Raw genomic sequence first — 57,671 nt, 5'->3', positions numbered from 1 at the left:
GCATAAGCACATCAAACCACTTATGACAAACAAGATACGATACTCCGCGGAAAGTATCTTTATCGTGTTACTATATATATTCGTTATATTGATTTTAATTTTTGGGGTGAGTATGTAAGGTATATTTTTCCTTAGAAATTATATACGCCTAGTTCTGTGAAAGCTATATATAATATTGAAGCGTGATAATAGGAAGCTCTAAATATAGAGAAAATAAGAAAATTGAATAAGATTAACATCTCAGCATAGTGAAAAAAGCCATCATATGAATGTATCTGGTGGCTTTTTCGACTATGCTGAGTCGAAAAAAGGCTGCTGACCTTTAAGGTCAACAGCCTTTTATATCTAATGCAGTCGACGGGACTTGAACCCGTACGAGCGCAATGCTCACTAGATCCTTAGTCTAGCGCGTATGCCAATTCCGCCACGACTGCATCTATCGTTCACTTTTGTAGCGAACAATAGTGATTATATCATCCCTGTTATAGAAATGCAATACTTTTTTACTGAAAAACATCTGTATATTGCTTCCAAGTCTAGATTATTCACATACCATGATTTTATACTATAATTTCATTTAATTTCCTATTATATCAAATCCAATACATAAATTATTCAGAAGTCTTACCCTTCTTCTTTCTTCTCTGACAGGCATCAAAGGTATTTCGCATCGCGGGATTATTGATCATATTTCCACGGTAGTCGAATCTTGAGCCATGGCAAGGGCAGTCCCAGGTCTGCTCATTCTGGTTCCATTCCAGCTTACACCCAAGATGAGGACATTTTGTGGTAACAAAATAGTATTTATCCTCTTTATCCCGATAGACTCCGACTCGCTGTCCGTTGTAACGGATTACACCTGCTTTGCCACGATCAATATCCTTTAATCTGTCATGGGGAATTTTTAGATATTCCGAAAGCAAACTGATGGTAACGATCGCCGCATCCTTTACCAATACCCTGCTGCCGGATAGCATAAGCCTTCGGGGATTGAAAACTTTTCGGAAGGAATTCTCCTTTCCCGCAATTGCATCACTCAAGAGCATTGCTGATACCATGGAACTTGACATACCCCACTTATTAAAGCCTGTAGCAACATAAATGTGAGGGGTACGAACGGAGTACCTACCGATATAAGGGATAGAGTCCGGAGTGATACAATCCTGTGCCGACCAGGTATAGATAATTCTGGAGTCAGGATACCATCTTCTGGCTGCTCTCTCTATCTTTGCATAGGCATCCACCGGTTGGTATTTTCCTGTTCTATGACCTCCACTGCCAAGAATCAGATAATTTTTGTAATTACGCCAGGTAAAACCGTCCGGGTCTGCATCCAGATACATACCGTCAAGACAAGCCCTGTTGTCTGTCCTACAACCCTCCAGAGCAGTAAGATAATGCCGTTCCTGATGTAATCGGGCAAAATAATATCCCGGTACATTAATGAAGGGATAGTGGGTGGCTATAACAACTTTATCCGCTTTAACACTTCCCTGATCGGTTTTAATTAGGCCATTTTTGTGTATCTCTGTTACTTTCGTATTCTCATATATCGTAAGTTCCTTCGCTACTGCATCTAAAAACTTTAACGGATGAAACTGAGCCTGGTTATCAAAGCGTACTGCCGCCTTTACTTTAAAGGGCAGCATAGTTTCTTTCGTATACACCGCCGGTAACCCTACCCGTTGAGCCGCTTCAACCTCCTGCTTAATACGTAGTTCATTATCCAGAGTATAGATATAATTGGGAAGAACCTCAAAATCACAGTCTATCTGCAATAAATTAATGATCTGCTGGTATCTTAAAAGTGCCTGCTGGTTTGCCGTTGCATATTCCCAGGTTCTTTCTTCCCCTTTATACATCATTAGTTTTCGATAAATAAGACCATGCTGAGAGGTAATCTTTGCCGTGGTATTCTTAGTCATACCGCTACCGGTTTCCTTACACTCCAAAACAACCACATTAATACCCTGTTCCTGTAAAAAGTACGCAGTTAACACGCCTGCCAGCCCTGCTCCGATCACTGCCACCTCTGCTTTAATATCCTTATCTAATGAAGGTCTTGGCTTCTTTGTGACTTCTTTATCTTCATCCTTACCATATCGGTACTTCTTTTGTACCCAAAGGGATTCGCTTCGTTCCTTACCTTCCTCAAACGTCCCGTTTTCTTTCCATAAAATATCCATGTCAAATCACCTCAAGCCTATATTTACCAGAATGATCATAGATTATGCGGATTTAATTAATTTTCAGATGGAATTTGATTTGATTTTATATAGAAAGAAATCCGTTCTTTAAACGATTAAAGGAATAGCATCCGGCTTCGTAGTAATTAATACCCTTATTTACACTTTGAATATAAAAAATCTAAATTATTAGATTAAGAACATGTATCATATCATGTTTTCTCATTTTAACTATGATAAAACAGTTTATAAACAGTATTATATTAAGTCTGAATCATTCAAAAAAGGCGTCCATAACCAACAACTCTGTTGATTATCAAAACGCCTCATTTTTTAATAGTATAAAATTATTATAACTCTCCGTTTATATCTGTCTTTCTGTCTGCAAAAAAATAACTCCCCGAGTAGGGCTCGAACCTACAACCCCACGGTTAACAGCCGTGTGCTCTACCATTGAGCTATCGAGGAATACGTTAGTAATTTTAATACGTTGTCTATACGTTGTCAATACATTTTCCATAATTTTTATAAAATCTAATATCAGATAATCTGTAAATACATTAAATAGAAGACTGACCATAATAATATATCCATTGTGAGCTATATTATTCAAGTTTTATTACAACGAGGATAATTTTTTGTAAATGTAGCCTTCATAAATATGGTAAGGTTATGAAAGAGATTGTACCGATTGATAATACCAACCATACAAAATTAACTTGGGAGAACCAAGATTATGTGACGAATTATGAAATCTATTATTGTGATACAAAGAAAGACAGTATACCTTCTTAGATGATATTACAGATCTTTCTTATGTGACACCTCATACGACAGTCTATATCGCAGTCCGTGCTTGTATAGCCTATTATGAGCATAGATTTTATAGCCCTTATATCGTACTAAAGTTATAATAGATTCCGTGGAATTCCATGCGTCTATATTAGGACCTACAGATAATTCTAATGTTTTAAGCTTTTTATATAAACAAATTCCTGACTAAAACATGAAATTATCTTATAGTCTAGAACAGTGTCTATAAAACTGAGAAAAAAATGCATGGGAGATTGATAAATTTATATATTGAAATTAAATATGCAGTATGTTATAATCAAATTCGTTCCGTAAGGAAACAAGATAATTTCATACGCAGTTGTGGCGGAATTGGCATACGCGCTAGATTCAGGTTCTAGTCCGGGTTAACTGGGTAGGGGTTCAAGTCCCCTCAACTGCACTAAAAAATAAGTGGTTCATGACGCAAGTTATGGACCTCTTATATTTTAGTAAAGTGGGTGAATTGAGCTCCGATGGGGTTCTTACCTGAACACAGTTCAGGTTGTCCCCATCAATTGCACTTAAAAAAGAAGTAGCTAGTGACGTACATCAGTAGTTACTTCTTTTTTTGTAATGTATAACCTTAAGCCCAATTAATATTACTCTTTTCTCTTTCGATTACTATGCAAACTGTTTATACAATCTTCAATATCCTGTCTGGTACGGAAGCTGTCAGTATGTTTCATTACGTAATCTCTGGTATCAGAATCTAATTTGGATAGATAATCGTCTCGTTCATCATTTGTGAAAAATATACCTGGAGCAAACATATAACTGCTCATCGGTGCCATAATTGGACCTGTATTTATATTGCTTCCAAACATTGGATCCATAAGATTCACCTCCGAATTATAGTATCCGGATTTTGCTCAATTTACATTCATAAAAACATGTTAATATATCAAGCATCCATTTCATCAGATGAAAATGATTAACTTAAACTCTTTATAATGTCATCAATACTTTTCACCTGTTCCTTCGTAAGTGGACCAAATTCCATGGATTTCACATTTTCTTCGATTTGTTTTACCGTCTTAAATCCGGGAATAGGGAGGGTAACATCACTGACTGCCCAGAGCCAGGCAAGGGCTCCTTGTACTAGGGTTCTACCACCGCTTGTCAATATATCACGGATGGCATCTAATTTTCCTAATACCACTTTATTGGGCCTTCCATCTTTGAAGGCAGATTCTGCCCAAGTATGGCCTGCACCTCTGACATCATCCTTGGAGATAAAGGAATCTTTATTAAATTTTCCTGATAACAATCCCATAGCCAAAGGACTACGGTTAATACTTGCAAAGTTTTGCTCCTCACATAACTGTATCATCTTCGGATTATTTTCTACAACATTGCATTGATGTTGAATTGCACTGCAGTTTACTCTATCGGACATTAATTTTACTGCGTTTAAATTATCCGTACTCCATCCATAGGTTCTTATCTTACCCTTGGCAACCAACCGATCCAGAGTATCTGCAACGAAATCAACCTCAGAAAGTCCTATTTCACCGACATGCAGCTGATACAAATCAATATAGTCGGTTCTTAGGCGGCGTAGTGAAGCTTCGCAGGCTCTTTCAATATAGTCCGGGGTGATATTCGTTCCATGTAACGTTTTTGTCGCTTCGTTACCAAAGAAACCGAATTTCGTTGCTATAATTACCTCGTCTCTGCGACCTTCCAATGCTTCTCCAATTAACTGTTCACTATGTCCGATGCCGTAGGCATCTGCTGTGTCCAAAAAGTCTACACCTAAATCAAGCGCTGTATGAATTGCTTTTATAGACTCTTTATCATCCGTATTCCCATAGCCGTCTATTTTCCCGTCAAAATAAAACTGGCCTCCAATGGCCCAGCATCCCAGTCCCATAGGACTAACTTCAATTCCCGATCTTCCTAATACTCTTTTCTTCATGTTAAAAACCTCCTTAATTATTACAATTTTTATCTACCTATCGTTTGGTAGGTTTGAGAATATAAAATAAAAGGCATTTAGATACCTTTTATTCCAGACCATAGAACATCAAAACAATGCTCCATTTCATTAAAAGCTTCTTCTTTACTCATCAAATCTGAGGATAAGTCAATGCAAGTGATCAAATAGTAAAACGTAGTCGCCATATGCTGAGGATTCGAAGATCTTAGTTCTTTGTTTTTTATACCGTCCTCCATAATCCCAGTCAGGTTAGAGATAAAATCTTTCTTAGATTCCACTGTGGTTTTCACAACCTCTTCACTGATACTAGAAGGAGGTAAATAGTATACTCTGTTCCAGAATTCCATCTCAGGATTATTCAGATTATATTCTAAATAATTTTGATAGATAGCAATCAATTTATCTTTCGTAGATAGGTCCTTTGTATCAGCCATAATTTGTTTCATTTTTACTTGATATTTTGTTATAATGTTTTGAAATAACTCCTGAAAGATTTCTTCTTTGCTCTTAAAATGAAAATAGAGAGAAGCTTTATTAATACCCACCTCTGCTGCAATCTTCTCCATACGTGCACCTTCAAAGCCATGCTGAGCAAATTGTTTTAGTGCTGCTTGAAATATACGGTCCTTTGTAATAGATCCCTGCCCCATAAAAACTCCTTTATTTGTAGTATTGTATTGGTCTTAATCTTATCATGTGGTTTCTGAATTGTAATAGATTTCTAACTCCAAATAGCCTACCAAACGGTTGTTAAAATTATAATAAGGTATAATTTTGAAATTGTCAACCAGAATTTAACACTACTTTCGTTTATATACTTAAACCATTTATTAATGATCAATATTTCCTCATCTCATCTTCCCCGTCATCTTCCAGCTTTTCTATCTTTCTTATAACAACCTCATAAGAATAATTCTCATCCACTTTAACACTTACCTTATCCATTACCCGACGGCGCATTAATGCTTTACCAAGGGGGGAGTCCATACCAATCCTTCCCTTTAATGAATTCGATCTTACTGTCGTGACGATCTTAACTGTCTCTTCTTCTCCATCATCCGGATAATAGATGGTAACTGCATCATTTAATCCAACCTCATCTTGGTTAGATTCCTCCGATACAATCTGCGCTGTTTTAATCATCCTTTTCAAATATCTGATGCGGCTTTCATTTTCTCTTTGTGCTTTTTTTGCTGCTTTATACTCGAAATTCTCACTCAGATCCCCATGAGCCCTAGCTTCTTTTACATCTTTTAGTGTATCCGGACGAACCACCAGAATACGATGTTCAATCTCCTCTTCCATTCTCTTAACATCTTTTTGTGTTATTTTATCGTACATACTTATTCTCCTCTACTGTATCTATATTAATATTATGGTATTGTATAATTACGACTTAAAACTATTGACCTTATAAAAAATTATACAATATTATCCTTTTCTTATCAACCGAAGCATCGTTCTAATTTTTACTTTACTTATTGCTTAACTTATGGTTTTACATTTTACTGTAAGATAAAATGCACCATATGACTGCATCCTTAAGACTACTTTTTATATGAAATAAAGTAAGTAACATAACCTTGTAATTTCAATGTCTTAACCTTATAATATCAACATCATTTATAGACCCTGTTACATAATAGTGTTATAATTACTCTGTTTCTATGATATAACTTATAATCATATGCAATAACTTTAGATACCAATATATTAATAAGCAATACCTTTAACTACCAGTACAATTACCTCCGATAAACATTGACCTAACCCACCGGAAAGAAGGAACCTTATGGATGCACAAAATCTGATTGAGTTATTAAAATTAAATCCAAATGCAATCATCAATATAGAGAACCCCACCGATGAGATGAAGTTAATTGCCATTAAGAAAAATGGTCTATTACTGGAACATATCGAAAATCCCTCTTTAGAAATGCAGGAACTAGCCCTTGATAATAATACTCGAGCAATCAAATTTATTCCTAATCCCACAGAAGCTATGATGATAAAAGCAGTGAATGGCGGGTGGAATAACTTAGAGTATATTCATAATCCAACGGATTCGGTCATTAAATTAGCTCTTAGTCAAGCCGGCTGGGCTATCAAATATGTGGCAAATCCCAGTGAAGAACTACAATTATTAGCTGTAAGAAAGCATTATGATGCAATTAAGTTTATAGAAGATCCCTACGAAAGTGTGCAGGAAGAGGCAGTAAGTATCAGTTATGATGCCTTAAGATTTATTAACTCCCCCTCCCATAATGCAGAACTGATTGCGATTAAGAAAAATGAAGCGGCGATTAAATTTATTGAAGACATAGATAAAGATAAAATATTAGAGTTTTTGAAAATTAACATATTAGTACTTAAATATGTTATAAATGACATATCAAAAGAAGAATTAGAAGAAGTATTAAAAGACGTATTATCACAGGAAGATGTAGAAGAAACATACGTTAGAAATTTTATTAATTACAGTACCATAAATAATAGTGCTATCAATCATGTAGATAAACTAAGGTTTCTTCACAAATACGGTAGTAAAAAGGCAAAGAAAATTGCTGTAGACGAAAAACTGAAGATGAGGTAGGAGCGTGACAAGATGAATTTTATAGACACACTAAAAAGTGTAGACTTGGTACTATCGACAGGGGAAGTACCTTTAATTGTAGGTGAAAGCGGAATCGGAAAAACAGCTTTAGCCAAAGAGCTTGCGAGGGAAAATGATTGGAGTTTAATCGTTATTGACGGCAACCTCTTAAAAGAAGGTGAAATCGGCGGACTTCCAACGATAGATTCTTATATAAAAAAGAAAGGAAATGGAGATACAACTTCTAAGAAAACGACTGTTTATGCAGTGCATCATAAGTTAAGAAAAATTGACGATGAGATATCCAAGGGAAAAACCGTCTTATTATTTATCGATGAAATCAATCGATGTGAACATACCGTGCAGCAGGAACTAATGAATCTAATTCTAAATAGAGAAATTAATGGTTATCAGTTAGATGAAGGTGTCAAGATAATCGCCGCCATGAATCCCTCCGGGAAATACAGCTCGGAGTTTGATTATCAGGTAGTGGATATGGATGCGGCCCAGGAAAATCGTTTTGTGTGGTTATATATGGAACCCGACTACATCCAGTGGATCGAATGGGCCATCGATGTAGGAATTGATCAGAAGGTAATTGAATTTATCTCAACCTTCCCGGAGTATCTGCATAAGAAAAACGAAGGTGATGTTCGTGCCACACCAAGAAGCTATGAAAGAATATCAAAAATATATAAAGAATTTAAGAAAAAGGAAGCTTCCATACCCCGATCCGTATTTTTGAATGTCTTACAAGGAAATGTCGGTAAATTGATTGCGCAGGAGTTTATTAGCTTTATTGAATCCGATTATAGTCCTATGATTTCTTATGAGGATATTTTTACAAAGGATTCTCTTTCCCAAACGCTGATAGAAAGAATACAAAACGAAAGTCATACAAGACTTTATCTATCTGCTAAGAATATATTAAAATTCTTAGAAATGAATTTAAACAACACACAGGAAGCTGATTTTTATGTGGACCGATTGATTGAATTATTAAAAATTTATCCCGTAGATTTAAGGGTTGGAATTATGAAAGACATGAAAAACAGCTATTCTAAAACCTATCAACACGCGATTGAAAATGAAGCTTTTGTAAATTTATATTTTGACTCCTATGCTTTCACCCGTGATTAGCCTGCTTTCAGAATACTTACAGGATTTGATATAATACCAAGCGGTATTATGGAGGTTACTATATGAAAACTAATTTTGATATCCAAGTTAAAGAACTTCTCGATAAAGCTTATGAATTTATTAATTCCTATAGAAATGAAAATTATCTAAAGGAAAATACCAAAATATCCATACCAAAAGATTATAAAAAAGCCTTTTTTGGCCTTGTAGATAAGGTGGCTGCAAGCCTTATGGAGGATAATGATAATTTTTATGGATATTTTCTGTTTCAGATGACAAGAGAAATTAGATTTGATATCAGCGGACCTACTGCCGTTAATTTTCAAGGAGCTAACTATACAATAAATTTTAATCCCATCATTTTCTTAAATCTAAATCTCAGACAAATGGAAAGTTCCATCAAACACGAAATATTACACATATTATCCATGCATCTCATTCGAACAAAACAATTAAAAGGCCGATATAGTAGGTTAGCCGTTAATATGGCAATGGATCTCGTTGTAAATCAATACCTGAAATACCTTCCACCCTATGCTACTACTTTGGAATGGGTAAATGTAAACTACGGTTTAAAACTGGAGCCTTATGCATCCTTTGAATATTATGTGGAGACATTACAAACCGCGATTGATTTATTAGAGCATGATAAGGATGCCCCTCATGACAATGATAGTATTGCTGATACGATAGAAACCGAGTATAGTGCTGAGAAAACCCATGATATATGGGAAGACACTAGCGACATAGATCAAAAAACACTACAGGACTTTACAGAGAAAGTCATAGCTCTTTCAGAAAAAGGTGAACTTCCAACATATATAAAAAATATGATCTCCTCTCTAAAAAACAGTAAGGAAGAGTTGCCTTGGAATCTATATCTGAATCGTTTGATGGGTTCAGTTGAAAGTACCATAAAGAAGACCATAACGAGAAGAAACCGAAGGCAACCGGATCGTCTGGAGCTAAGAGGTCAGCTAAGAAATCACAAAGCTAACATTATTGTAGCTCTTGACATAAGCGGAAGTATTAGCGATGAAGAATTTAAGCAAGCAATGAAAGAAGTCCTAGCGATCGTTAAAAATTATAACCATGAAATCACCGTAATCGAGTGTGATGATCAAATCAGACGAATATATCCGGTGAAATCAATCCATGATTTAAAAGAAAGAATGAATACCAGAGGAAGTACCCTGTTTACCCCTGTATTTGAATATGCAAATCATCATCAGGTTAATTTGTTAGTTTATTTTACGGACGGTAAAGGGGAAGATAAGCTTAAGGTGGTACCCCGGGGATATCATATTTTATGGATAATCTCCGGCAGGGGTGATAAGCTATCATTAATTGAGCCTTACGGAGTCGTAAAAAAGCTTAGTTCTATTGAAGTCAAAGATAATATACTGGATTACACCGATGTTGATAGAGGTGGTTTTTCCATGCAAAATCATGAAAATATGATATAATGTACTTTGAACTTAAGCTGTATTATTTTATATTTGTACTATAATGGTACGGTTTCATATATGTTGTTAAAATGTTAGTATAATTGTAATAAATTTTGTGAGGTAGCACTATGTCTAACAAAGGAACAATCCTGATTGATCTATGGAAAAACGTCAATGATCTTTCTGTTAAGGCTCAATTTTTTTTCAGCACAAAAACACAAAAAGATCTAATATTTTATATAGCAGATGGTTTTACCATAGATAAAATCACCGTAGATGAACAAACAATCGAATATAATGTGTCTCAGGAAGCACTTGAATTTCGTGCTGCAACAAAGAAAATCCATATCACTCATCAAGGCTTCAAAAATTTGACTGTCGTTTATCATGGAAATATGAACGGATGGCACACCTTGTATGAAGAAGATATTCTTGCTGTAAATTACTATACCGCTTGGTATCCGACTGACGTATCATACGATATGGATTATCTGGTTAAGATACATCTGGATCATACCTATTTTGTCGTCAACGGCGAGTATGACAGCGATGAAAAAGTATGGTATTATAAACCCCTTGATTTCGATGTGAATATCCTTGCTTTGAAAAATTATGAGCTGATACAAAGTGAAAATGTTTCATTATATTACTTTGATAAAGCAAATCTTCCCTTTGCCTTACCTTATTTTGAAAATTATAACCATATCATTGATTACTATACAGCATTATACGGTCATAATAAAACGGGCAAAACAAATATTGTGATATTACCAAAAGGCAACAAATATGATGGATATCTTAGAAAATCGCTTATTGTCTTTGGTGGTATCCGAGAGGATTATGATAGTATCGTTCATTTGCTGGCCCATGAGTTAGCCCATGCTTGGTGTTCAGGAGCAAAAGCAGATACTTGGGAAGATTGGATGAACGAAACTTTTGCCGAATGGTCCGCTCTTTTATATGAGCTTGAAATCACCGGCAATACAATTAAATTTGACAAAATTATAGCTGATAAAGAAAAATCCTTCCCCACTCTCAAACCTGTAAAAACAGAGGATAATAGACGTCCGGAGGGCGTACACGATAACGGAGTTTTACATTTGCATAAATTATTTTGTACCTATGGAGTCGATGCAATAAAAACGATTTTAAAGACATTTGATTCTCTTCCCCATAAGACTACCGATAATTTAATTCAGAAGCTAAAAGAAAATGAGGATACGATAGTAGCAAATTATATCTCTAATATGCTTACATAAAAACCAAATCATAAACAATACACAATGAATCCGCTCATATATAATGGTGCGTATTCATTGTTTTAATTTCCCCAGTTTTAGATTTATATATTATCAACCTTCTGGCTTTTATACAACAATGGTATAATACTATTAGCATGAAATAAAAGAAAGTTAGGAGATATCTATATGAAAGTAGTAATTGCAATTGATTCCCTAAAGGGTAGCTTATCCTCAATGGAAGCCGGAAAAGCCATATCCGAGGGTATCTTAGACGTTATGGATGCGTATGTAGTCGTAAAGCCTCTGGCTGATGGTGGAGAAGGAACCGTCGATGCTTTGCTTGCCGGAATGGGAGGTAAACAGATCGAACTTGAAGTAACTGGTCCCTTAGGTGATAAAATCACCTGTACTTATGGGATATTAGATGATATATCAAAGGCTGAGTCCTCCCATAGGTTGTCAGGCAAAACTGCAATTATCGAGATGGCAGCGGCTGCCGGAATTAAATTGGTTCCAAATCATCTCTTAAATCCAATGAACACTACTACCTACGGTGTAGGAGAAATCATCAAGGATGCTATTTATCGCGGCTGTAGAGATTTTATCATCGGCATTGGGGGTAGTTCAACCAATGATGGCGGAATCGGTATGCTGCAGGCTCTTGGTTATGAATTTTATGACACAACCGGTAACCTTGTCGGTATTCAAGGAAGGGAACTAACGAAAATAGTTGGATTAAGTACCGAAGGAGCCCTAAAGGAACTAAAAGAATGTCGCTTTAAAATTGCCTGCGATGTGAATAATCCACTCTGCGGACCGCTTGGAGCCTCCCATATCTTTGGGCCTCAAAAAGGGGCAACCCCTGAGATAATTGAAGTACTGGATGCAGGTCTAAGAAACTATTCTGATGTGGTGAAAAATGCCTTAGGTAAAGATACTGCTGCCATACCCGGAACCGGTGCCGCCGGAGGTCTGGGTTATGCTTTTCTGACCTTTTTAAATGCCACTTTAGAATCCGGTATCAGTATTATACTAAAGGAAATAAAGCTCGAAGAAGATATTCTGGATGCAGATTATGTAATTACCGGAGAAGGAAAGTTGGATTCTCAAACTGCGATGGGTAAAGCCCCAATTGGTGTTGCAAGGTTGGCAAAAAAACATGGTAAGAAGGTAATTGCCTTTGCCGGAGGAACCACTGAGGATGCCGTAGAATGCAACAACGAAGGGATCGATGCTTATTTTTCTATTCTACAACTACCAATGACGGTGGAAGAAGCCATGGAATATGAAGTTGCCAAAAAGAACCTTAGGTCAAGGGCAGCCCAGGTGTTTCGACTCATTAAGGCAGTACAATCATAATTTCACTTTTCAGATTTTTAATCTACTCTTATATACAAAACATTACTTTAGTAAGCCCATTGTAAAAAAAGAGGGTATCCTAGTATGATTTTAATTCTCATGAAAGGATACCCTCCTGTTTTATATTTTCTTTAATCTAAAACGACTTCATATTTACCCAGTTCATTCTCCATCAGTTGATTTGAAAGTTCTAAGGCTTCTTCTCTGTTACTTGCAGGCGCAGATATCATATAACCATCACCACTGCTCCAGCTACCCCTTTCACCATTATCATCTATACCCAATATACTGATTGTAAAGCCTTCCTTTATAGCCTTGGAATACAAGGTTCCATAGGTTACATAATCCTGTGTATCCTTATCAAAGTAGCGAATTATTCCTATCCCATCCTTTGATTGCAAGATAAGACTTTTTTCTAGTATCTGATTTCCTAGCTGTAGCGTACCTGTAAACTTAGCTCCCTCTCCTAAACTATTCTCCAGGTAACCCTCCAATTTCACTGTTATCTTCTCCGAAAATGTGCTGTCTCCTAACTTATAATAAATCCCGTTATATTCCTCATATATCTCTCTGGGATAGATATAAAAGAAATAGGACGCTATTAGAAGTAAAATTAAAACTATAATGATACGTAGCACGTTTTTTCTTTTCATAAACAATCCTCCAATCAGCTGTATCTCTCTACTTACTTATGTAATTCGGCATAGTATTTTAATTAAATAAGACTATCATATGAAATTCAGCTTTATCTATCTATATTAACGAATTATTTTAAGAAAAGATTACAGTTTAAATTAATAATTTTTAACAGATACTCGTTTGATTGATTTAAATAAAAAACCGAAAGCTTTGTTTTTATGATATAATAGAAACAGCTTATCCTACAACCTTATATAGAAGGGAATTAACATGAAATTTAATTATGACATTCGTTTTGGCACATTTCTAAGAAGGCCAAACCGCTTTATTGCACATATAGATTTAGACGGTACAGAGGTGATCTGCCATGTCCCAAATACAGGACGACTAAGAGAGCTTTTAATTCCGGGCGCTCAGGTTATGCTATCACACCACCCCTCACCTGTAAGAAAAACACAGTTCGAACTTCGTATGGTACGAAAGGAGGAAAATTGGATCTCCATTGACTCGCAGTTACCTAATACCTTAGCTTATGAGGCGATTGTTCATGAGGTCATCGAAGAGTTAAAAGGTTATACCACAATAAAAAGAGAGGTTAATTACCAAAACAGCCGTTTTGATCTTCAACTCATTAAAGAGGACCCCTGTTTATCTGATGCGGATAATGATGTCCATACTAGGAATAAGAACAGTAGTCATAACCAGAAACTTATTCAAACGAGGAACAACATCTGCTTTGTTGAAATTAAAAATGTAACTTTAGAAACAGACGGTTGGAGTTATTTCCCGGATGCCCCAACAGAGCGGGGACGAAAACATATCGACGAATTAATACATGCCGTTCGACATGGTTATCGCGGTGTGCTTTTGTTCGTAGTACAGGTGGAAAATGCCCGAGGCTTTACACCTAATTCCACAACAGATCCCGCCTTTTCTGAGAAAGTAAAATCCGCTTATGAAGCAGGAGTGGACGTGTTAGCATATCGCTGCACTGTCTCGACACAAGAGGTTACTATTATAGATAAAATTCCGGTTAAACTATAACCGGAATTTTTTGAGGATATTTCATTTCGATTTTATAAGCTAAAGCCATCTTACTCCTTATAATTTTTATCCTATTCCAAACATTGAGCTAATTCATCCATATCAAGTATCTTAAAGCTATGCCCGTAATAGTCAATTAACCCCTCCTCCTTCATTCTTGCCAGTTCTCTGCACATGGAGGTACGGGATACATTAAGATAGTCAGCCATCTGTGTCCGATTTAAGATAATATGAAACGTATTACTTTTTCTTTCCAAGGATTCATTGATTAGAAAACTGGCAATTTTCTCTCTCATTCCCTTTAAGGTCAGTAGCTCCAGTTTTCGATTTAAATTAAAGTTCTTTTCTCCCAGAATAATCATCATATTTTGAATCAGACTAATATGAAACCCACAGACATTACCGCAGGACATGATAATCCTTTCGTAGGGAATGAATAAAATCTCCGCATCTTCTTTTACCTGAACTGTCACCGGTGATATCCGCTTCGCGGTACAGACAATTCCTTCCGCGAACATACCGGAGGGTTCTATAAAAGCCAGAATATGTTTGTTGCCTGCCAGGTTTTCTTTCATAATCTCTACGACCCCTGAAAGTACGATTCCAATATGGTTAATTACATCTCCTGCAAAGAATACATATTCCTCTTCCTTATACTTTCTCACCTGCGTGCCCAAACATTGCAGCAGATGTTCATAATTCATATCTTCTATATTGCGAAACAAAACGCATTTTCTTAATACCGGATAATGTTTTTCCATAGTTAATCCCTCCTATTCAGTCTATAACTCATTACAAATCAATCTATAGCATTAAAATCTCTACTTAACACATTTTGATCTTTTATTAAAACATTGATTTCTTTTCTTTTATTTATTTCAGAATGCCTTTCTTTGTACATAAAAAATCAAACAAGTATTCCTAGACGTTTTTATTTGAGAACTTCTTGCTTCGAGAAGCTATTTATACTAAGAGATTTTCTATAGTTAAATATTTTTTTAATTTGTAGCCACAGCTACATTTTTTTATTGATATCTGTATTATACTCACCTTGTAAACGAGATGTCAACGAAAAAGACATTTCTAATAACGAATTAAAGGAGAGTTTAAGAATGGAAAATAAGATGTTTTGTTATCAATGTCAGGAAACAGCAGGCTGCACCGGATGTACCCAGTTTGGTGTATGCGGTAAAACCCCGGATTTATCAAGAATGCAGGATTTATTAGTTTATGTTACGAAGGGGCTTAGTGCCGTTACTACCGCTCTTAGAGCACAGGGAGAAGAAATCTCTGCTAATGTAAATCATTATATTACGATAAATTTATTTTCTACGATTACGAATGCCAACTTTGATGATGAAGTTTTCTATAAAAGAGTATTTGAAACATTAGCTCTTAAGAATGGTTTATTAAATAAAGTCGCTGACACTTCTAAGCTTCCCGAAGCTGCCCTTTGGACTGCAACCACCAGAGATGAACTGGATCAAAAATCCTCTACTGTAGGTGTTCTTACAACAGAAAATGAAGATGTAAGAAGTCTAAGAGAACTTATTGTTTACGGTTTAAAGGGTCTTGCAGCTTATATGAAGCATGCCAATGAGTTAAGCTATGACAACGCTGATGTAAGCGCATTTATGCAGAAGGCTTTAGCTGCAACCTTAGATGATACCTTAAGTGTTAATGATCTAATTGCTCTAACCCTAGAGACCGGTAAAACCGGTGTAGACGGAATGGCACTGCTTGATGCTGCCAATACAGGTACTTATGGTAATCCTGAAATCACTAAGGTTAACATTGGTGTAGGTAACAGACCCGGTATCTTAATCTCCGGTCATGACTTAAAGGATTTAGAGCAATTACTTGAGCAAACCGAAGGAACCGGTGTAGATGTATATACCCACTCTGAAATGCTACCCGCTCACTACTATCCTTCCTTCAAAAAATACAGCCACTTCGTAGGTAACTACGGTAACGCATGGTGGAAACAGAAAGAAGAATTTGAAAGCTTTAACGGACCGATCCTTATGACAACTAACTGTGTGGTTCCTCCAGCAGCTTCTTATAAGAATAGATTATTTACAACAGGTGCAACCGGAATTACCGGATGTGTACACATTGAAAGAGATGAGAACGGTCACAAAGACTTCTCACAGATTATTGAACTGGCGAAAACCTGCGAAGCTCCGAAAGAGATTGAAAAAGGTGAAATCATCGGTGGATTTGCTCACAATCAGGTTCTTGCGTTAGCAGACAAGGTTGTTGACGCTGTAAAATCCGGTGCAATCCGTAAATTCTTTGTTATGGCCGGTTGCGATGGCCGTCAGAAGGCAAGAAACTACTATACTGATTTTGCGAAAGCTCTTCCGCAAGATACCGTTATCTTAACTGCAGGTTGTGCAAAGTATAAATATAATAAATTAGAGTTAGGGGATATCGGTGGTATTCCGAGAGTTCTGGATGCAGGACAATGTAATGACTCTTACTCCTTAGCATTAATTGCGCTGAAATTAAAGGAAGTATTCGAGCTTCAGGATATCAATGAACTTCCGATTGCATTTAACATTGCATGGTATGAGCAAAAAGCCGTTATCGTATTACTTTCCCTACTTTACTTAGGAGTTAAAAACATTCACTTAGGACCGACATTACCGGCATTCCTTTCCCCGAATGTTGCCAAAGTATTGGTTGAAAACTTCGGAATTGCAGGTATTGGTACCGTAGAAGACGATATTAAGTTATTTTTAGAATAATTCCTTCGAATAACGGTAATTCTAGTTTCAGAAACAACGTATTTATATAGATGTTTCAAGAATAATAGCAGTAACTGACATCTGCTTTACAGACTAATCCTTGACTAGTTTTTAGACTAATCTCAGACATGACACCAACTAGTTTTTAACCGGCTTAGTGACTATGCTTTGACTAATTTATCGCTAATCTTAGGCTAGTTTTTGACTAATCATTACTGATTGATGGACTAATCCTAGACTAATCTTTTGACTAACACTTGACTAATCTTTGAACTTATAAGAACCTATAACAACTGTTTTTGCCACCCCCGGCAAAAGCAGTTGTTATATTAAATAGCAACCCTTAAGGAGCTTTCAAAACTTATTCAATTATTTATATAATATTAAGTGCCCAAACACTCTGAGAGTAAATAGACACAAATATATAATTAAATTAATATCCAACTGCTGAATAATTTTGTAACGCAATTGTTTACAAAATACGAATACTTATAACTCTTATAATATTTAAACAATACTTACTACTCCCATAATATACATCAGAAAGGACATCAATTATGAGCGCATTTTTAGGACCAATTCATTATTGGTTATATAATAAAATACAACAACAGCAGGCAATCGTTGATGAGATATACCAATTAGGCAATCAATACAACCTAAATCTTCAGAAGGACTGCGAAGCCAGATACGGTACCTTTGAAAATAAACCTTTGGAGGAAATGATTGATCACGGTAACATTCACGGCTGGCTCCAGGAACGGGTATCTCAAGTGGAATATAAATATGCGTATTCCGTTACCAGCCTAATAGACAAAGATCCAAACTCTATGGATAAGCTAAAAAGCATACTGTTTGATAAAGGAAAAGAACTGGGTCAGTCCCTTCAAGGTCAACACCTTAATGCCCCTCTTGTATTTAAAATTATTTCTGACAATCTTTTGGATGGTATGCCCTGTGACCATGCTAACAGCCTGGTGGATCAAAGCGAGGAACAGGTGGTTTGGAAAAGAAATCTCTGTGTTCATGAAAACTACTGGGTAGAGAACGAGGGAGACATTAAGGTATATTATGAACTTCGAGATGCTTGGATGAACGGTTTAACAAAAGCTATCGGCTTTGTATTTGATAAATTAGATTCAACTACCTATAGCATAAAAAAGGAGGTTTAATTATGGATAGTATAGAGCTTATGATGGAGGAACACCAATATATTCTGAGAATGTTAACCGTAGTACGCAAGGCTTGCTATGGTGTAATGAAAGGCGATGACATTCAATATGAGGATTTTAATCAGATGGTTGACTTTATCCGTAACTATGCCGATGCGCATCATCATGGCAAGGAAGAAAAGCTTTTATTTAACGAAATGGTAGAGCACTTAGGTCAGTTGGGCAACAAACTGGTAACCCATGGAATGTTGGTAGAACATGATCTGGGAAGATTGTTTATCCAAGAACTAAATGCCGCCCTTGAGCGCGTAAAGGAAGGCGACGAGGAGAGTCGTCTGGATGTCATTGCCAATGCCGTCGGTTATACCCATCTCTTAAAAAGACATATCGAAAAAGAAGACACCGTGGTTTATACCTTTGCCAAGCGTCAATTATCCCAAGAGATTATAGACCGGGTAAACCAAAAAACCGAAGAGTTTGAGAAAAATGCAGAGGAACAGGGTATCCCTATGAAATATAAGAAACTACTAGAGAACCTTGAAAAAAAATATAGATAATCTATGCTATAAAAGACTCATTATTCATGTTTTACTTAAGACATAGTAACATACTTATATTATAAAAGATTAGTTTCTTAATTGCATACACTTATGATAGAACCCATATCTCATATAGGAAAATCTAATTATTACCAAGTTCTTATTTATAATAACTTAGAATCCCCGGCACTTGAGACATGGGTTTTTTGTAATCCCTATTGGAACATATTATGAAAAGTCTATCCATCTCTTAAATACAAGGATTTTCTATTTATTTATGCATTGCATAACCTTTCATATTCCGAGGCAGGTGGAAATATACACCCGAAAATCTGTTCATATTTTTCTTTATCGTTTACAAATTTCATGCTATAATTACTACTTAAGGAGTAATATTATGAATAGTGAAAAAGAAAAGTTAATCAAAGATATTGTCGATATACATATACGTCAGTTTGTCGATAGTCTTGAAGCCAGATATACGATGGAGGTAACGGACCCTTTGGGTGTCATTAATGCTAAGAAAAACAATGCCTTCATGTCTCAGCTCGGTGAAGAGTTCATGTTCTATTCTGCCTTTGTTCGTTCCTTTGACAGTTCCTTCGGAAAGGTACTGGAGAATATGGGCAACGCCATCGCTAAGATTTCTTATACAGTGCGGGGAAGAATCGAATCCTATCTGCTGCCACAACAGACCCAGCATATCGATTATCTGATGACAGCCTATGAAAAGCGAGATGCAAGACCTAAGGTTGAGGATTATAGGAATTTTAACTGCCTGGTACCTTCCAATGTGACAAGCTTTCTAACCTCCCATGAGACGGATAATTATTTCTATGATGAAGAAACCCATTGTCACTATCTGATCGAGTTGAAGGCCGGCGGAGATCTCGATAACAAGAAAGCGAAATCAGAGAAGATTGCCCTATTAAATGAATTCTTTATTTTAAAGAACGCTCTCAAAAATGATGATGTGGTTAAGATCTACTTTGCAACCGCCTACAACAAATTCGGAGAAGGAAGCAGTTGGCGTCAAGAAAGAGTTCAAACCTTTTTTGCTGAGGAAGAATTATTAATTGGCAAGGATTATTGGAATTTTGTCTGCAACGATCCGGACGGTTTCCAAGTAATCTTTGAACAGTATAAGATTAGTTCTGAATATATGAAGGATGCATTGGAACGGATCAAACGGTTATATTTTGACTCCGGATATGATCAACTCTCTATTACGGATTTTAATGATGAATTGACCATCTGATATGCAATCCCCGTTTCCTATATAAGTCCTTATACTTATATTTTCAACCAAGCACTACGAGAGGAGATTTACCCCTTATGATAGATGTAAATACTATTGATAAATATCTGCTGATGCACGGTGACTGTATGGATAAGCTAAAAGAAATCCCTGATGGAAGCATCGATCTTATCCTTTGCGACCCTCCCTATAACCTGGCCAAATATTCTACCGGCAATATGAAATTTGACTGGCGAAGCGAAATTAATAACGATGTAGCAAAATGGGATCTAGATGAGCTTGCACCTGCCGATTTCCTCGATGAATTTAAGAGGGTACTGTCTCCTACCGGTAATATTTTTATCTTCACCAGTTATAACCTAATCGGTAAATGGCATGAGGTCTTTGACAGTGAATTCGATACCTTTCAATTCATGGTATGGCATAAGACCAACCCGGTTCCAAACATCAGAAAATCCTCTTTCTTAAACAGTTGTGAGTTAATTGTCTGTATGTGGAACAAGGGACATACTTGGAATTTCTCCAAACAAAACGAGATGCACAACTTCATTGAAAGTCCTATCTGCATGGGTAGTGAGCGCCTCAAAGAACCAAAACACCCGACACAGAAGCCCTTGGCGGTATTAAAGCATATCATTAAGATCGCCAGCAATGAAAATGATCTGGTTCTTGATATGTTTATGGGAGTCGGTTCCACCGGAGTGGCAGCGAGAGAATTAAAGCGTCGTTTTATCGGTATTGAAATTGACGATGAATATTATGAAGCTAGTGAAAAAAGGATAAAGGCTACAGAAAGTAAGGTATAATGCTGTTATTACATAAGTAGCTGTTAAAATTTTATTATTACTTAACCTTATCGCCAAAATAAAATCTAGTGTTTTCCTATAGACAAGAAAAGAGAACTATTACAAAGCGAATCTACATTTCGTTTGTAGCAGTTCTCTTATTTATGGTACCTAGGCTTCTCCTCCGGTGTGTAATCTATCGTTTATATGCTATAATCAACTTATATTAAGAATGTATTAGACTATAAAATTAGCGATTTCCTTTTTCAGTTTTTCAGAACTGTCTCGGGAACTCTCTACCTGTTTCATAACATCTGAAGATTTACCGGTAACATCTGTAATCTTCTCTGCAATATCTCCTGTTCCCATAGCTCCTTCGGTCGCCGCCTGTGCAACTTCCTCTACCGCCCTTATAACATTCTCAATAGAAGCTAATAATTCCTGTGCTGTTGCACTAAAATCTGTAATCATATCATCCATATAGATTGCATCTTCCTTATATAACTTGGTCATATCAGAAAACCTTCTGAAGCTGACTGCAATGTCATTCGATACAAAATCAAGTAACGAACCGGAGCTTTCAGACAAATTAGATACCGCTTCCATTACTTCTTTGGTTACTTCCTGAATTTTCGATACCGTATTCTTTGATTGCTCAGCCAATAATCTTATTTGATCAGCAACAACAGAAAATCCCTTACCGGCTTCACCTGCCCTTGCTGCTTCGATAGATGCATTTAAAGCTAATAGATTCGTTTGTGTACTAATTCCTAAAATCGCATCGGATAAGATGTTAATCTGTTTTACTACTTCTGCCTGTTCTAAAGCCTTCTGCAGTTTCTGTTCGATCTCATCTCCTATTTTTCTGGCCTTTTCCTGTGTTTCCTTTACTTCCATGTGTGATTTAGAAGCCCTTTTGCTAATCTCAATAACTTGAACAGCTCCCTCTTGTGATTTTTCAGCTATGGTACGGGATGCCACTTCAATCTGTATCGCGGTTGAGGACATTTCTTCTGCCGATGCAGCCGTTTCTTCCATGCTGGCTGCCAGTTCCTCCGTGGTAGCAGCAACATCCTCAATATTATCATTAAGGCCATGCATATTTTGATTAATATATCCCACCACATCAATGATCTTATCTGCTTCCTGTTTTGTACTATTAACTAAACGGGCTACGGATTCCTTCATGGTTTCAAGACCCTTCGCTAACTCTCCGAAGTCATCCTTCCTGGTCAAATAACTTGGAGGAAGCTTTACTGTAAAATCACCGGTTGATAAAGTTTTTAAGTAGCTGCTGATGGTTTTAAATGCTGTGTTTATATCTCTTGACATAACAAAGGAAATCAAAATACCTACAGCCATTGCTATCATAAATATTATCGTATATCGGAAGATACTACTGTTGAATTCATTCTTCTCCTCTTGTGTAACGGTGTTAATAATATTATCTATGTAATCCGTATAGTTGCCTGTACCGATAACCCAATTAAAGGGCTCGAACGCTAAACTGTAGCTTCTTTTTGGAGAGGCGTTAGTCTCCCCCGGCTTTGGAAACCAATAATTTGTAAATCCTCCGCCCTCCTGTCTGGCGGCCTTGATTATTTCTTGAATTAAAGGAAAACCATTGACATCCACCAGATCCATTCGATTCGTTCCCTCAGTTTCATTTCCCATCATGACCACATTGACACCGTCATAGGTATCGACCCAAAAATAGCCATCTTCGCCGTAGCTTAAATAGCGAATCAGCTCGGCGGAAACTGCCTTGGCTTCCTCTAACGTATAGTCTCCAGCCTCATATTGTGAATATATATTTTCCAGTAATGAGATTACATTCTCAACCTGATTTTTAACATTGTTATCATAATCATTTCGAATGGTCTCCTCTAATGCTTGTCTGCTTCGCTTGGCAGAAACTGATTGGTTCATCATTGATATAACTACCATAACTATTGTTACCATTAACAGAAATCCTACTAATAAGTTCACTTTTGTCTTTACTTTCAAGTTCTTCAGCCCCATATATTGCCCTCCCTGTGGTTATTCTTTCGTAGATGATGTTTCCCAGACTTATCTTTCAATTATCTTAACTAATAATAGTTACTATTATTATATTTCATTTGATAAAATTTATCAATATTTTTTTTAAAATTATTATTAATAATTGTTTTGTTTCTATGTCACAACAACGAATCATGACATCACAAATACTCAATTAAGAATATAGATAAAAATGAGGCTGTCGTATCATATAGTCGGTTCAGAATTACAACTATTTATACGACAGCCTCCCTATTCTTTTCCCTGATTTTTTACTCATTCGTACCTTCTATTATCTTACCCTTTTCATTTACCAATACCCACTGATGTGTCTTGATATGATACTTGATATTTATCATTTGCATACAATCATCCCGCAGTATATTACAGCAGAAAAGCAACACCGGAATACCTGCGTAATTTTCTTCCCTGCTAAAGATAATATCTTCAATCTTATAGGTCTGCAGGACATGGCCCTCATCCTCCAGACGAATGAAATTTGGCTTAATCTTACCCTGCACGTTAAAGGTTGCAATCACATCCACTGGCATATGAAACATTACTTAATCCCTTCTTTATAATTTGGTTTTCTTTTTTCCGGTGAGATACCACCGGCCATGTGATAAATACGATTGTCAAGAAATACTGCCCTCATAATCGCATTGTCACCGTATTTTATTCGAACGGCATCCACCGCGGCGTCCAGTTTAGACAGTCTTTCGAAGCGGTTCATATCGAATAAATTCAGTTGTCGCAAAGAATCCCCTTTGACTACTTTGCTGGTGTGAACACCCAGGTTCCGGATGGGTGATCCGTCCCACAGCTCATCGAAAAGTCGACAGGCTGCCCTGTGTATTTCGTTCGTCGTATTGGTTGCTGAAAGTAGTGTCATCTGATGGGAGGCATGATGAAACTGAAAATCTACAATACTGACTGCCACCACAGTTGCCATGACGTCATCAGCCCGAAGCCTGGTAGAGACCGTCTCTGACAGGGAAAGCAATACCATCTTCGCTACGCTTTCCTCCTCTACATCAAAGGCAATGGTCGTCGAATTACCATATCCTTTATTCGCAGGTGCTTCACTTGATACCACCGATACATCAATACCATTGGCAAAGGCATAGATAACCTCACCATGGGATTTAAAATGTGCTCTCAAGATATTAAGATCCGTCTTAGCCAGTTCCCCAATAGTATGAATTCCTAAGGCATGGAGCTTCTTTTTGGTTGCGTGACCTACATAAAACAACTCTTCTACCGGAAGCTTCCACAGCTTCTTCTCAATCTCCTTCGGGAACAGAGTATGAACCAGATTCGGTTTCTTAAAATCCGAAGCCATCTTCGCCAGTAATTTATTCGTGGAGATCCCTACATTAACGGTAAATCCCAGTTCACGATAGATTTTATCCTTCATCAGGTTGGCTGCAACAACTGCCGAGCCATAGAGCCCTACGGTTCCGGTCATATCACAATAAGCTTCATCTACGGAGTACTGTTCAACACAGGGTGAAAATTCCTTAAGAATCTCCATGAAGGCCTTGGAACAGGTTTCATATAGGTCATAATGCGGTGCCACTAAAACAAGATCCGGGCATAGTCTTTTCGCATCACTGATGGTATCTCCGGTCCTTACTCCGAACTTCTTCGCGGGTGTGGATTTCGCCAGAATAATTCCATGACGTTTTTTAATATCGCCGCCCACAGCCGAGGGTATCTCACGTAAATCCGTGGTTTCGCCAAGGATATGCAGTCGGTAAACGGCTTCCCAACTAAGGAAAGCCGAATTCACATCAATATGAAATATTAATTTTTCCATACATATGTTCACCCCTTAAGCTCATTATACCAGAACTAATGTTCGATGTAAAGAGAGGATTTTTAGTAATATTATATCCAATTTTTGAGGTGAGTAGTTAAGTATAAAAATTCTTTAATTAACACTGCATAAGAGCTTATTTCTCTATAGAAAGTATCTACAGAATATCTGTAGATTACATATGTCGATATAACTCAAACATATGAGAAAAGAGATTATATTGATACGTTCATATAAACCTGACAGTTTACATTTCTGGAATAAACTGGTATAATATGGTTGACTAGTTAAATCCCATACACTCTATGAAAACTAATTTGAACGGCATAGTAAAGAAGAAGACACTAAATTTTGATTATACACGGAGGAAAACGATATGAAAGGATTAATTAAGAGAATTAGTAAGTTTATGTTTAAAATTATTATAGCAGATATAATTTTAGCCGGACTTGCTTTCGTTATCTCATATTTTTCAGACATGAAAATTAGTGATATCATGGTTTATGCAGGAATTATCTGCATACTAATCGGTGGGTTATCCCTGCTAGGTAGTGGTAACAATTCAGCAGATGTAACCTATATTATCTCAAAAAGCGCGGGAAACAATTCAATGAATGAGAATACAGAAGAGAATTATAAAAATCGGAACAATAGTATGAGATTTCTGATTTTTATGTCTTGTGTAGGTGGTTTTCTTTTAGCCATTGTTGCCCTAATTGATTATATATTCTAATAAACCCAATATACCCTAGATTATATGTATTTCTATTAAGATAAATATTTAAGTGTTACATTAACTTTTAATTTCAAACCGGTAATTGACGCAAGTTCTTGCCCGACTGTCATTTTACCCACGGCATGAGGACCTAATATAATTACAAGCTGCACCTTCTCACTTCCTATTCATCTTTTCATATTTTTTATATGACTTTCTTAAACATAAAGTCAGTCATTAATTGCCTCAATTCCGAGTCGTATAAGATTGTCTAGATGCTCCCTCATTTTCTGGAGTTCCTCTGAGGAGTGTCCCTCCCAGTCCATGACCTCACCCACTACTTTTAACGGCTGTCGGGTTCGATAAGACCTTGTTGGATTCCCCGGAAACTTTTTATCCGTCAGGTTAGGGTCGTCTTCGATGGCACCGGTAGGCTCTACACGATAAATCCGACCAGGTTTGTCGCCAACTGCAAGTTCAGCTCCCCATATAGCTGCATCAAGTGTAGCGGTCAGATATACATAGTTCGCTTTTTTTCGCTCGCCATAGTTAGAACTGTAGCCAGGTTCTAGCATTTCCCCCAACTTTAAGTCGGCTTTTGTGCCATGGTAGAAAGGCCCAGGATCTAAGGATTTGTCTTTTTGAGATATAGTTGTCAATTCTGTTATTCCTCCACTTTGCTTATTTGTGTCAATTTTATTATTAATAATTTCCATCTAAATTAAAGTATGCCACCATTATTACTTTCATATACCGATCTCATTTTCTGCTTTACTATACAATTGATATAGATTGTGAAGTAATAATTATCAGATTATGGTTATTTTATCAAGTTCGGTTTCATGAATGAGATTTCATGATTTATGATGTCAATCAGTGAATCTATATCACATTCGTTTAAATTCTGAATTTTAAAATTAGTACACATCGTTTGGCATTTACGATATTCTTTTCCGTGATATGTAAAAATATATTCTCCATGACCGGTAAAAATGCCCTCACGGTTAGGACAAGCCTTGCAAGGCGCAGCGGTCAATATAGCATTACGGATATTTTCACTATAGTCATCCAGCTTGTCTAAGGTACTTCGGTTATTGATGCGGAGTTGTATTTTAAAGAAAAACGTATTTAATATAATAGTCTCTTTACTTCCTTTTACATAGAAGTAAACGGTATAACCATGAAGCGGTAATAAATCATTTGGCATATACTCTGCTCTTGTTTTAATTCTCAATCCATTAGAAAGGAAAACATTAAATAATGACGCTGTGATTTTTTTGTTAATTGGACTTTCAATTGTATCCATAATCTCCTTTTGGGTTACATTGAGCCAATTATAGCTACTCATTTTTTTCACCTCCTTGTCGACGGCAGAAAATATAAAGTTGTATATCTGTTGTTTGCTCGCAAGAAATGATGATGTCTAAATAGCAATTTTCAAATAATTAGTTGTTAATGGCACGTCCTTTTATATTCTTTCTCTTTAACGTCGGAAGGCAAATGGTATTTTTATTAAACCCAACTGAAATTACCGACCTATTAAACCATTTTTTTTATGGGCATCCAGATATTAAATGATAGTTGCTCGTTATGAGAAAAATCATCGTCATCAAAAATATGCTGCTCGAAATATTGACGACCGCTGTCTGTATCAAAATCATATTCGCCTTCTGCTTTGAACTGATTCATTAATTCCCATGCTTTTGAAATATGACAGTTTACATTGATTTTTGCGTAATCTCCATTTGTTTTAAACTTTGCTACATGTACTCCATGAAATTTTCTGTCTTTAATCTCGTATTCATCAATAAAATACAACCCAATACATCCGGTAGTGCAACCATATGGGTCAGGGCACCAAATTGCTGGTTCATCAAACCCTCCAATAATTCTATTTTTATAGTCAAGATTTTCTTTCTGTATCCATGCTGCCATATTGAAGTAAACGGAATGAACTGGATTGTCTCCACCAATGCATTGAAAAAACGCCGCATATTCATAGGGGAATTTTGTTACAATAACTTTAGGCTCCATAATGATATACATCCTTTCTCGTTCTTTATTTTTATAATTATAGATACCTCATCATAATCTCCATCGCTTTTTTCTCATTAGCATAGGCTTCCTTAAGTAAATCAGCGACTCTGTTTCGATTATTAATATCACTAATATCGTGCGTTGTTTTAATCGTGAAAGCCTCCTGCCAGCAACTATAAACATCCTTATATATTGTGGCCAGTTCAGTTTTACCGACCTTCTCAAAATATCTATAAGAGTAATATTTTAGCGCACCGTATGTACCAAGATAATACTCCATATTCCAGGATGCATCCGGATTAAATGTTTCTGTAAAATGCTTTATAAGTGCCGGATAGGCTTCTATTCCTTTGGCATTTTCGCACCATTCATCACCTTTTAGATGTGATACTGCCAATTTTAATGTATCTTTTAATATATCTTCTTGTGTTTTCTCAGTCTTTCCGGTTATCGTAAGAACTGATAATAACGGCAGTTCCCGTTTCCCCAAAACATTATATGGCATTAGCGCACCGTTATAAGAGGGACTTGTCGGATCAGCATGATCTGCGTTTATAGCCAGTGTTGAAAACATTTGTGTATCATCGTTATAGCCAATAATAAGCCCCCACTCCGGTACACCAATATCCCAGGATATAGCGGGTATCCCGTTATCTATGGATTTCTTAATGTTTTCTATTGCTTCAAGACGTTTTTGCTCTTCAATGTTATCTTGTCCCCAATATCTGCCTACATAATCACATGTCAATCCACCGTTCTCAACCCACTTTTTCTGGTCGTCAAAACTCCATATACTTGTTGCGCTCGGACAAAGATGAGCATCAACCCACATTCTGAAAGAAAATCCGCTTGTAGCAATGATATCCTCAGTCAATTCAGAATATGGGCTATTTTTTACCGCTGCAGATAGTGCTTTGGCAAAGGAAAATATATAACCCGTGCTGTCATGAATACCATCCCATGAAATATTAAGTTGTTTCTTCATTGTTTTACGCTCCTTTATGTTTTTTAATTACTTCAGATAATCCCTGATAATCAAAGCTAATCCGCTTCGTTGCATATATAAAAAGTATATGGGTGCAAAAAAGCTTGAAGCGGGGTGACAAATGATGTTCTTCACCGCTTTACAATTGGTATATAAATATCCTCACTAAAATTTCGACTATCTTCAATATATGTCTCAAACTCGTAGTTACCTGTACGCTTGTATGCACTTTCTGGCAGCCACGTATTGTTTATATATTCCCAAGTCCTATGTATTACATTTACGAAATTATAATGTGTGGTTTGAGGCGTTTTAAAGTGAGCATATTTTCCTCCCGGTATCTGTATTTGCGTTGTTCCTTCGGTATTACCAGCAACATCTGAAGTCCGAATACCAATAAAATAATCAAGTGTATTCAGCTCATTATTCCAGATGCTAACTCCGAAATCTTCACATGAATTACCTCCCGATAAACGCTTTGATAACTTTTTACAGTTATACTTATTCCAGAAATTCGGCGGATAGCTTTCATCGCTTTTAAATACGGTCAGAGAAAATGAAGGTAAATGAATTATACTTGGCTCAACATGAAAAGCCTCTAAAATAAAGTTTTGCCGTTCATACAGTTTTAAACTATTGAGGTATTCCTTATACTCTGTAGGCAAGATATGGTGTTCACTTTTAAATGCACGAGTGAAATTTTCTTTGGAATTAAAACCATATGCAAAAGCAATATCCGATATAGATTTACAACGATCCATTAATTTAACTATTTCGGTTAGTCGCCTTTTTCGTATATAATCACCGGGAGTGATGTGTGTAACCTCTTTAAAAACGCGCAAAAAGTGATAGGAGGAATAACCGGAAGCCTTTGCTACTGCATTCAGATCTATCTCGTATTTTAAATTCTCCTCAATAAAATCAATTGATTTTTGTATGTGTTCCTTATAATTCATCACATCACCATTATACTAAGTAAAAGCCGTGTTCCATTGATAAAAATTGCTATATATTAGTAACTAATATTTATGTCTATTTCTTTCGCTGTACGATGCTGCATTTTGGGATTGATTTTGTATAAAACATCATCTTTTCGAAATAGAGAACCTGTACTTCGAAACTGGAATGGAACACCAGCCTTAATACATTGTTCTCTTATATCTAAAATCCAGTTATAATCGCACACTCTTGCATCCCTTCCGGTCTCGCCGCTAGTTGATACATGCTCTATACCCTGAAGATACGGTGTCAAGTTGATTTCACCAAGTATTGGTCCGCATACGATAATACGATGTTTTATCGGATAAGATAGAAACAATGGTAACCGATAATCAGCAAGCTCTTGATTTTCAACAGTACAGCCTATGGTGACATTATCATATCCTTCTCCCCAATCATTTGGCAAAGACACTTTAAAACGATCTATTCTTTTTGTTATAAAGAAAAAATTCAAATCAGGGCGACGTTTTATGATATCCCATGCTTCAATTCTCCATTCATCGGCCTCAGGAAGAAAGAAGTCAGTCGTAAAACAAGTATTAACGGTCTTGCCGCTCTCCATTTTATATTTTGTAATCTTTTTACGTGGCATATAAACCGTTTCAACTGGTTTATAAAAATCCTTCGTTTTAAGAACTTCATTTTGGCCACACCGCTTCGAATATGGCCCATAGTAATAACAATTAGTACAACCATCACTGATTTTATAACATCCTGTCCACGGATCCCATTGCATCGCTTTTACCTGCTTTCCTTCTGGATTAGTTATTCTCACCTTGCATTTTGATATGTCACATAGATATGCCCCACTCCGAAAACAATAGCACTTAACACTAGCCAATAATGTCCTAAGGTAATACCGCATAGCAAAAAGATTATCGTTGGAATAATGGCAAGTGCCATGCTCTTCCAAAAAGTTATCTTCTTAAAATATAGCATCCAGATAATCCAGTAGGCAGTCAAAAGTAGGGTATTTCCAACAAAACAGAATACAAATGCCTCCGGTGATGAAAAACCAAACTCAGTTAAGCCTATATTGAAAATCATCAAGAACATTGATGCATATCTGCCAATTTGCTCTATGATATTCATAACTTTATTCTTGCATTTATTCTCAACACCACGAAATTTAAATGCATACATAATGTTTGGTAATAATATCAATATAACTATGACTAAGCCAAATATATTAATCCAGCTTGGACCATAATTTTCTGTAAGAAATATAGAAGTTGGTCCATCCGCTCCACCAATTACACTAACACTCATATTCTCGTTCCTCCTTATTGCTCTCTATAATTTCAGGATTGTTATAGCTCTCCTACTTCTCAATAATAACCTCATTGAATCAACGGTCCTCAATATGAATATCAACTCCATACTCATCATCAATCAATAGGTAGTCACAACCATATTTTTTACACATTTCTAAGCTTACTTTGTTATCCCGAAGCAATACATCCTTGTCAATAGAGCTATCCTCTCCACGGTTTTCAATTACACTTGCATATTTTTTTATATCCTCAAAATGTTCTTCAATATACTTTGAAGACATTACTAAGCATACATACTTAATATTTTTCACATACTCCTGCTCAAAATGATTCTTCCAATCATACGGGAAATAACAACCCTCGATTATCATATTCTGGTCATTCTCTATCACCGTTTTTATCATTTCCTTAACTATTGGCCAAAGTAAATCTGTCATCTTATCGTCGTCATATGGAGTAAGATTTGTTAATCCACTTCGAATTAGTCCCATTTTTAGATGATCCAGCGACATACTTGGATAATGATATTTCTCAATTAAGTTCTGCGCTAATGCAGTTTTTCCAGTATGGGTGCTTCCGGCAATAAGTATTATCATTTGTTTCTCCTGTTTTCTATCATGATCAATGAGTTAAATAACGTACTATTTAATTTATTAATATACTATCGCAACCCAAATCTCCATGTACCAACTATAATTAAATTTCAGTTATAATGGGAATTTGGCTTAATCTAAAATGTGTTCCTTTTGTAAGTCAAATAATTTCTGATTATTTTCGAAAATATGTAATGGTGAATTGGGGTTACAATCATCGTCTGTCGCATAATACTTTGATCCGCAGCTTTGGCATGTAAATTCCCCGATATTACCATATCTTCCCCCATCAGTTCCAAGCCTCAAGTCCACCTTGCACTTGGGGCATGTAAAGTGATAGTAATTACTTGCTGGTTTTTTAATATATCCACAGATTTTAATATATCCTGGCTCTTCATAAGCATAACTCATTTTTTTACCTCACTTTATACAATTTCTATTTCTGAATTATCGCTTTGTTGACGGGAATTTCAAAACACATCCATTTCATAAATTTTATGAAGATATCAGCAAAGCCCTTTCCTCAGACGTTTCTGCAAATTTATACCTCTCTACCAGCCTGTAGCCAAACATAATTACTCTTTCCTTCCCGTGTAATTCTTCTGCCTTCTTACAGGCATTACATAAATACTTCCACCCAATACATAAACTGGAATAAACGTCACAGTAAATAATAATTGCTTCATTCGTTAATTCATATTTCAACCCAATCTCTTCAAGGCTGATTTAATTTATCATTCATCTCACTAATTGCTATTTTTATTTTATTTTTCATAAATAGCTTAATTTACTTTGAGAAAACTTCTGCGTATGGTATACCCTTATATTTGATTACTAGGGTTACTATGATAGCCAAAACTATTTCCTGTTGTATCAGTATTTCTTTAACTATAGTTGCTAATAAATATAATAAGAAATTCAAACATAAAACAAGCTATTTTAGAATTAACTTCATGAATACATCAGATTTAACTGTATCATGATACTTTTCAACGTTAATAAATCCGAGACGTTCATACATCTTTATTGCTCTACCACTTGTTTCACTTATTGTATCTAAGTATACTTCCCGATATCCTTGTTCCTTTGCCCTATCAAGGGTTAATTGACTAATTCTCGTACCCAAACCCATACCATGATACTTCTTATATAAATATACGCACTTCAATTCACATTTCATATCATCAATCTTCTTCAATGCGCACGTTCCAATAATTTGTCCGCTTTCTTGCTCTTTTAAGCATATAAAATATTCATAGGCCTTTTCTACATTAAGTAAACTTTTATGTACTCCTTTCGGATCAAATATTCTTCCCGATTCCGGAAGACATCTTTCAAAAAACTCAAGCAAACTATTTAAATCCCGTTTATTATATTCTGTTACTACATATTTTTCATTATCAGCCATAATTTCTCCTAAATTCACAAATTAAATTATTCTTTATACACAAAGATACTTTAAAGGGATCTAACGTATATTAAAAAACATATAACTTTTCTCCTTATCAAAATGTATGATTTTCACTTAACAATAATTTTTCTGTACATGTCCCCAACTTCCCATTATTGCTATAATTAGTAATCCATTATCATTCACTTATTTCTTTATTTTACATTATAATATAAGCAAAACAACATTGCCATATTATTCCTTGTAAATTTTTATAAACCCACAATATACTAAAAAAACAGAGCCAAAGATTGTTTATTTCAAACTTTTAGCTCCATCAATTCAATAACTTAACTACCATATGTAACTTTTATTAACGTTAGTTAAAGTATTTACTTTATTTCTTTCTTTAAAATAACCATACCACACTCTTTACATAGATATGCCTTAATCGGAATTGGATTCTTACACAACTTACCCTTGTCTTCATCAGAGAAAAAATATGTACGATAACCACCTCTGATAAATCCATAATCAATATTAGTTTTTTTACAATAAGGACATTCCATAGTTACACCTCACCTAATAGTTTTCACATAACACTATATTCTTAAGGATTAAGCTGCATGTTATCTGCTTCATTTGCTTCATTCTATATTACTGATATAGAGATTTTACATCCGTTATACTACAGATATCTAGGTACTCATTGACATTCGAATAAATTCCCATTATAATACAATTGTGACGATACGAAAAGGAGTGTTGTAATCCGACACATTTGACATTACACAATCAGTGATGTAGGTGTGCTATGGAAAAGATGATAAAACATAAATCATGACAAGAGGTTGGCGTTTGCCAATTCATCTTGTGAACAACATAACGTGATTTTTACTTGTTGTTCTATAAGGGAACCAAAACTGTAGTAATACTACGGTCTATTTCCTATACGATTATGTTTTATACAATCAATTCCACAACACTTACTGCCAATTATGTATTTAAGCTGTGGAATAATCCACAGCTTTTTTATGTGCGTGATAAACGCATATAAAACTTATTCTATCTGTATCGTCACAACTATGAATAGCTACGAATCATGAAGTAGCAAAACACATTCAGTATACGTACCCTACGAAACTACCTTAGTTATAATCTATAAAAGTATGTATAAGCCATACGTAATACTACAAAATGATTTTTCTTCAAACAAACAATAAACACCTATTGAAAGGGGATCTAAAAAATGAATGAATTATTATTACATTATCTAAGTCAGAAGCCTGAATTTTATGCTCCCAGTACATCAAAGTTCTGGGATGATGAGCATATCTCTAAGGGTATGCTGGAAGCACATCTAAACCCAGATTGGGAGCCTGCCACAAGAAAGCATACCTATGTCCGCAGTTCAGTGGACTGGATTTCGGATATCACAAAACACATGGAAAACAAGGCGCTATTGGATCTGGGATGTGGTCCCGGAATCTATGCCGAGCTTTTTACTGAAAAAGGTTTTCAGGTAACCGGTGTCGATCTATCCTCTCGTTCCATACAGTATGCGAAGCAAAGTTCTTCCAGTAAGAGGCTACAAATCAACTATCACTGTCAAAATTATCTGGATATCGTGTATAACAATGAGTTTGATGTGGTTACACTGATTTATCATGATTTTGGTGTATTAGCACCACAAGATAGGGAAAAGCTGTTGCTCAAAATCCAGAAAGCTTTGAAGCCGGGCGGACTATTTATCGTAGATACCTTGTCTATGAAATACTATGAAGGCATAAAAGAAACCACCTCTTGGAATTATTCTGACAGCGGTTTCTGGAGTAACCGCCCCCATGCTTGTATAAGCTCCGTTTACCGTTATGATAAGAGCAGTTCCTATGTTGATCAATATATTATTATTGAAAAGGATTGCATAAATTGTTATAACATCTGGAATCATGCCTTTACGACGGAAGAGTTGCGAAACGATCTGTATGGGGCAGGCTTTCAAACAGTAGATTTCTTTGGAGGTGTAGCCGGAGAAGCCTACTCCGATGCCGGTCAAACAATCTGTGCTGTAGCCAGAAAGTAAAACTGTAAAACCTGCTACCTTTAACACCAAAGAGAGCAAAAAGAAGGTAGGATATGGAGCTATCATCAAGAACCGTGTACACCATTCCTACCTTCTTCTATAGAATTATATTGTATGTTATATTACATTGTAGTTTATAGATTACTTAACAACTTTATACTATTTGTTCCTTTTATAAGTCATATCCTTTTTAATACCGTATCATTTTTATCTCATAACCTTCTCCATCTTAAAACTAGCCTCTTTCCTATCCTTCGGATTCTCAATTCGCACAACATGAAAGCCACATTTATTAATATAAAAATTGTGGTTTCTCCTTGAGAAGGCCGGTGTTTCGGTGCACCACTTTTTCGTATCGGGATATCTCTGTTCAACAAAATCCCATACTCTTTTACCGTATCCTTTATTTTGACATGTTACATCTAAAAAGATACATCCGAGATAATTAATTCCGGTGACCTTATTAATCCAAACAATTAATCCTCCAATAACACCCTCTTGTGAGGATATCTTATAGGCATCGGATTTTCTATCAAGACCGTATTTTCTCAAAAACACTCCTGTATTATACCCCTCCGGTCCGCCCTTTGGCTCATTCAGATGAATTCTTGAATCTTCATCAAATGCTCTTGTCATGATAGGTGTTAATATCTCTATATCTTCTTCCTTAAACTCATCAAAATTCAGATTCTTATAAGTTATCATAGCAACCTCCCTGTTCTTAATGAATCGGCTTACAATTTATCTGCAATCTGCTTTAACAACTCACAGGCTTTTGCTTCATAATCCTTCGCCTTATAGATAAGTGCTACGATTTGCTTTCTTACCTCCGGCTTTGCAAATGTCTTAGTAGTGTTCTCATCCTGCATAAAACCGCCCTTAGGGTCATTCATTTGAAAGGTGCATTCTGCCGCCAACCGAAAGTATCTTGCAGCCTGCATACAAAGATCCGCTACTTTATCATTATCTTTTCCAATCCACTCTAAGAAAACGGCGGCGTAAGAACGGCCTTCTCCTACCATGACCTGAGCATCGTTTTGACACATGATTCTTTCATATAGAATAGGCAGTACTGCATTCACTGGGAATTCTTTATCATCCCCTACTGCTTTAGCCCAGGCATCATACGCCTTCTGTCCTCCGGCCATTTCCCTGATCTTACCATTATCACCCTTTAGAGTTAAGTTCTCCTTGGTTAATAGATCAATGGCATCTGCAAGAAGTTTCTTCGGATTCGCTTGTTGTTCCTGCTTTTCCCCTATCGACATAACTGCCAGCGTACATTCATTTTCCCACCAGGAATTTGTAATAAAATATCCTGCCTCGTTAAAGGAAATGTTCTTTGCAAATTCCTGATTCTCCTGAAAACAATTCCAGCCCAGTAAAGTCTCACCGTTATCCTGATACCCTGTAATAAGGCAGGCCTCCGGTGGTCCGATAATACCAAGAGCTAGGACAGGCCTTCCCTCATCAATTTCTGCTTTGATAAAGCGAATAAACTCTTCTTTACTTGAGTCAACCCGTTTCAATATCCGATAGGACCGACCTGCTGCCTGAAAGCCCCTTCGAAACGCTTCATACTCGTCTTCATACACGTTCATGATATCAACGTTTCCTCCGTCCCACTCGTTCCTATTCCATCTGAGACGAAATGCCGCGCCGGTTGCAGCCATTATATAGCTATAATCTATCTGCTGACCCATATAATTAAGACAGGCTTTTAGTGCTACACAAAATGGGGTACATTCCTCAAAGGTATAGGCTACCTTAGGCACACCGTAGAGGATACAGCTTTGTTCAGTTTTTTGAATATTATTCATTGATTGATTTACCTCCAGAATCTGTTCCGGTAAAAGTGAACTATTCTCCTCTTTTATAATCGACGGTGCATACATCCCAATTAAGATTCTCTTTCTTCCCACCCGAAGCTTACAGGATGGATTCCTTAACTGCGAAGGAATATAATTAAGATGTCTTTTAAATGCCCTGGTAAAGGTATCATAGCTGTTAAACATATAATCTGAGGCAATCTGTGTAAGGCTTCTATCCGTATGAAAAATATCGAAAGCAGAGTTTGCTATTTTACGGGACAGTATATACCTTGATAAAGAAACTCCTGTACACTCCTTAAATGTTTCCCTAATATGACGGTAGGAAAATCCCACCGTAGCCTCAAGCTCATGATAATCGATTGTGTCCTTTAACCTTGACTCAATAAAGGTTGCTGTTGACCATATAAAAAATGAATAATCCATTCTTTCACCACCACTTTTTTACTTCTTCCGGAAGATATTCTCATTATAGCATATCGTATGAAAAGAACTCGACTTTTTTGACCTTGTTAATGATAAGGTAGATAATTGTATGAACATAATATCTAATCATAGGAACAAGAATCGCGACCTGACTCGATCCGGCGCTGAACGCGTTCATAAAGTGATAATTGACTTTCGCATGAATAAACATCCGAATACGTCCTTAGTTCACAATAAGGAATCATTTTTATCGTATAGAACGAGTTATTCAATAAGATAATAATACCGCTCAAAATAATATATCTATTTCAAGCGGCACTACGAAATCACATTTATACTGCTTCCTTAATCAGCATTGGGGGTACTCTGTGAAGAATTTCATTCGCTGCACTGTTATCCATAATCCAGGTTTCAATCTCATTCTTTGGGATGACCAAGGGCATACGATTGTGAACCTCTTTTATGGATTCATTAGCGTCGGTCGTTAAGATAACAAAGCGCATCTCCTCCTGATAGTACGAATACAGCCCAGCCATATAAAGTGCATTGGTTCCTTCCTGTCGGAATAAAAACTTTTGCTTACTACTGTCCCATTCATAAAAACCGGTGGAGGGAATAATACATCTTCTGTTTAACAAGCTACCCCGGAAAGTCCTTTTCTCAAGGGCAGTCTCGGATCTGGCGTTTATTATGACTCCTTTTTGCTGATATTTTGGGAATCCCCATGTACTTAAAGCCGGTTCCACCTTTTTCTCTTCTTCAATTAAGAGCGGCGCCAAATTGGTGGGAAATACCTCTCCTGTTCTTGCTTCCTTTCCGTGAATTTTAGCATTCAACTTCTCCAGAATTTCTCTGATTTCATCGCTTTGCTCAACGGTAAAATTATATCTTCCACACATAATAAATCCCTCCTTATGCCTTTATTTTCTTTATATCCTTATCAATTAGCTAGTATACTTTTACAAAAGGCATAAAACCTCAATGCAATTTATGATAGAGCGATTGATATTTTTAGTCATTAGTTTGCTTGTATGTTTCTATACTCCTTATTTTACCATGTGGCTAATTTTATTACAATGAGGAAGGCATCATTCACCTCCAATCTATGCTATAATGAAAGTATATTGTTATTCTAATCATAAACGATAATAATCAATGAGATACTTATTATATAAAATAAGTTCGTAAAATCATAAAAAGACATTTGACATTTTGCTATTTTTGTTTATGATAGAGTATGGTGTAAAAATACCAAGTATGAAAATACATAAAAAAAGCGAAAATAAATCAAGTGTTAATCTATTAAAAAATCAGGCAAAGCAGCCGATACCATACTTATATGTATTTAAAGGAGGATACCACATGAAAACCGGTTTTGATCCACAAAAGTATATTGAGGAGCAATCAAAATTTATATTGGAACGGGTAAATAATTATGACAAACTATATCTGGAATTCGGCGGGAAATTAATTGGTGATAAACATGCCAAGCGTGTGTTACCCGGATTTGATGAAGACGCAAAAATCAAATTGCTTCAAAAATTAAAGGATCAGGCAGAAATTATTATCTGTGTATATGCCGGCGACATCGAACGTAATAAGATTCGTGGGGATTTTGGCATCACCTATGACATGGAGGTTCTGCGTTTATTGGATGACTTCAGAAGCTATGGCTTGGAAGTGAACAGCGTCGTAATTACCAGATATAACAAACAACCTGCAACCACAGTATTCATTAATAAATTAGAACGTCGTAACATTAAAGTGTACAAGCACTCAGCCATACCCGGTTATCCCGCAGATGTAGATACCATCGTTAGTGAAAATGGATATGGCATTAACCCTTATATAACCACTACCAAACCCATCGTCGTTGTAACGGCTCCGGGCCCTAACAGCGGAAAGCTGGCAACCTGTCTAAACCAGCTTTATCATGAGTACCAGATGGGTAATGCTGCCGGCTATTCTAAATTCGAAACCTTCCCCGTATGGAATCTTCCGTTAAAGCATCCGGTTAATATTGCATATGAAGCAGCAACCATTGACTTAAAAGATGTGAATATGATCGATAATTTCCATTTTGAAAAATATCATGAGGTTACGGTAAATTATAACAGAGATCTGGAGATGTTCCCGGTTATTAAAAGAATCATTGAAAAAATCACAGGTAAAGAATCTGTATATCAGTCTCCGACGGATATGGGTGTAAACCGTGTCGGATTTGGTATCACAGATGACGCTGTGGTTTCCGAAGCTTCCAGACAGGAGATTATTCGCAGGTATTTTGCAACTGCCTGTGACTTTAAAAAAGGTCTCTTAGATGAGGAATCCTTAAACCGCATGAAAGTGATTATGGAAGAGGTAGAACTAAAACAAGAGGATCGATACTGTGTACTACCTGCCAGAGACTATGCTGCAAAATTAAAAGAAATGAATAACAATGACAGCGAATCTGTTGCAGTGATTGCTTTTGAAATGAACGACGGCACAATCATCACCGGCAAAGGTTCCGCTACCATGGATTGCTGTTCTGCTGCTTTACTTAATTCAATTAAATACTTAGCCGGAATCAGTGATGATATCTATCTTCTATCTCCGCTAATTTTAAGTACCATCCGTGATTTGAAGGAAAAAGATTTGAACAGTAAGATTACCTGTCTGAATGCCAGTGAAATATTAATTGCTCTTAGTATCTGCGCTGTAACGAATCCTACCGCTCAATTAGCTTACGAAAAACTTTCCATGCTAAAGGGTGTTCAGGCACACTGTACGGCTATGTTGAATAAAAGTGATGAACAGATTTTAAGAAAGCTTGGTATTGATGTAACCTGTGATGCTGTTTATCCATCAGAAAATTTATATTATGTATAAAGAGTTACCGTAGACATAAATGTACAGGGGCTGTTTCCAAGGAAAGTTTAGGGTAGGACAGCTCATAGGATCCCCTAAATGCACTATTTGGAGAATACATTTATTGAATTGTCTGTCTGAACATATAATGTACGTATTAGACAGACAATTCAATGAAGGTGAACTCCAACGAGTGTGTGTGGGGATCGCTATGAACTGTCCTAAGACTAAACCTTTCCTTAGGAAACAGCCCTTTTTTCATCTAACGGTATACCTTTTTCTTTTATATAATATAATAATATAAAAAGTAAGTGTATGGTCTCATTTGTTTTGGTAAACTGTATTGCATATATAATTACATACAAGAAAGCCAAGCAGTCGTAGGGTGGCAACATAGCGTTAAGCCTGCTCCGTGACTGGCAAATTAAAAGTGCAGTTTATCCCATAATGATATAATCGTACATTAGGTCGTCTTATGGAATTGATTCAAAGTATTGATAATAATATTCTTATTTTTATACAAGAGAATCTAAAAAACCCTGTGTTTGACCAGGTCATGGTTTTTATAACCAAGCTTGGTAACGCAGGGTTTCTATGGATTTTGATTGCCTTTCTATTATTGTCACAGAAAAAATATCAAAAATGCGGTGTTCCTTTAATCTGTGCCATTTCATTGGCTATGTTTTTTGGTGATGATATATTAAAGCCACTGATCGGCAGAATACGGCCCTGTAACTCATTTCCCGAGGTTCCTTTACTCATCTCACGTCCAAATACGTTTTCCTTCCCCTCCGGTCATACTATGGTAGGTTTTACTTCCGCAACCGTTATCTTTAAATACCACCGTAAGCTTGGCGGCTTTACCTTTATGATAGCTTCTTTCATCGCTTATTCAAGGTTGCATCTATTTGTTCATTATCCCTCTGATATCCTTGGAGGAATTGTACTCGGTATGCTCAATGCTGCATTTGTTATCATAGGTGTGGAAGCCATCTATAATTACATTGATGATTTTCACTAATCCAAGTCCGGAACGACCTATTAATCCTCAAAGGATACTGAGTTCCAAGCTTCGCTGTTAACCACTACGTCATACTCCGCTGACCATTGTTCAAATAATTCCGCAAACATTTGTGTACGACGCTGGTCTATGATATTTTCTTTTACCTGAATTGTTTCATCTTCATTAAAATCTGTAACGCAGTATAGAATATGCCAGCCATAATCCGTTGAAATCAGCTCACTTACTTCTCCGGTCTTTAACGTAAAGGCTGCCTGTTCGAAGGTATCACTATATTCTTCTGGCCCTTTACCCCTTCCAAAGGTAAATTCAATTTGATCGGCCTGTGAATTCTCTTCTGCTAAAGCATAAAAATCTTCGGTTTCTTTCGCTCTATCAAGTAAAGTCCTGGCTTTTTCATGAGCAACATTTCTTTCTTCCTCACTCAGAGGTATTTTATTGCCTTGCTCATCAAAATCGGTTCCATAAATGAGAATATGCTGTACCGTAATCTGTCTTGCCTCCAAATCAGAAACCTTAGTATCAACGTTAATGGTTAAGGTCTCAAACACCTTTTCTGCCAGTAGGTTATCCCTATACACTTTCTCAAGCAGATCCTGTGTAACATAATAACGGTCAACATCTGTATCGGTCATTCCTTCAAAATGTTCTCTTGCATAGGCTTTCGCATCCGCAATTTCTTCCTCTGCCAGCTCAATTCCAAACTCTTCCGCTTTATCACAGATAATTTTTAGTTCGGTAATCTGTTTCATCACTTCATCTTTTATAAGATTACCAAAGCTATTCCCGTTATCATAAAGGTCTACTTTCCAGATGTCCTTACCATACTCTGTTTCATAATTTTCCTGTACTGACTTTAGATAAACCATTGCTTCATTGTAATACACACGAATATTACCGATAATAGCAATCATCTCACCTGCTTTTACATCCTCTACCTTTTCGTCTTTTCCATCCGTAGTTTTTAAATCATAATAGGATATTTCAACTACCGTATCGGTATCTATATCATAAGAAACATATAAAGAGCTGTCGTTGTTAAGATACGTATAAGTGATTGCTTCATTTGTGGAATCTATTGTTCTCTCATCCTCTGTACCATAACGCTCTGCCAGATGTTGGTCTGCAACCGCTTTCTCCATTCCAATCGTAATCCCTGCTACGGTATACTCGTCTGCCTCTGCTAATAAGGTTATGGATGCAATGTTATCTTGCGGAGCCATAAGTTGTATTGCATTCTCTAAGGTATATACGCCGGTACCCGTTTCCAAAAGATCTGCTTTGGTACGTTTCTCAAAGGTTTTTATGGATTCCCCGATATAATTTGTTAATTCAAAACGATCCGCCTTTGTTCTGCAGGCGCTAAGCAATGATATCGCAAATAATACCACAAGAATAAATACCACTCTTGTATTTATTTTCTTTTTTGTATTGTAATTGATCATAGTTACCCCTTTATAAATCAAATTTCCCTTTACCTACATGTCCTAAATCCAATTGTAGTAAGGCCTATCTACCTTGTCAAGGTAAATTATTATTGCTTACTCATTCCGTAATAATCTAAAATCCTCCAATAACTTCTTCAAGCACTCAAATATCGTTATCGTATCTGTCTTACCTTTTGGATTCTTGGGTAGTTGAAACATAAAATATGGATTAGCCTGCGTAACAAACTTTAGACTTTTTTGGTACTTCGCTATCAGCTCCGGTATCTTCTCTATGGAAATCTTAGCCTTAGGATACATAATAAGTTTGACTTCATTTTCCTTGTGGATTAAATTGGTGATATATACACTATGACAGATGGATTTAATTAAAGCTATATTTAACAGGTTATTAACCGCACCGGGAAGATCACCAAACCGATCTAAGAGTTCTTCCTGCATATCCATTAGCTCTTCCTCGTTCTCAATTTCGGCAATCCTTTTATAGATATCCAGCTTCTGTACTTCATTTCGAATATAAGTTGCCGGAATAAATGCATCCATATCCATATCCACCGTGGTTTCAAAGGTCTCTTCCTCCGAATATTCACCTTTCATGGATTTTACGGCTTCCGTTAACATCTTACAATACAGATCATATCCTACCGCTTCCATATGACCGCTCTGCTGAGCCCCTAAGAGGTTACCGGCACCGCGAATCTCAAGATCTCTCATGGCAATCTTAAAACCGGAACCCAGCTCTGTAAATTCCTTAATGGCATGGAGCCTCTTCTCTGCAATCTCTTTAAGCATTTTATCTCTCTTATACATGAGGAATGCATAAGCCGTCCTATTCGACCGTCCGACCCGTCCCCTGAGCTGATAGAGCTGGGATAGTCCTAACCGATCCGCATCGTCAATAATTATCGTATTTACATTAGAGATATCTAACCCGGTTTCAATTATCGTTGTAGAAACCAGCACATCAATCTCACCGGATATGAAATCAAACATGATTTTTTCCAGTGTACGTTCCTGCATCTGTCCGTGGGCAAAAGCAACATTCGCCTCCGGAACAAGTCGTGCTACCATACTGGCAATTTCATCAATACCGTTTACCCGGTTATATACATAGTATACCTGTCCGTCCCTCGCCAGTTCCCTGCTGACAGCTTCACGAATAATCTCTTCATTATGCTCTAATACATAGGTCTGTATCGGCAACCGATCCACCGGCGGCTCATCCAGTACACTCATATCCCGGATTCCCACCAGACTCATATGAAGTGTTCTGGGAATTGGAGTTGCTGTCAAAGTCAAAACGTCAACATCCTTCTTCATCTGTTTTATCTTTTCCTTGTGAGTTACGCCAAAACGTTGCTCTTCATCCACAATTAGGAGTCCTAGATTTTTAAATTTCACATCGGAGGACAATACCCGGTGCGTACCGACAACAATATCCAGACTTCCTTTTTTCAATCGTTCCAACGTTTTCTTTTGCTCTGCGGCTGTCCGAAAACGGGACAACACATCGATGCTCACGGGAAAATCCATCATTCTTTGTACTAATGTATTATAATGCTGTTGTGCCAGAATCGTCGTTGGTACCAATACCACCACCTGTTTCCCATCGGAAACAGCTTTAAAAGCTGCCCGTATCGCTATCTCGGTTTTACCATAACCGACATCTCCACAAACCAACCGGTCCATAACTCTCTTGCTTTCCATATCCCGTTTGGTATCTTCGATCGCTCTTAACTGGTCCTCGGTTTCTTCATAAGGAAATGCTTCTTCAAACTCCTTTTGCCATACAGTATCCTGCCCGAACTGGAAGCCCTCCTTCTGCTGTCTTTGTGCGTAAAGCTCGACCAGCTCTTTCGCAATCTCTTTTACTGCACCCTTTACCTTAGTCTTGGTATTTTTCCACTCTATAGAATTTAATTTATTCAGCTTTGGCTTTCGCCCGTCGGGGCCGGAGTATTTTTGAATCACATCAAGGCCTGTTGCCAGGATATACAACACGCCTCCTCCGCCGTATTCAATCTTAATATAATCCTTCGTAACCTTATCTACTTCAATCTTTTCAATGCCTCGATAAATTCCCAGACCATGATTTTCATGGACAACATAATCTCCGGGGGTAAGCTCTGTAAAATTCTGAATCTTTTTCCCTTCGTAGGTAGATTTCTTATGCTTCTTTCTCTTCTCCGTACCGAAGATATCACTTTCCGATATAATAACCAACTTAATCATGGGGTATTCGAAGCCCCTGCGTAAGTTTCCATAGGTAACCATAATTTCGCCGTCCTGCAGGATACGGTCCATATCGTCTGTATAAAAAGCATTTAAGTTAAATTCCCGAAGGTCTTCACTCAGACGCATGGCTCGGGTTCGGGAGCCGGACAAAAGAATAACCCGGTACTTATTTTTCTTCCATCGTTCCAGATCCTTAACCAAAACATCAAAGTTCTTATGATAAGAGGCAACCGTTTGCACTGTAAAATCATATTTTCTTTTTGGGTTAAAGAAATTATTCTTAACCTCCATGGTACTGATTAGAACAGAATTTTTCTTCGCCAGAATACCCATAGCCTCTTTATAGCCATAGATCACATTCATCTGGCCCGGAAGGATATAGCCTTTTTCAATTCGCCCAATCATACCCTCACGAAATTCTGTCTCCACCGCTTCGCCCTTTTCCGCAAGTCTGCCGGGCTCATCCAGAAAAAAGATGGCATCTTCATTATTAAAGTAATCAAAGAAGCTCATGGTATGGTCATAAAAATAACTGATAAAGCTCTCCATCGCGATGGAACCGTGAAATTCCTCTAAGTTCTCCCTAAACTCTGCGATGATTTGTTGAATTCTTGCGGATTCCTCGGTTTTAAACTGACTCCTAAGATTTTTTACATATTCTTTTTCTTCCTCTTCGATTTTTCGAAGTCCTGCCTTGATCCGTTTTTCATCCGGGATAATCTCGGCAGCCGGATAAAGAATTAACTGATCCACCTGTTCAATGGAACGCTGGCTGCTGACATCAAAGGTTCTAATTGAATCTATCTCATCTCCCCACAATTCAATCCGGTAGGGAGCTTCTTCTGTTAAAGGAAAGATGTCAATAATACCTCCCCGAATTGCAAAATCCCCAGGGGCTTCCACCTGCGCCTGTCTCTCATAGCCCAAATGAATTAAAGATGCACTAAACTCCTGTAGTTTTATAATCGAATTACTATCAACCGTAATTATCCTGTCCTTCATCATCTGAAGCGGCAACAAGCGATCCATTCCACCGTCCAGGGTTATGATAATTGTGGTATTCTTTTTCTCCAGAATGCGGCGCATAATCCGTAACCGGTCCCGCACGATGGCATTGCCGTGAATATCTGCGCTATAAAAAATAATATCCTTAGCCGGATAGAGAAACACCTCCCTATCATACAGCCGGTAATCTTCATAGATTTCCTTCGCCTTAAGATCATTATAGGTTACTATGATTTTAAAACGGAAATCTTCACTTAGTCCGTGGATCAGATGGCACTTTTGTGAATCAATACAGCCGGTAACCTGTACCGGCAGAGTTTTCAATTTTATATTATCCCTGATGTCATTAAACTCTTTTAACTCCTTCAGGGGAGCTGTAAAGGTTTTCAAAAGTGTACCTCCTACTTATAAATATACAAAATAATTATCTGATATTGCACATCGCATGTATAAACATGTATAGAATGTAATACGTGAATATTAATTCACTTTGTGCTGCGCTGTATATGCTCCAATCATTGCTTTTTAAAATCCGAATATAGTCTTTGACTCCTATTTAATGAAGAAAAAATCTGTTTTTGATCCTAACAGATTAAATATTATTATTGTCTTCATTCTTTGCAGATTTGAATATTTCCTTGATTTTTTCTATATGAGATTTATGACCTGTCGGCTTCTTGTCCTCTATACCGATGTCCTTATTTCTCTCTTTATCATTCTTATCTCTATCATTCTTTATATCTCTCTTTTTTAATTCAACCTTCTTAGTATCTTCCTTCTTTGTTTCTTCTTTCTTTTTATTATATTGATTCATGGCTGCATCAATACCTGATGTGATAATCATTCTACAGGCATCGGAAGTATCCTTAAGGGCATCCCGAACGGTCGCCTGCTCCTCCTTTGGAAATCTCCCCAATACATAATCTGCAAGATCCCAATCCTTAGGCTTATCGCCGACACCGATTTTTATCCGGGGAAAATCCTGTGTACCAATATGTTGAATGATACTTTTAATCCCATTATGCCCCCCTGCACTCCCTTTTTTGCGAATCCGAAGCTGTCCCACCTCGAGGCTGATATCATCGTATATTACGATGATTTCCTCCGGTGAAACCTTATAAAAATCAACCAGTTCTCTGACACTTTCGCCACTTAAATTCATATAAGTCATAGGCTTAGCCAAAATTACTTTTTCCCCTTCAATATAACCCTTTCCACAGATTGCCTTGTGTTTTTTAAAATCCAGCGGAATGCGGTAATCGTCTGATATTCGGGTTATAGCGTCCCATCCTATGTTATGTCTGGTAGCCTGGTATTTGTCACCCGGATTTCCTAATCCTATTATAATGTACATTTTATCATGCCTTTCTCTCAAGGTTGTTGCTGTCGTAGATGAAACTAGTGGTTATAACAACCTGTAATAATTGAACTGTTACATATTCCATTAAAAAATATATATCTAACTGCTTCCTGCTGCCGCTGCCGCTCCTGCCGATGTGGCAGCTATCATTGCCATCTGTTGCGCAAGTAAAATATTCGTAATATTATTCGCCAATGTCATTTCCATTGTACTATGCTTTTGATCTGCCAGATAATCGTCACATACCAAGGCTGTCGCATACATCAGCCTTTCCTTTGCCGATATGGACCAACCTCCAAAGCCCTTTTTACTTTTTAGATACTGATTTGTTGCAGCGATCTCATCAGCAAGTTTACCGGTTTCTTCGCTCAAAAGTGCCACTACACCTAAGAAGGATATCTGCATGCCGGAACCAAATTTACATTTTCTTGCATGTAAAGCATTGTTTAGCTCAACTGTACGTCTGCACTTAACCGCTGCATCTTCCTCACTAAAGGTGAGAACATGGGATAATGCCTGTACGGAGTTCGAATAGGAAAAATGCTCTTTTAAGATTCGGTAACAGTTTTCCATCTCCCTGATTGCCTGATTTATTGAAATATCAGACATCGCTAATAAGGTAGCAAAACCATAATCATCCGAGGAGGTTATAAAGCGATGCTCCTTCTTCATTGCATCATAGAAGCTTTTCGCTGATTTAATAATATTATTATATTGATAATCTTCCGCTTCCATAGCAATTGACAGAGCAGCCAGAACCAGATATGGAGAAGAATGAAATCCTTCCTTCTTCATATCCTTATAGATAATAATAGCCTCCTCAATCAATTTTGCGGGATTCTCTTGCAAAGATAGCATAACAGAAGTAATAAAGTTTGTTGTATCTTTAAATTGAGAGAATACGCCTGTTTTATTCTTAATGAAGCTTTTACATTCTTTTATTCTATCAATCTCTAGCTTACTTTCTGACATCGTATAAAGCAATGCACCCAGTCTTACGCTTGACGTATAATTCCATTTAAAGCTTTTATATAACTGTTTATAATTTTCTGCAAATAAATCACATTTATTCTTTAGGCTTCCCTTCATAAAACGTTCTCCCCTTCATAAAAAACAATGTAAGTGCGTTATTATTATAATCCTTATGGTAAGGTATGGCAACACAAAAAAGGCAGCCTTGGCTGCCTTTTTTGTCTTTTTATTACTGCTTTTCCCACTACTCCTCTGCATCTGCTTCTGCATCCGCTTCCAAAGCTGCGATTTCGTACTTTTCAAGGATGATTTTCTGGATTTTATCTCTTGTATCCGAATTAATCGGATGAGCAATATCCCGATACTCTCCATCCCCAGCTTTCCGGCTCGGCATAGCGATAAATAAGCCTTTGTCACCTTCAATTACTTTGATATCATGTACTACAAATTCGTTATCAATCGTAATTGAAACAACAGCCTTCATCTTGCCTTCCTTACTCACCTTACGCACGCGTACATCGGTAATCTGCATGGCATGGTCCCCCTTCTGTCAAATTTATCGTTAGTTTTTAAGAAAAAGTTATGTTTAACTAAAGTTAATCTCCCTTTTCCCAGTTACTGCTTTGAGTAATATTAAGTTGTTTTGCACTTCCATATGTACCCATAATTTGTCTTTTAAGGGTATTATACCATAATTATTCAGAAATGTGAATATTTTTTATGTAAAAATAGTTAAAATTTACATCTTTTTTGACGTTTTTTTATTGTTTACAGTTTTTTGCCTTATCTATAACAACTTTTTAGCTATTTTTTAGTATTATACTTGCATTCTAATCCTTTTATTTGAATATATTACTTATAAATTATGGTTATTATTGGTATAATAATACAAAACCGTATCTATTCCTTTCATAAATCCTTCTCACATTTAATTTAAATTAATTTAGTGAGTAATCTGAATAGGAGTAATAATTTTAACAACATTTTGCTATATATAAAAAAGGTTTCTCTATTGTAATTTATATGAAAAGGGTTATAATAGCAGATATAAAATGTCATAAATTATAAACTAATAAGAATAGGATGTGTACTATGTACAAAATAGAATTAAATAAGCCTTGCCGAATTCATTTTATTGGCATCGGCGGTATAAGCATGAGTGGTTTCGCAGAATATTTACATAACAAAGATTTTATCGTCAGCGGTTCTGACAGTACTGAGAGCAAAATAACAGATCATCTAAGTGACTTGGGAATTAAAGTGTATTATGGGAATCGCGCTGCCAATATAACGTCCGATATTGATGTGGTTGTATATACCGCCGCAATCATGAAGGACAATGAGGAATATATTGAAGTACAAAAACGGGGCATTCCTGCTCTGAGCCGGGCTGAAATGATTGGACAGCTGATGCTTAATTTTGATAATGCTGTAACCGTATCCGGAACTCATGGGAAGACAACGACTACCTCCATGCTTTCAATCATTTTCATGGAAGGTGACATGGATCCAACCATATCCGTTGGAGGTATTCTTGAATGCATCGGGGGAAATACCCGTACAGGAAATTCGGAGCATTTTATCATCGAAGCATGTGAATATACCAATACCTTCTTAGAATTCTATCCCAAACGCAGCATTATATTAAATATTGATGCAGATCATCTGGATTTCTTTAAGGATTTAGAGGATATCCGCAATTCCTTTCATTTGTTTGCAAAACGTATCCCAAAGGAAGGTCAATTATTCATAAACGGAGAAATTGACCGCTATGAGGAAATCACTAAGGATCTTGCCTGTGAAGTTTTCACCTATGGTATCGCCGATCCTAACCACCGCAGCAAAGATATGGCCTTCGATTATGCTGCTGATAACATAGAATTTCATTTAGGTACCGGAAGCTTTGATTTATATTATAAAGGAGAGTATGTTGACCGTATTGTGTTAAACACCTTAGGTCTACATAATATATCGAATTCTCTTCCAACCATTGGTGTTGCTCTGCAGACGGGAATCCCTATTGATAAAGTGAAAGCTGCTCTTCTTAAATTCAAAAATTCCAAACGTCGTTTTGATTATAAAGGAAACATCGGCGGTGTCGATATTATAGATGATTATGCCCATCATCCGACAGAAGTAACGGCAACCTTAACTTCTGCCAGGGCATATTCTAAAGGTACCGTCTGGTGTGTGTTCCAACCTCATACCTATAGTAGGACGAAGCATCTTTTAAAAGACTTTGCTAAGGCTTTATCCTTGGCAGACAAAATTGTTCTTACAGATATCTATGCCTCAAGGGAAAAAGATCCCGGGGACATATCATCGAAAGATTTAGTTAAAGAATTGGAGTTAATGGGAAAAGAAGTATACTATTCTCCCTCTTTTGATGAAATTGAAAATTTTTTATTACAAAATTGTATGAACGGTGACCTGTTGATAACTATGGGTGCCGGAGATATCGGAAGTATTGGAGAATCCTTGTTGGGACAGTGATTATCCACAATATCCACAGTATTATCAACATTTTGTGTGAATAATGCTGTGGATACTTTTTTCTACTAAATCTTTTCTACAAATATAGACTTTTTCACCAAATAATTCATATTTTCTCTATACTTCTATCATAATTTACAGATTTTTACATGTTTTGACCGTATAATCATCCACATTATCCACATTATCCACATTTGTATAAAGCCAAGGAATCCCATAAAATAAGCTATTTTCAAATGTTTTTATCTGTGTTATACTACTCCACGGATAGGCGGACCATTTATGAAACCTCTTGAGCTGATTGAACATAGCATGCTCTAAGTTTATTCGATGATCCCTAAAAGATAACTCCATTAGAATTCGTATGAACACTAATCTGCGTTTGGATTAATCCAGTAGAATTACGATATCAGTTCGTGCTTGCATGATGTTATGTCATATTTCTAACAGATTAATATACCATAAAGAATAACTAGAAAGGGGATGGGTGAGAATATGAATAAAATATCATTACATGCTGAAGGTATTTCCGACATTACTATTGTCCCAAATACCTTTATTGACCAATATATGCCGTCTGCGAACGGTGCCTATGTGAAAGTTTATCTGTACCTGTTACGATGCTTTAACAGTAATCGCCCGGAGATTACAATCTCCTCAATTGCTGATCATCTTGAAAACACCGAAAAAGATATCATCCGTTCCTTAAACTACTGGGAAAAGTTAAATCTACTACAATTAACAAGAAATGAACATCATGAAATTATATCCATTCATTTGATTGATTTGAATACTTCGCAAAATCCTACCGTCGATACCGATATGGAAACAGTTCCCGACTCGGAGGAAGAAATTGCAGTCACACTACATATGCCAAAGAAACCCAATCCTAGGCAAACTTATTCCACAGAAAAAATCGCACAGCTGAATGAAAATGATGAAATAAAATGGGCGATGCATATCATTGAAATCTATCTGGACCGTCCATTAAAGCCTATGGACATGCAGTTGATTTTATACCTGTATGAAGAACTTAAATTCTCTGCAGAGCTTATTATGTATCTATTTGAGTATTGTGTCTCAAAGAACAAAAAGAATATTTCTTACATTGAGGCAGTTGCACTTACTTGGGCTGAAGAAGGCATTGACTCAGAGGAAAAAGCAAGGGAAGCGACTGCCACCTATAATGACCATTATCATGCGGTTAATAAAGCCTTTGGCTTAAATAGGTCGCCCGGACAGATTGAACGGCAATATATTACAAAATGGGTAGAGGTATTTGGCTTTTCTGATGAAATTCTTACGGAAGCCTGTAATCGAACCATTTTAAGAACCGGAAAACCTGACTTTAAATATGCGGATAAGATCCTGGAGACTTGGTTTAAAAAAGGTGCTAAGAATATGGAGGATATCCTTAAATTAGATGAGGAGTTTAGTAAAAGTAATAAAATACCCGAACCGGGTAAAGTCACACCGATTACGAAACCTTCCTCCAATAAGTTCAATCAGTATCCGCAAAGAACCTATACAGCAAAAGATTATGCAGAATTGGAAAGAAAGCTTCTGAATAAAGGTCTATAAGAAATAGCCGTCGAATGACGGCGGAATGGAGATTATAATATGGCTCTAAAAAATGATAAATACAATCAGATTTTACGAGAATATGACAATCGACAATTTCAGAACAAGCATGATCTGGATCGCCGTCTAAAACAAGTATATGAAGCGATTCCGGAACTAAAACAATTGGCGTATGAGATGATAACCCTATCCGCCGAAAGTGGCCGATTGGCCCTTAGAGGAGATACGGCAAGTCTGATGGAACTGAAGGCGAAAACCTTCGATATCAAAGCCCGCCAAATGGAACTTTTAATCTCTAACGGCTACCCCTCTGACTATCTAGAATTAAAGTATCAATGCAGTAAATGTAAAGATACCGGTTTTATCGGTAATGAAAAATGCAGCTGCTTTAAACAGGCAATTGCAGATTTAATCTATGCGGGGTCTAATATTAAATCTGTTTTGGAATATGAGAATTTTAATACCTTCTCATTTAAATATTATTCCGATGATTTTATTGATGAAGCTACCGGATTATCCCCTTTATCCAATATGCAAAAGATCGTAGCCGGGTGCAAATCTTTTATCAGACATTTTGGTAAGAAACCTGAAAACCTTTTATTCCTCGGTAATACCGGTGTCGGCAAAACTTTTCTTGCTAATTGTATTGCAAAAGATCTTTTAGACCGTGGGTTTACCGTAATTTATCTTACAGCCTTCCGATTATTTGATATTCTAGAGAAGAATAAGTTTGGTAAAGATGAGGAAACCTCTTATATAGCTTCCAATCAGTTTGAATATATTTTAGACTGCGACCTGTTAATTATCGATGATTTAGGGACCGAGATGAATAATTCCTTTACAGCATCTCAATTGTATCTTATAATCAACGAACGTCTCCTAAAGCAAAAGTCTACGATTATTTCAACAAATTTATCACACGATAATATGAACGCTTATTATGGCGAACGGGTATATTCAAGAATTATCAGTAATTACTCCATTCGTCGAATTATCGGGGAAGACATCCGTTTACAAAAGGCTGTCGGTAATTAAAATAAAGCAATAGGATATCCTATTCCTATGCAAGATACTTACAGATACATACGAAATCCACTTGACTTACTGTTTTTATAATGGTATAACTTTAGTGGATTTTGATACGAATTACTAATTATATGGAGGGAAAATGTAATGTCAAAGCATGAAAAGATCGTAGAAACCATTCCTGTGGGACCCTTGGGCATCATCGCTTTAGAAAGCAGCAGCGACCTGGGAAAGAAAGTAAATGAGTATCTTGTAGAATGGCGTAATGAGAGAGAAAGCGAGCACAAAGCCACAATCGCATTCACCGGTTATCAAAGAGACTCCTATTTACTAAACGCCTGCTGTCCGAGGTTTGGAACCGGCGAAGCAAAGGGAATGATTAAGGAATCCGTCCGTGGATCCGATTTGTATCTGCTTGTTGATGTAACAAATTATAGTTTGTCTTATACCGTTTGCGGACATACGAACCATATGTCACCGGACGATCATTATCAGGATTTAAAACGAATTATAGCGGCAGTTGGTGGTAAAGCAAGAAGAATTACCGTCATCATGCCCTATCTTTATGAAGGCAGGCAGCACAGACGTACCTCCAGGGAATCCCTTGACTGCGCTTTAGCATTACAGGAATTAACTCATATGGGTGTAGACAGTATCATTACCTTTGATGCACATGATCCGAGAGTTCAAAATGCAATCCCTCTAAGAAGTCTTGAGACAGTGGCACCAACCTATCAGTTTATCAAAGCATTGCTTAATCATGTACCGGATATTAAGCTGGATGCAGATCATATGATGATTATTAGCCCGGATGAGGGTGGTATGTCAAGAGCAGTTTATTATGCCAATGTTATGGGCCTTGACATGGGCATGTTCTATAAAAGAAGAGATTATACCAAGATTGTCAATGGACGCAATCCGATTGTAGCTCATGAGTTTTTAGGTACCGATGTTGAGGGTAAAGATATCTTAATTATAGATGATATGATTTCCTCCGGTGAAAGCATCCTTGATGTGGCTACCGAATTAAAGAGAAGAAAAGCAAATCGCATCTTTGTTGCGTCAACCTTTGGTTTATTTACAAATGGTTTTGAAAAATTTGATGAAGCATATGAAAACGGCTTGTTATACCGTGTTCTTACGACAAATCTTATCTATCAGACACCTGAACTCTTAACCAAACCATATTATATCAATGTAGATATGAGTAAATATATTGCATTAATCATCGATACCATGAATCATGATAACAGTATCAGCGGTCTTCTTAATCCGATCGCCCGCATTCATAATATCTTAGATAAATATGGACAAGGAACACATAATATGCAATAATTTTTATAATATAAGGCAGCTGTCTTTCGATATTATTCGTAAGACAGCTGTTTTAATTACTATTATGTATTTTTATTCTTATACAATGAATTTATCAGCACACATTGAAAAGTCAAACCATTGTTTCTTTTATCTTCTGACTTCCAGTTATCATCCAGAGCTAACCTATCCTTATAAACACTTCTTTTCTTATTCGATTTGCAATTGATGGACATTCTCTTTCTGCTGTATTTAAAGTAATATCCTCTTTGACTTATAACCCTTGATTTAAACTTTTTTAATATACTTTTCATCACATATCTCTTCTTCGCTTTGACTATCTATTTCTGCTTCTTAATCTGTTTCACTTTCTTCTTGTAGCTCAATCTCCTGCATCAATAATTCCTCTTCCATATCCTCTGTATCGGAAGTGTCTGATATGTCACTACCAGCCGTTTCCTCTTGCCTTATTTCGTTCTCTGTTTCTTGTTCTTGTTCAGCTTCATGTCCTATTTCCTGTTCCACTCCTTGCCCATCCTCTTGCTCTATTTCCTGTTCCACCTCTTGCTCGATCTCTTGTTTCGCCCCTTGTTCATCCTCTTGCCCTATTTCTCTTTCCACCCCTTGCTCATCCTCTTGCCCTATTTCTCGTTCCGCCTCTTGCTCGATCTCTTGTTCCATTTCATTCGTTACTTCTCGCTCCTGTTCACGCTCAGCTTGTTCGTCTTCTTTCTCTTGCTCCTCTTTTATAACTGCTCTCCAATCATATGTTTCAAATGTATCGGTCATAGACGAATTATGTATCTGCTCCATATAACTTCGCCAGATGGTACCAGGATAGGAGGACCCTTTTAAGTCCTCTAAAGTTTTAGGAATATCATATCCAACCCAGACACTGGTGGTGTAATAGGGGGTGTATCCGACGAACCAACCGTCCTTTTTATCATCCGTGGTTCCCGTCTTACCGGCGCTGATAGTATGGGTAAGACCAAGGCCCTTACCGGTTCCGTTCTTTATTACTCCAATAAGTGCTTCGGTCATAATCCTTGCTGCGTTAGTTTCATAAACCTGTTTGGTAGGGATTTTCTCTCCTACGATTTCATTGCCCTCTGAATCCATGATTTTCACAATACAGGTAGGATGTCTATAATAGCCGTCATTTTCTATGGCTGCATAAGCGGAAGCCATCTCTAAGGGACTTACACCTACGGTAAACCCCCCTAAGGAGGCTGCAGGATAATAATCATTTTTATCTATTTTTGCAAAATTCATATCTAAGAGATAGGATAATCCGACTTCTGGTGTCAACTCTTCAAATAACCTCCATGCAATCGTGTTCTTAGATAGCTCAATTGCCCTCGATAGCTTCATCTCACCGGCATAACTTCCCCCGGAATTTCGTGGTCCACCCTCAAACCGCTCATCCCTCACCACACTGTCCGGTGTGTAATCTCTTTCAAGTGCCGGTGTATAGACAATCAAAGGTTTAATGGAACTCCCCGGCTGTCGATAACTTTGATACGCTCTATTTAACGTATATCCCGGAAACTCCTGACTACGGCCACCGACGATTGCTATTACCCTTCCGGTATCGTTGTCAATACTTACCGCAGCTCCTTGAAGTTCAAATACCCCTTCCCCATTCATTTCAGTAAAATCCTGAAGGGTTTGATCTAGCGATGCTTGCAGTAGTTTTTGCTTTTTTAGGTCGATTGAGGTATAGATGCGATACCCGTTACGATATAGTTCCTTTTGCAAACTATAGTATAGTTTGTTATATTCATCCTCATAAACCTCTTTTTCTTTCTCTGATGAAAAACTTACCCTGAATTCAAAGCCCTGATTCTCCATGAGTGCTCTTATGGCACTATAGCTAACATAGGTTTCCACATAATTTTCCTTATTCTTTTTGGAGGGCTGTAACTCAATGTCTTCATTTATGGCTTTACGGTATTCCAGTAGATTTATCTTATCATCCTCAAGCATTTGATTCAGTATTCTATCTCTACGCTCCAGAGTGTTTTCCATATTTGTAATGGGATTATAACGGTTTGGACTGTTTGGAATGGCACACAGAAATGCGGTCTGCGATAGACTAAGCCGGGTAACGCTTTTTCCAAAGTATCCATAGGCAGCGGCCTGTATACCATAGTGTCCGTTGGCAAAATAGATATTATTAAAATAAAACTCTAGAATCTCCTGCTTAGAATACTTCTTTTCCAACTCCTGGGCTATGAAAATCTCCTCTATTTTACGTTCATAGGTAACTTCATGGGTAAGGAATATGTTTCTGGCAAGCTGCTGGGTTATGGTACTGGCTCCTTGCTTTATCTCACCCTTATTTTTTATGAGGGCGATTGCTGCCCTTATATTAGCCAGATAATCTATGCCATCATGCTCCATAAACTTCTTATCTTCCGTTACTACCATAGCATTGATGGCGTTAGCTGGAATGTCCTTATACTCAATATAATATACATCCTTATCTGCCTTTAAGCTGGCAATCAGCTCTCCTTCCGTATCATATACCAAACTAGTCAGGGAGGATCGGAAGTCATCCTTTGTAGAGGTTGAAACCACATCTTTTGCTTCTGCCTGAATTTGAAACAAAGTCTTACCATAGGTTTTATAAAAGTAAAACATCCCTGCTGCAATAACAAGTAAAAAAAGAAGTAGTGCCAATTGAAGAGTAAGCTTAATTACTTGTCCCGGCGATTTTTTCTTCTTTTTATGCACTGGTTTCTTTTGTTTCGCTTTTTGGGGTTTTGTTTTCATTTGCTTTGCTTTTTGAGGGCCCGCTTTTTTACTGTTCGCTTTCCCTTGATTATTACGTGTACTTTTTGGCATACGAAGCCTCCGCTTAATCTATATATCTGTAAAAAAACCTTAGTTTTCAGTTGTTCATAATCTTTATCGGCAGGACAAATCAACATAATGATATGGAAGCTTTAATTCCTCCAATAGTACTTTCTCCCTGTTATGGCAGCTGAATAGTAATATCTGTTTTCGGTCTGCAATCTGCATTAAGGCGTATTTTACGCGGTTGTCATCATAAAGAGCAAAGCTGTCATCCAGTATAAGAGGCATCTCATTCTTTCCAAGCAACAGATCTGCCACTGCAATTCGAAGGGCAAAGTAAATCTGATCCATTGTTCCGGCACTAAGCCTATCTAATATAATATAATTTCCGTTCCAGCCTGCTTTTACTTCCAGCTTCTCGTCTATTTTAAGATCCGTATATTTTTCATTCGT

General features: G+C 36.9%; 52 protein-coding genes, 3 tRNA genes and 1 pseudogene (1 of these 56 only partly in view). 21 read left to right on the top strand and 35 right to left on the bottom strand.

Going from position 1 to position 57,671, the window contains the following annotated elements; translation table 11 throughout:
* Positions 1-349 precede the first annotated feature (349 nt).
* The 3 genes from I5677_RS14795 to I5677_RS14785 all read right to left on the bottom strand — a co-directional run bounded on the left by I5677_RS14795 (position 350) and on the right by I5677_RS14785 (position 2,654).
* Positions 350-434 (bottom strand) — tRNA-Leu (locus tag I5677_RS14795).
* Positions 435-611: 177 nt separating this feature from the next.
* Positions 612-2,186, bottom strand: coding sequence for an FAD-dependent oxidoreductase (locus I5677_RS14790; protein WP_197662418.1), 1,575 nt, complete (start codon positions 2,184-2,186; stop codon positions 612-614).
* Between the two features lie 396 nt (positions 2,187-2,582).
* Positions 2,583-2,654, bottom strand: a tRNA-Asn gene (locus I5677_RS14785).
* A 204-nt stretch (positions 2,655-2,858) separates the two neighbouring features.
* On the opposite strand from I5677_RS14785, the gene I5677_RS17370 reads away from it, so the two are divergent.
* Together I5677_RS17370 and I5677_RS14780 are read left to right on the top strand one after the other, a co-directional pair.
* Entirely contained in the window at positions 2,859-2,981 is a 123-nt protein-coding gene (locus I5677_RS17370) for a hypothetical protein (protein ID WP_279380769.1), read from the top strand.
* A 354-nt stretch (positions 2,982-3,335) separates the two neighbouring features.
* Positions 3,336-3,420 (top strand) — tRNA-Leu (locus I5677_RS14780).
* Positions 3,421-3,619: 199 nt separating this feature from the next.
* On the opposite strand, the gene I5677_RS14775 is transcribed toward I5677_RS14780, so the two are convergent.
* The 4 genes from I5677_RS14775 to I5677_RS14760 all read right to left on the bottom strand — a co-directional run bounded on the left by I5677_RS14775 (position 3,620) and on the right by I5677_RS14760 (position 6,300).
* Positions 3,620-3,853 carry a hypothetical protein gene (locus tag I5677_RS14775; RefSeq protein WP_197662417.1) on the bottom strand — a complete coding sequence of 78 codons (234 nt, stop codon included), beginning with the start codon at positions 3,851-3,853 and terminating at the stop codon, positions 3,620-3,622.
* A gap of 98 nt (positions 3,854-3,951) precedes the next feature.
* Positions 3,952-4,938, bottom strand: coding sequence for an aldo/keto reductase (locus I5677_RS14770; RefSeq protein ID WP_197662416.1), 987 nt, complete (start codon positions 4,936-4,938; stop codon positions 3,952-3,954).
* A gap of 77 nt (positions 4,939-5,015) precedes the next feature.
* Positions 5,016-5,609, bottom strand: a complete 594-nt coding sequence (locus I5677_RS14765; protein WP_197662415.1) for a TetR/AcrR family transcriptional regulator — start codon at positions 5,607-5,609, stop codon at positions 5,016-5,018.
* A 187-nt stretch (positions 5,610-5,796) separates the two neighbouring features.
* On the bottom strand, positions 5,797-6,300 hold the full coding sequence (locus tag I5677_RS14760) for a GreA/GreB family elongation factor (RefSeq protein ID WP_197662414.1): 504 nt from the start codon (positions 6,298-6,300) through the stop codon (positions 5,797-5,799).
* Positions 6,301-6,751: 451 nt separating this feature from the next.
* Between I5677_RS14760 and I5677_RS14755 the strand changes: the two genes are divergently transcribed.
* The 5 genes from I5677_RS14755 to I5677_RS14735 all read left to right on the top strand — a co-directional run bounded on the left by I5677_RS14755 (position 6,752) and on the right by I5677_RS14735 (position 12,740).
* Complete coding sequence (locus I5677_RS14755) at positions 6,752-7,552, top strand: hypothetical protein (RefSeq protein WP_197662413.1); 801 nt, start codon at positions 6,752-6,754, stop codon at positions 7,550-7,552.
* A gap of 12 nt (positions 7,553-7,564) precedes the next feature.
* Positions 7,565-8,692 (top strand): ATP-binding protein, encoded by a 1,128-nt coding sequence (locus I5677_RS14750; RefSeq protein ID WP_197662412.1) that lies wholly within the window; start codon positions 7,565-7,567, stop codon positions 8,690-8,692.
* 62 nt (positions 8,693-8,754) lie between these two features.
* Positions 8,755-10,158, top strand: a complete 1,404-nt coding sequence (locus tag I5677_RS14745; RefSeq protein WP_197662411.1) for a vWA domain-containing protein — start codon at positions 8,755-8,757, stop codon at positions 10,156-10,158.
* 110 nt (positions 10,159-10,268) lie between these two features.
* Positions 10,269-11,399, top strand: coding sequence for a M1 aminopeptidase family protein (locus I5677_RS14740; RefSeq protein ID WP_197662410.1), 1,131 nt, complete (start codon positions 10,269-10,271; stop codon positions 11,397-11,399).
* A 168-nt stretch (positions 11,400-11,567) separates the two neighbouring features.
* Positions 11,568-12,740, top strand: coding sequence for a glycerate kinase (locus tag I5677_RS14735; protein ID WP_197662409.1), 1,173 nt, complete (start codon positions 11,568-11,570; stop codon positions 12,738-12,740).
* A 131-nt stretch (positions 12,741-12,871) separates the two neighbouring features.
* Here the strand turns inward: I5677_RS14735 and I5677_RS14730 are convergent, their stop codons facing one another.
* A complete protein-coding gene (locus tag I5677_RS14730) occupies positions 12,872-13,393 on the bottom strand; it encodes a hypothetical protein (protein ID WP_197662408.1) in 522 nt (173 codons plus the stop codon).
* Positions 13,394-13,649: 256 nt separating this feature from the next.
* Between I5677_RS14730 and I5677_RS14725 the strand changes: the two genes are divergently transcribed.
* A complete protein-coding gene (locus I5677_RS14725; protein ID WP_197662407.1) occupies positions 13,650-14,423 on the top strand; it encodes a DNA/RNA nuclease SfsA in 774 nt (257 codons plus the stop codon).
* Positions 14,424-14,494: 71 nt separating this feature from the next.
* On the opposite strand, the gene I5677_RS14720 is transcribed toward I5677_RS14725, so the two are convergent.
* Entirely contained in the window at positions 14,495-15,184 is a 690-nt protein-coding gene (locus I5677_RS14720) for a Crp/Fnr family transcriptional regulator (RefSeq protein WP_197662406.1), read from the bottom strand.
* Between the two features lie 351 nt (positions 15,185-15,535).
* On the opposite strand from I5677_RS14720, the gene hcp reads away from it, so the two are divergent.
* The 5 genes from hcp to I5677_RS14695 all read left to right on the top strand — a co-directional run bounded on the left by hcp (position 15,536) and on the right by I5677_RS14695 (position 20,948).
* Positions 15,536-17,173, top strand: coding sequence for a hydroxylamine reductase (gene hcp / locus I5677_RS14715; protein ID WP_197662405.1), 1,638 nt, complete (start codon positions 15,536-15,538; stop codon positions 17,171-17,173).
* Between the two features lie 557 nt (positions 17,174-17,730).
* A complete protein-coding gene (locus tag I5677_RS14710; RefSeq protein WP_197662404.1) occupies positions 17,731-18,345 on the top strand; it encodes a hypothetical protein in 615 nt (204 codons plus the stop codon).
* A 2-nt stretch (positions 18,346-18,347) separates the two neighbouring features.
* Positions 18,348-18,902 (top strand): hemerythrin domain-containing protein, encoded by a 555-nt coding sequence (locus I5677_RS14705; RefSeq protein ID WP_197662403.1) that lies wholly within the window; start codon positions 18,348-18,350, stop codon positions 18,900-18,902.
* 379 nt (positions 18,903-19,281) lie between these two features.
* The gene (locus tag I5677_RS14700) at positions 19,282-20,142 is read left to right on the top strand and encodes a TdeIII family type II restriction endonuclease (protein WP_197662402.1); all 861 of its coding nucleotides are present in this window, start codon (positions 19,282-19,284) and stop codon (positions 20,140-20,142) included.
* A 77-nt stretch (positions 20,143-20,219) separates the two neighbouring features.
* Positions 20,220-20,948 (top strand): DNA-methyltransferase, encoded by a 729-nt coding sequence (locus I5677_RS14695; protein ID WP_197662401.1) that lies wholly within the window; start codon positions 20,220-20,222, stop codon positions 20,946-20,948.
* Positions 20,949-21,164: 216 nt separating this feature from the next.
* Here the strand turns inward: I5677_RS14695 and I5677_RS14690 are convergent, their stop codons facing one another.
* From I5677_RS14690 to I5677_RS14680, 3 genes are all read right to left on the bottom strand, one after another.
* The gene (locus I5677_RS14690; RefSeq protein WP_197662400.1) at positions 21,165-22,949 is read right to left on the bottom strand and encodes a methyl-accepting chemotaxis protein; all 1,785 of its coding nucleotides are present in this window, start codon (positions 22,947-22,949) and stop codon (positions 21,165-21,167) included.
* Positions 22,950-23,239: 290 nt separating this feature from the next.
* Positions 23,240-23,527, bottom strand: coding sequence for a hypothetical protein (locus I5677_RS14685; RefSeq protein WP_197662398.1), 288 nt, complete (start codon positions 23,525-23,527; stop codon positions 23,240-23,242).
* Positions 23,527-24,786 carry a DNA polymerase Y family protein gene (locus I5677_RS14680; protein WP_197662396.1) on the bottom strand — a complete coding sequence of 420 codons (1,260 nt, stop codon included), beginning with the start codon at positions 24,784-24,786 and terminating at the stop codon, positions 23,527-23,529. The genes I5677_RS14685 and I5677_RS14680 overlap by 1 nt, the downstream gene beginning before the upstream one ends.
* Before the next feature lie 376 nt (positions 24,787-25,162).
* Here I5677_RS14680 and I5677_RS14675 point away from each other — a divergent pair, with 376 nt between their 5' ends.
* Positions 25,163-25,519 carry a hypothetical protein gene (locus I5677_RS14675; protein ID WP_197662395.1) on the top strand — a complete coding sequence of 119 codons (357 nt, stop codon included), beginning with the start codon at positions 25,163-25,165 and terminating at the stop codon, positions 25,517-25,519.
* Between the two features lie 212 nt (positions 25,520-25,731).
* Here I5677_RS14675 and arr read toward each other — a convergent pair whose 3' ends face one another.
* The 12 genes from arr to I5677_RS14615 all read right to left on the bottom strand — a co-directional run bounded on the left by arr (position 25,732) and on the right by I5677_RS14615 (position 33,348).
* A complete protein-coding gene (arr, locus tag I5677_RS14670) occupies positions 25,732-26,169 on the bottom strand; it encodes an NAD(+)--rifampin ADP-ribosyltransferase (RefSeq protein WP_330617937.1) in 438 nt (145 codons plus the stop codon).
* Between the two features lie 152 nt (positions 26,170-26,321).
* Complete coding sequence (locus tag I5677_RS14665; protein WP_197662393.1) at positions 26,322-26,849, bottom strand: hypothetical protein; 528 nt, start codon at positions 26,847-26,849, stop codon at positions 26,322-26,324.
* 191 nt (positions 26,850-27,040) lie between these two features.
* On the bottom strand, positions 27,041-27,535 hold the full coding sequence (locus tag I5677_RS14660; RefSeq protein WP_197662391.1) for a hypothetical protein: 495 nt from the start codon (positions 27,533-27,535) through the stop codon (positions 27,041-27,043).
* Positions 27,536-27,572: 37 nt separating this feature from the next.
* On the bottom strand, positions 27,573-28,523 hold the full coding sequence (locus I5677_RS14655) for a hypothetical protein (RefSeq protein ID WP_197662390.1): 951 nt from the start codon (positions 28,521-28,523) through the stop codon (positions 27,573-27,575).
* 131 nt (positions 28,524-28,654) lie between these two features.
* Positions 28,655-29,479 carry an AraC family transcriptional regulator gene (locus I5677_RS14650; RefSeq protein ID WP_197662388.1) on the bottom strand — a complete coding sequence of 275 codons (825 nt, stop codon included), beginning with the start codon at positions 29,477-29,479 and terminating at the stop codon, positions 28,655-28,657.
* A 56-nt stretch (positions 29,480-29,535) separates the two neighbouring features.
* On the bottom strand, positions 29,536-30,258 hold the full coding sequence (locus I5677_RS14645) for a DUF5131 family protein (protein ID WP_197662425.1): 723 nt from the start codon (positions 30,256-30,258) through the stop codon (positions 29,536-29,538).
* Between the two features lie 35 nt (positions 30,259-30,293).
* On the bottom strand, positions 30,294-30,791 hold the full coding sequence (locus tag I5677_RS14640; protein ID WP_197662387.1) for a hypothetical protein: 498 nt from the start codon (positions 30,789-30,791) through the stop codon (positions 30,294-30,296).
* A gap of 79 nt (positions 30,792-30,870) precedes the next feature.
* Positions 30,871-31,392, bottom strand: a complete 522-nt coding sequence (locus tag I5677_RS14635) for an adenylate kinase (RefSeq protein ID WP_197662386.1) — start codon at positions 31,390-31,392, stop codon at positions 30,871-30,873.
* A gap of 129 nt (positions 31,393-31,521) precedes the next feature.
* A complete protein-coding gene (locus I5677_RS14630) occupies positions 31,522-31,800 on the bottom strand; it encodes a hypothetical protein (protein ID WP_197662385.1) in 279 nt (92 codons plus the stop codon).
* 84 nt (positions 31,801-31,884) lie between these two features.
* A complete protein-coding gene (locus I5677_RS14625; RefSeq protein WP_197662384.1) occupies positions 31,885-32,094 on the bottom strand; it encodes a hypothetical protein in 210 nt (69 codons plus the stop codon).
* A 229-nt stretch (positions 32,095-32,323) separates the two neighbouring features.
* Positions 32,324-32,797 (bottom strand): GNAT family N-acetyltransferase, encoded by a 474-nt coding sequence (locus I5677_RS14620; protein ID WP_197662382.1) that lies wholly within the window; start codon positions 32,795-32,797, stop codon positions 32,324-32,326.
* Between the two features lie 374 nt (positions 32,798-33,171).
* Positions 33,172-33,348, bottom strand: coding sequence for a PF20097 family protein (locus I5677_RS14615; RefSeq protein ID WP_197662381.1), 177 nt, complete (start codon positions 33,346-33,348; stop codon positions 33,172-33,174).
* Positions 33,349-34,028: 680 nt separating this feature from the next.
* Between I5677_RS14615 and I5677_RS14610 the strand changes: the two genes are divergently transcribed.
* Complete coding sequence (locus tag I5677_RS14610) at positions 34,029-34,862, top strand: class I SAM-dependent methyltransferase (protein WP_197662380.1); 834 nt, start codon at positions 34,029-34,031, stop codon at positions 34,860-34,862.
* A gap of 207 nt (positions 34,863-35,069) precedes the next feature.
* Here the strand turns inward: I5677_RS14610 and I5677_RS14605 are convergent, their stop codons facing one another.
* The 3 genes from I5677_RS14605 to I5677_RS14595 form a co-directional block, all read right to left on the bottom strand.
* Positions 35,070-35,567: a GNAT family N-acetyltransferase gene (locus I5677_RS14605; RefSeq protein WP_197662379.1), complete on the bottom strand. Its 498-nt coding sequence runs from the start codon at positions 35,565-35,567 to the stop codon at positions 35,070-35,072.
* 29 nt (positions 35,568-35,596) lie between these two features.
* Positions 35,597-37,117 carry a helix-turn-helix domain-containing protein gene (locus tag I5677_RS14600; RefSeq protein WP_197662378.1) on the bottom strand — a complete coding sequence of 507 codons (1,521 nt, stop codon included), beginning with the start codon at positions 37,115-37,117 and terminating at the stop codon, positions 35,597-35,599.
* Between the two features lie 332 nt (positions 37,118-37,449).
* Positions 37,450-38,016: an SOS response-associated peptidase gene (locus I5677_RS14595; RefSeq protein ID WP_197662377.1), complete on the bottom strand. Its 567-nt coding sequence runs from the start codon at positions 38,014-38,016 to the stop codon at positions 37,450-37,452.
* A gap of 463 nt (positions 38,017-38,479) precedes the next feature.
* On the opposite strand from I5677_RS14595, the gene I5677_RS14590 reads away from it, so the two are divergent.
* Together I5677_RS14590 and I5677_RS14585 are read left to right on the top strand one after the other, a co-directional pair.
* Positions 38,480-39,988, top strand: a complete 1,509-nt coding sequence (locus I5677_RS14590) for a DUF1846 domain-containing protein (protein ID WP_197662376.1) — start codon at positions 38,480-38,482, stop codon at positions 39,986-39,988.
* A gap of 454 nt (positions 39,989-40,442) precedes the next feature.
* Positions 40,443-40,988 (top strand): phosphatase PAP2 family protein, encoded by a 546-nt coding sequence (locus I5677_RS14585; RefSeq protein WP_197662375.1) that lies wholly within the window; start codon positions 40,443-40,445, stop codon positions 40,986-40,988.
* A gap of 20 nt (positions 40,989-41,008) precedes the next feature.
* Here I5677_RS14585 and I5677_RS14580 read toward each other — a convergent pair whose 3' ends face one another.
* The 5 genes and pseudogenes from I5677_RS14580 to spoVG all read right to left on the bottom strand — a co-directional run bounded on the left by I5677_RS14580 (position 41,009) and on the right by spoVG (position 48,537).
* The gene (locus I5677_RS14580) at positions 41,009-42,433 is read right to left on the bottom strand and encodes a peptidylprolyl isomerase (protein WP_197662374.1); all 1,425 of its coding nucleotides are present in this window, start codon (positions 42,431-42,433) and stop codon (positions 41,009-41,011) included.
* A 96-nt stretch (positions 42,434-42,529) separates the two neighbouring features.
* Positions 42,530-46,063 (bottom strand): transcription-repair coupling factor, encoded by a 3,534-nt coding sequence (gene mfd / locus I5677_RS14575; protein ID WP_197662373.1) that lies wholly within the window; start codon positions 46,061-46,063, stop codon positions 42,530-42,532.
* A gap of 394 nt (positions 46,064-46,457) precedes the next feature.
* Positions 46,458-47,027: pseudogene (gene pth, locus I5677_RS14570) on the bottom strand (aminoacyl-tRNA hydrolase); the annotation flags it as partial.
* A 105-nt stretch (positions 47,028-47,132) separates the two neighbouring features.
* Positions 47,133-48,122 (bottom strand): DUF4003 family protein, encoded by a 990-nt coding sequence (locus I5677_RS14565; protein WP_197662371.1) that lies wholly within the window; start codon positions 48,120-48,122, stop codon positions 47,133-47,135.
* A gap of 127 nt (positions 48,123-48,249) precedes the next feature.
* Positions 48,250-48,537, bottom strand: coding sequence for a septation regulator SpoVG (gene spoVG, locus I5677_RS14560; protein WP_197662370.1), 288 nt, complete (start codon positions 48,535-48,537; stop codon positions 48,250-48,252).
* A gap of 560 nt (positions 48,538-49,097) precedes the next feature.
* Between spoVG and murC the strand changes: the two genes are divergently transcribed.
* The 4 genes from murC to I5677_RS14540 all read left to right on the top strand — a co-directional run bounded on the left by murC (position 49,098) and on the right by I5677_RS14540 (position 54,440).
* The gene (gene murC, locus I5677_RS14555; protein WP_197662369.1) at positions 49,098-50,498 is read left to right on the top strand and encodes a UDP-N-acetylmuramate--L-alanine ligase; all 1,401 of its coding nucleotides are present in this window, start codon (positions 49,098-49,100) and stop codon (positions 50,496-50,498) included.
* A gap of 495 nt (positions 50,499-50,993) precedes the next feature.
* Positions 50,994-52,079 (top strand): DnaD domain protein, encoded by a 1,086-nt coding sequence (locus I5677_RS14550; RefSeq protein WP_197662368.1) that lies wholly within the window; start codon positions 50,994-50,996, stop codon positions 52,077-52,079.
* Positions 52,080-52,118: 39 nt separating this feature from the next.
* Positions 52,119-53,114 (top strand): ATP-binding protein, encoded by a 996-nt coding sequence (locus I5677_RS14545; RefSeq protein WP_197662367.1) that lies wholly within the window; start codon positions 52,119-52,121, stop codon positions 53,112-53,114.
* Positions 53,115-53,252: 138 nt separating this feature from the next.
* Positions 53,253-54,440 carry a ribose-phosphate pyrophosphokinase gene (locus tag I5677_RS14540; protein WP_197662366.1) on the top strand — a complete coding sequence of 396 codons (1,188 nt, stop codon included), beginning with the start codon at positions 53,253-53,255 and terminating at the stop codon, positions 54,438-54,440.
* Positions 54,441-54,502: 62 nt separating this feature from the next.
* On the opposite strand, the gene I5677_RS14535 is transcribed toward I5677_RS14540, so the two are convergent.
* The 3 genes from I5677_RS14535 to I5677_RS14525 all read right to left on the bottom strand — a co-directional run.
* Positions 54,503-54,733, bottom strand: coding sequence for a hypothetical protein (locus I5677_RS14535; RefSeq protein ID WP_197662365.1), 231 nt, complete (start codon positions 54,731-54,733; stop codon positions 54,503-54,505).
* A 40-nt stretch (positions 54,734-54,773) separates the two neighbouring features.
* Positions 54,774-57,266 (bottom strand): transglycosylase domain-containing protein, encoded by a 2,493-nt coding sequence (locus tag I5677_RS14530; RefSeq protein ID WP_243456614.1) that lies wholly within the window; start codon positions 57,264-57,266, stop codon positions 54,774-54,776.
* Positions 57,267-57,329: 63 nt separating this feature from the next.
* Positions 57,330-57,671, bottom strand: the final stretch of a protein-coding gene (locus I5677_RS14525; RefSeq protein WP_197662364.1) for an ATP-binding protein. 1,764 nt of this gene lie beyond the right edge of the window; only the last 342 of its 2,106 coding nucleotides appear in the window; its start codon lies off the right edge, out of view — the gene reads right to left on this strand; its stop codon occupies positions 57,330-57,332.

Source organism: Mobilitalea sibirica, assembly GCF_015999265.1.
In the GTDB taxonomy this organism is placed as follows: Bacteria; Bacillota; Clostridia; order Lachnospirales; family Lachnospiraceae; genus Mobilitalea; species Mobilitalea sibirica.
The sequence above is the reverse complement of the archived record's forward strand: the minus strand, read 5'-3'. Positions and strand labels throughout refer to the sequence as shown.

What these genes read in the sequence shown, in the direction of transcription:
- I5677_RS14665 (WP_197662393.1), bottom strand. Translation starts at nt 26,849, where the DNA reads ATGAGTAGCTATAATTGGCTCAATGTAACCCAAAAGGAGATTATGGAT.
- I5677_RS14680 (WP_197662396.1), bottom strand. Translation starts at nt 24,786, where the DNA reads ATGGAAAAATTAATATTTCATATTGATGTGAATTCGGCTTTCCTTAGT.
- I5677_RS14595 (WP_197662377.1), bottom strand. Translation starts at nt 38,016, where the DNA reads ATGTGTGGAAGATATAATTTTACCGTTGAGCAAAGCGATGAAATCAGA.
- I5677_RS14750 (WP_197662412.1), top strand. Translation starts at nt 7,565, where the DNA reads ATGAATTTTATAGACACACTAAAAAGTGTAGACTTGGTACTATCGACA.
- I5677_RS14615 (WP_197662381.1), bottom strand. Translation starts at nt 33,348, where the DNA reads ATGGAATGTCCTTATTGTAAAAAAACTAATATTGATTATGGATTTATC.
- I5677_RS14740 (WP_197662410.1), top strand. Translation starts at nt 10,269, where the DNA reads ATGTCTAACAAAGGAACAATCCTGATTGATCTATGGAAAAACGTCAAT.
- I5677_RS14790 (WP_197662418.1), bottom strand. Translation starts at nt 2,186, where the DNA reads ATGGATATTTTATGGAAAGAAAACGGGACGTTTGAGGAAGGTAAGGAA.
- I5677_RS14635 (WP_197662386.1), bottom strand. Translation starts at nt 31,392, where the DNA reads ATGATAATACTTATTGCCGGAAGCACCCATACTGGAAAAACTGCATTA.
- I5677_RS14705 (WP_197662403.1), top strand. Translation starts at nt 18,348, where the DNA reads ATGGATAGTATAGAGCTTATGATGGAGGAACACCAATATATTCTGAGA.
- I5677_RS14580 (WP_197662374.1), bottom strand. Translation starts at nt 42,433, where the DNA reads ATGATCAATTACAATACAAAAAAGAAAATAAATACAAGAGTGGTATTT.
- I5677_RS14585 (WP_197662375.1), top strand. Translation starts at nt 40,443, where the DNA reads ATGGAATTGATTCAAAGTATTGATAATAATATTCTTATTTTTATACAA.
- I5677_RS14565 (WP_197662371.1), bottom strand. Translation starts at nt 48,122, where the DNA reads ATGAAGGGAAGCCTAAAGAATAAATGTGATTTATTTGCAGAAAATTAT.
- I5677_RS14685 (WP_197662398.1), bottom strand. Translation starts at nt 23,527, where the DNA reads ATGTTTCATATGCCAGTGGATGTGATTGCAACCTTTAACGTGCAGGGT.
- I5677_RS14590 (WP_197662376.1), top strand. Translation starts at nt 38,480, where the DNA reads ATGAAAACCGGTTTTGATCCACAAAAGTATATTGAGGAGCAATCAAAA.
- I5677_RS14605 (WP_197662379.1), bottom strand. Translation starts at nt 35,567, where the DNA reads ATGATAACTTATAAGAATCTGAATTTTGATGAGTTTAAGGAAGAAGAT.
- I5677_RS14600 (WP_197662378.1), bottom strand. Translation starts at nt 37,117, where the DNA reads ATGGATTATTCATTTTTTATATGGTCAACAGCAACCTTTATTGAGTCA.
- I5677_RS14745 (WP_197662411.1), top strand. Translation starts at nt 8,755, where the DNA reads ATGAAAACTAATTTTGATATCCAAGTTAAAGAACTTCTCGATAAAGCT.
- I5677_RS14760 (WP_197662414.1), bottom strand. Translation starts at nt 6,300, where the DNA reads ATGTACGATAAAATAACACAAAAAGATGTTAAGAGAATGGAAGAGGAG.
- murC (WP_197662369.1), top strand. Translation starts at nt 49,098, where the DNA reads ATGTACAAAATAGAATTAAATAAGCCTTGCCGAATTCATTTTATTGGC.
- I5677_RS14640 (WP_197662387.1), bottom strand. Translation starts at nt 30,791, where the DNA reads ATGAGTGTTAGTGTAATTGGTGGAGCGGATGGACCAACTTCTATATTT.
- I5677_RS14695 (WP_197662401.1), top strand. Translation starts at nt 20,220, where the DNA reads ATGATAGATGTAAATACTATTGATAAATATCTGCTGATGCACGGTGAC.
- I5677_RS14660 (WP_197662391.1), bottom strand. Translation starts at nt 27,535, where the DNA reads ATGGAGCCTAAAGTTATTGTAACAAAATTCCCCTATGAATATGCGGCG.
- I5677_RS14620 (WP_197662382.1), bottom strand. Translation starts at nt 32,797, where the DNA reads ATGGCTGATAATGAAAAATATGTAGTAACAGAATATAATAAACGGGAT.
- I5677_RS14655 (WP_197662390.1), bottom strand. Translation starts at nt 28,523, where the DNA reads ATGAAGAAACAACTTAATATTTCATGGGATGGTATTCATGACAGCACG.
- I5677_RS14540 (WP_197662366.1), top strand. Translation starts at nt 53,253, where the DNA reads ATGTCAAAGCATGAAAAGATCGTAGAAACCATTCCTGTGGGACCCTTG.
- I5677_RS14725 (WP_197662407.1), top strand. Translation starts at nt 13,650, where the DNA reads ATGAAATTTAATTATGACATTCGTTTTGGCACATTTCTAAGAAGGCCA.
- I5677_RS14775 (WP_197662417.1), bottom strand. Translation starts at nt 3,853, where the DNA reads ATGGATCCAATGTTTGGAAGCAATATAAATACAGGTCCAATTATGGCA.
- hcp (WP_197662405.1), top strand. Translation starts at nt 15,536, where the DNA reads ATGGAAAATAAGATGTTTTGTTATCAATGTCAGGAAACAGCAGGCTGC.
- I5677_RS14720 (WP_197662406.1), bottom strand. Translation starts at nt 15,184, where the DNA reads ATGGAAAAACATTATCCGGTATTAAGAAAATGCGTTTTGTTTCGCAAT.
- I5677_RS14770 (WP_197662416.1), bottom strand. Translation starts at nt 4,938, where the DNA reads ATGAAGAAAAGAGTATTAGGAAGATCGGGAATTGAAGTTAGTCCTATG.
- I5677_RS14700 (WP_197662402.1), top strand. Translation starts at nt 19,282, where the DNA reads ATGAATAGTGAAAAAGAAAAGTTAATCAAAGATATTGTCGATATACAT.
- I5677_RS14765 (WP_197662415.1), bottom strand. Translation starts at nt 5,609, where the DNA reads ATGGGGCAGGGATCTATTACAAAGGACCGTATATTTCAAGCAGCACTA.
- I5677_RS17370 (WP_279380769.1), top strand. Translation starts at nt 2,859, where the DNA reads ATGAAAGAGATTGTACCGATTGATAATACCAACCATACAAAATTAACT.
- I5677_RS14545 (WP_197662367.1), top strand. Translation starts at nt 52,119, where the DNA reads ATGGCTCTAAAAAATGATAAATACAATCAGATTTTACGAGAATATGAC.
- I5677_RS14630 (WP_197662385.1), bottom strand. Translation starts at nt 31,800, where the DNA reads ATGAGTTATGCTTATGAAGAGCCAGGATATATTAAAATCTGTGGATAT.
- I5677_RS14755 (WP_197662413.1), top strand. Translation starts at nt 6,752, where the DNA reads ATGGATGCACAAAATCTGATTGAGTTATTAAAATTAAATCCAAATGCA.
- I5677_RS14710 (WP_197662404.1), top strand. Translation starts at nt 17,731, where the DNA reads ATGAGCGCATTTTTAGGACCAATTCATTATTGGTTATATAATAAAATA.
- I5677_RS14675 (WP_197662395.1), top strand. Translation starts at nt 25,163, where the DNA reads ATGAAAGGATTAATTAAGAGAATTAGTAAGTTTATGTTTAAAATTATT.
- I5677_RS14530 (WP_243456614.1), bottom strand. Translation starts at nt 57,266, where the DNA reads ATGCCAAAAAGTACACGTAATAATCAAGGGAAAGCGAACAGTAAAAAA.
- I5677_RS14730 (WP_197662408.1), bottom strand. Translation starts at nt 13,393, where the DNA reads ATGAAAAGAAAAAACGTGCTACGTATCATTATAGTTTTAATTTTACTT.
- I5677_RS14535 (WP_197662365.1), bottom strand. Translation starts at nt 54,733, where the DNA reads ATGAAAAGTATATTAAAAAAGTTTAAATCAAGGGTTATAAGTCAAAGA.
- I5677_RS14645 (WP_197662425.1), bottom strand. Translation starts at nt 30,258, where the DNA reads ATGCAATGGGATCCGTGGACAGGATGTTATAAAATCAGTGATGGTTGT.
- I5677_RS14610 (WP_197662380.1), top strand. Translation starts at nt 34,029, where the DNA reads ATGAATGAATTATTATTACATTATCTAAGTCAGAAGCCTGAATTTTAT.
- I5677_RS14550 (WP_197662368.1), top strand. Translation starts at nt 50,994, where the DNA reads ATGAATAAAATATCATTACATGCTGAAGGTATTTCCGACATTACTATT.
- I5677_RS14690 (WP_197662400.1), bottom strand. Translation starts at nt 22,949, where the DNA reads ATGGGGCTGAAGAACTTGAAAGTAAAGACAAAAGTGAACTTATTAGTA.
- I5677_RS14650 (WP_197662388.1), bottom strand. Translation starts at nt 29,479, where the DNA reads ATGAATTATAAGGAACACATACAAAAATCAATTGATTTTATTGAGGAG.
- spoVG (WP_197662370.1), bottom strand. Translation starts at nt 48,537, where the DNA reads ATGCAGATTACCGATGTACGCGTGCGTAAGGTGAGTAAGGAAGGCAAG.
- I5677_RS14735 (WP_197662409.1), top strand. Translation starts at nt 11,568, where the DNA reads ATGAAAGTAGTAATTGCAATTGATTCCCTAAAGGGTAGCTTATCCTCA.